The 57,671-nt window shown below is 54.8% G+C and carries 48 protein-coding genes, 1 tRNA gene and 1 pseudogene (1 of these 50 running past the window's edge); 42 read left to right on the top strand and 8 right to left on the bottom strand.

Features of this window, described 5'->3' with window-relative positions; translation table 11 throughout:
* The 9 genes and pseudogenes from E0E20_RS07145 to E0E20_RS14745 form a co-directional block, all read left to right on the top strand.
* Nucleotides 1-1,020 carry the 3' portion of a siphovirus ReqiPepy6 Gp37-like family protein gene (locus E0E20_RS07145; protein ID WP_130837519.1) on the top strand. Its footprint begins 132 nt before the window's first position, so only the last 1,020 of its 1,152 coding nucleotides appear in the window; the start codon falls outside the window, past its left edge; the stop codon is at nucleotides 1,018-1,020.
* Between the two features lie 12 nt (nucleotides 1,021-1,032).
* On the top strand, nucleotides 1,033-2,019 hold the full coding sequence (locus E0E20_RS07140; RefSeq protein WP_130837518.1) for a hypothetical protein: 987 nt from the start codon (nucleotides 1,033-1,035) through the stop codon (nucleotides 2,017-2,019).
* A gap of 1 nt (nucleotide 2,020) precedes the next feature.
* Nucleotides 2,021-2,746, top strand: a complete 726-nt coding sequence (locus tag E0E20_RS07135; RefSeq protein ID WP_130837517.1) for a hypothetical protein — start codon at nucleotides 2,021-2,023, stop codon at nucleotides 2,744-2,746.
* Between the two features lie 72 nt (nucleotides 2,747-2,818).
* Nucleotides 2,819-3,343, top strand: coding sequence for a hypothetical protein (locus E0E20_RS07130; RefSeq protein WP_130837516.1), 525 nt, complete (start codon nucleotides 2,819-2,821; stop codon nucleotides 3,341-3,343).
* Nucleotides 3,344-3,481: 138 nt separating this feature from the next.
* A complete protein-coding gene (locus E0E20_RS07125) occupies nucleotides 3,482-3,754 on the top strand; it encodes a DUF6275 family protein (protein WP_130837515.1) in 273 nt (90 codons plus the stop codon).
* Nucleotides 3,755-3,864: 110 nt separating this feature from the next.
* Complete coding sequence (locus E0E20_RS07120; protein ID WP_130837514.1) at nucleotides 3,865-4,134, top strand: hypothetical protein; 270 nt, start codon at nucleotides 3,865-3,867, stop codon at nucleotides 4,132-4,134.
* Complete coding sequence (locus E0E20_RS07115; RefSeq protein ID WP_130837513.1) at nucleotides 4,131-4,379, top strand: hypothetical protein; 249 nt, start codon at nucleotides 4,131-4,133, stop codon at nucleotides 4,377-4,379. Before E0E20_RS07120 ends, E0E20_RS07115 begins: the two co-directional genes overlap by 4 nt.
* Nucleotides 4,366-5,121, top strand: a complete 756-nt coding sequence (locus tag E0E20_RS07110; protein ID WP_130837512.1) for an SH3 domain-containing protein — start codon at nucleotides 4,366-4,368, stop codon at nucleotides 5,119-5,121. The genes E0E20_RS07115 and E0E20_RS07110 overlap by 14 nt, the downstream gene beginning before the upstream one ends.
* Before the next feature lie 493 nt (nucleotides 5,122-5,614).
* Nucleotides 5,615-5,701: pseudogene (locus E0E20_RS14745) on the top strand (transposase); the annotation flags it as partial.
* A gap of 324 nt (nucleotides 5,702-6,025) precedes the next feature.
* On the opposite strand, the gene E0E20_RS07100 reads toward E0E20_RS14745, so the two are convergent.
* Nucleotides 6,026-6,895 (bottom strand): helix-turn-helix domain-containing protein, encoded by an 870-nt coding sequence (locus E0E20_RS07100; RefSeq protein WP_130837510.1) that lies wholly within the window; start codon nucleotides 6,893-6,895, stop codon nucleotides 6,026-6,028.
* A gap of 323 nt (nucleotides 6,896-7,218) precedes the next feature.
* On the opposite strand from E0E20_RS07100, the gene E0E20_RS07095 reads away from it, so the two are divergent.
* The 4 genes from E0E20_RS07095 (at nucleotide 7,219) to E0E20_RS07080 (ending at nucleotide 12,744) form a co-directional block, all read left to right on the top strand.
* Nucleotides 7,219-8,610 carry an ABC transporter substrate-binding protein gene (locus tag E0E20_RS07095; RefSeq protein WP_130837509.1) on the top strand — a complete coding sequence of 464 codons (1,392 nt, stop codon included), beginning with the start codon at nucleotides 7,219-7,221 and terminating at the stop codon, nucleotides 8,608-8,610.
* 134 nt (nucleotides 8,611-8,744) lie between these two features.
* Nucleotides 8,745-9,620 carry a carbohydrate ABC transporter permease gene (locus E0E20_RS07090; protein WP_130837508.1) on the top strand — a complete coding sequence of 292 codons (876 nt, stop codon included), beginning with the start codon at nucleotides 8,745-8,747 and terminating at the stop codon, nucleotides 9,618-9,620.
* On the top strand, nucleotides 9,617-10,510 hold the full coding sequence (locus E0E20_RS07085) for a carbohydrate ABC transporter permease (RefSeq protein WP_242622702.1): 894 nt from the start codon (nucleotides 9,617-9,619) through the stop codon (nucleotides 10,508-10,510). Before E0E20_RS07090 ends, E0E20_RS07085 begins: the two co-directional genes overlap by 4 nt.
* Nucleotides 10,511-10,617: 107 nt before the next feature.
* Nucleotides 10,618-12,744, top strand: coding sequence for a glycoside hydrolase family 36 protein (locus E0E20_RS07080; RefSeq protein ID WP_130837507.1), 2,127 nt, complete (start codon nucleotides 10,618-10,620; stop codon nucleotides 12,742-12,744).
* A 399-nt stretch (nucleotides 12,745-13,143) separates the two neighbouring features.
* On the opposite strand, the gene E0E20_RS14340 is transcribed toward E0E20_RS07080, so the two are convergent.
* Nucleotides 13,144-14,835: a Cof-type HAD-IIB family hydrolase gene (locus E0E20_RS14340; RefSeq protein WP_165444020.1), complete on the bottom strand. Its 1,692-nt coding sequence runs from the start codon at nucleotides 14,833-14,835 to the stop codon at nucleotides 13,144-13,146.
* 6 nt (nucleotides 14,836-14,841) lie between these two features.
* Entirely contained in the window at nucleotides 14,842-16,488 is a 1,647-nt protein-coding gene (locus E0E20_RS07065; RefSeq protein WP_130837506.1) for an ABC-F family ATP-binding cassette domain-containing protein, read from the bottom strand.
* 272 nt (nucleotides 16,489-16,760) lie between these two features.
* On the opposite strand from E0E20_RS07065, the gene E0E20_RS07060 reads away from it, so the two are divergent.
* The 3 genes from E0E20_RS07060 (at nucleotide 16,761) to ppdK (ending at nucleotide 21,943) form a co-directional block, all read left to right on the top strand.
* On the top strand, nucleotides 16,761-18,191 hold the full coding sequence (locus tag E0E20_RS07060) for a chloride channel protein (RefSeq protein ID WP_130837505.1): 1,431 nt from the start codon (nucleotides 16,761-16,763) through the stop codon (nucleotides 18,189-18,191).
* 187 nt (nucleotides 18,192-18,378) lie between these two features.
* Nucleotides 18,379-19,233: a glycerophosphodiester phosphodiesterase family protein gene (locus tag E0E20_RS07055; protein WP_330508861.1), complete on the top strand. Its 855-nt coding sequence runs from the start codon at nucleotides 18,379-18,381 to the stop codon at nucleotides 19,231-19,233.
* 70 nt (nucleotides 19,234-19,303) lie between these two features.
* Nucleotides 19,304-21,943, top strand: a complete 2,640-nt coding sequence (gene ppdK / locus E0E20_RS07050) for a pyruvate, phosphate dikinase (RefSeq protein WP_130837503.1) — start codon at nucleotides 19,304-19,306, stop codon at nucleotides 21,941-21,943.
* A gap of 123 nt (nucleotides 21,944-22,066) precedes the next feature.
* On the opposite strand, the gene E0E20_RS07045 is transcribed toward ppdK, so the two are convergent.
* The gene (locus tag E0E20_RS07045; protein ID WP_130837502.1) at nucleotides 22,067-22,789 is read right to left on the bottom strand and encodes a helix-turn-helix transcriptional regulator; all 723 of its coding nucleotides are present in this window, start codon (nucleotides 22,787-22,789) and stop codon (nucleotides 22,067-22,069) included.
* Between the two features lie 140 nt (nucleotides 22,790-22,929).
* Here E0E20_RS07045 and E0E20_RS07040 point away from each other — a divergent pair, with 140 nt between their 5' ends.
* The 19 genes from E0E20_RS07040 (at nucleotide 22,930) to E0E20_RS06950 (ending at nucleotide 43,419) form a co-directional block, all read left to right on the top strand.
* A complete protein-coding gene (locus E0E20_RS07040) occupies nucleotides 22,930-23,760 on the top strand; it encodes an HAD family hydrolase (RefSeq protein WP_130837501.1) in 831 nt (276 codons plus the stop codon).
* A 30-nt stretch (nucleotides 23,761-23,790) separates the two neighbouring features.
* On the top strand, nucleotides 23,791-25,497 hold the full coding sequence (locus E0E20_RS07035) for a glycoside hydrolase family 3 protein (RefSeq protein WP_130837500.1): 1,707 nt from the start codon (nucleotides 23,791-23,793) through the stop codon (nucleotides 25,495-25,497).
* A 20-nt stretch (nucleotides 25,498-25,517) separates the two neighbouring features.
* Nucleotides 25,518-26,984, top strand: coding sequence for an MFS transporter (locus E0E20_RS07030; protein WP_130837499.1), 1,467 nt, complete (start codon nucleotides 25,518-25,520; stop codon nucleotides 26,982-26,984).
* The gene (locus E0E20_RS07025) at nucleotides 26,984-27,430 is read left to right on the top strand and encodes a TM2 domain-containing protein (RefSeq protein ID WP_242622721.1); all 447 of its coding nucleotides are present in this window, start codon (nucleotides 26,984-26,986) and stop codon (nucleotides 27,428-27,430) included. The genes E0E20_RS07030 and E0E20_RS07025 overlap by 1 nt, the downstream gene beginning before the upstream one ends.
* Nucleotides 27,427-29,721 (top strand): glycoside hydrolase family 2 protein, encoded by a 2,295-nt coding sequence (locus E0E20_RS07020; protein WP_130837498.1) that lies wholly within the window; start codon nucleotides 27,427-27,429, stop codon nucleotides 29,719-29,721. The genes E0E20_RS07025 and E0E20_RS07020 overlap by 4 nt, the downstream gene beginning before the upstream one ends.
* 388 nt (nucleotides 29,722-30,109) lie before the next feature.
* The gene (gene acpP, locus E0E20_RS07015; RefSeq protein WP_130837497.1) at nucleotides 30,110-30,343 is read left to right on the top strand and encodes an acyl carrier protein; all 234 of its coding nucleotides are present in this window, start codon (nucleotides 30,110-30,112) and stop codon (nucleotides 30,341-30,343) included.
* Entirely contained in the window at nucleotides 30,340-31,182 is an 843-nt protein-coding gene (accD, locus tag E0E20_RS07010; RefSeq protein ID WP_130837496.1) for an acetyl-CoA carboxylase, carboxyltransferase subunit beta, read from the top strand. The genes acpP and accD overlap by 4 nt, the downstream gene beginning before the upstream one ends.
* The gene (locus tag E0E20_RS07005) at nucleotides 31,179-32,123 is read left to right on the top strand and encodes an acetyl-CoA carboxylase carboxyltransferase subunit alpha (protein WP_130837495.1); all 945 of its coding nucleotides are present in this window, start codon (nucleotides 31,179-31,181) and stop codon (nucleotides 32,121-32,123) included. Before accD ends, E0E20_RS07005 begins: the two co-directional genes overlap by 4 nt.
* Nucleotides 32,120-33,205 (top strand): 3-oxoacyl-[acyl-carrier-protein] synthase III C-terminal domain-containing protein, encoded by a 1,086-nt coding sequence (locus E0E20_RS07000; RefSeq protein ID WP_130837494.1) that lies wholly within the window; start codon nucleotides 32,120-32,122, stop codon nucleotides 33,203-33,205. The genes E0E20_RS07005 and E0E20_RS07000 overlap by 4 nt, the downstream gene beginning before the upstream one ends.
* Nucleotides 33,206-33,314: 109 nt before the next feature.
* Nucleotides 33,315-34,268, top strand: coding sequence for a nitronate monooxygenase (locus tag E0E20_RS06995; RefSeq protein WP_207302842.1), 954 nt, complete (start codon nucleotides 33,315-33,317; stop codon nucleotides 34,266-34,268).
* Nucleotides 34,269-34,319: 51 nt separating this feature from the next.
* Nucleotides 34,320-35,303, top strand: a complete 984-nt coding sequence (fabD, locus tag E0E20_RS06990; protein ID WP_130837493.1) for an ACP S-malonyltransferase — start codon at nucleotides 34,320-34,322, stop codon at nucleotides 35,301-35,303.
* Between the two features lie 88 nt (nucleotides 35,304-35,391).
* Complete coding sequence (gene fabG, locus E0E20_RS06985; RefSeq protein ID WP_242622700.1) at nucleotides 35,392-36,141, top strand: 3-oxoacyl-[acyl-carrier-protein] reductase; 750 nt, start codon at nucleotides 35,392-35,394, stop codon at nucleotides 36,139-36,141.
* A 10-nt stretch (nucleotides 36,142-36,151) separates the two neighbouring features.
* Complete coding sequence (fabF, locus tag E0E20_RS06980) at nucleotides 36,152-37,414, top strand: beta-ketoacyl-ACP synthase II (protein ID WP_130837491.1); 1,263 nt, start codon at nucleotides 36,152-36,154, stop codon at nucleotides 37,412-37,414.
* Nucleotides 37,415-37,511: 97 nt separating this feature from the next.
* Nucleotides 37,512-38,042, top strand: coding sequence for a 3-hydroxyacyl-ACP dehydratase FabZ (gene fabZ / locus E0E20_RS06975; protein WP_130837490.1), 531 nt, complete (start codon nucleotides 37,512-37,514; stop codon nucleotides 38,040-38,042).
* Between the two features lie 79 nt (nucleotides 38,043-38,121).
* Nucleotides 38,122-38,649 (top strand): MarR family winged helix-turn-helix transcriptional regulator, encoded by a 528-nt coding sequence (locus E0E20_RS06970; RefSeq protein WP_130837489.1) that lies wholly within the window; start codon nucleotides 38,122-38,124, stop codon nucleotides 38,647-38,649.
* A 234-nt stretch (nucleotides 38,650-38,883) separates the two neighbouring features.
* Nucleotides 38,884-39,906 carry an alpha-hydroxy-acid oxidizing protein gene (locus E0E20_RS06965; protein WP_130837488.1) on the top strand — a complete coding sequence of 341 codons (1,023 nt, stop codon included), beginning with the start codon at nucleotides 38,884-38,886 and terminating at the stop codon, nucleotides 39,904-39,906.
* A gap of 76 nt (nucleotides 39,907-39,982) precedes the next feature.
* Nucleotides 39,983-41,467: a C69 family dipeptidase gene (locus E0E20_RS06960; protein ID WP_130837487.1), complete on the top strand. Its 1,485-nt coding sequence runs from the start codon at nucleotides 39,983-39,985 to the stop codon at nucleotides 41,465-41,467.
* Between the two features lie 31 nt (nucleotides 41,468-41,498).
* Complete coding sequence (locus E0E20_RS06955) at nucleotides 41,499-43,052, top strand: Y-family DNA polymerase (protein ID WP_130837486.1); 1,554 nt, start codon at nucleotides 41,499-41,501, stop codon at nucleotides 43,050-43,052.
* Nucleotides 43,053-43,074: 22 nt separating this feature from the next.
* The gene (locus E0E20_RS06950; protein ID WP_130837485.1) at nucleotides 43,075-43,419 is read left to right on the top strand and encodes a hypothetical protein; all 345 of its coding nucleotides are present in this window, start codon (nucleotides 43,075-43,077) and stop codon (nucleotides 43,417-43,419) included.
* On the opposite strand, the gene E0E20_RS06945 is transcribed toward E0E20_RS06950, so the two are convergent.
* Together E0E20_RS06945 and E0E20_RS06940 are read right to left on the bottom strand one after the other, a co-directional pair.
* Nucleotides 43,376-45,208: an ABC transporter ATP-binding protein gene (locus E0E20_RS06945; RefSeq protein ID WP_130837484.1), complete on the bottom strand. Its 1,833-nt coding sequence runs from the start codon at nucleotides 45,206-45,208 to the stop codon at nucleotides 43,376-43,378. The two genes, E0E20_RS06950 and E0E20_RS06945, sit on opposite strands and share 44 nt — an antisense overlap.
* 8 nt (nucleotides 45,209-45,216) lie before the next feature.
* A complete protein-coding gene (locus E0E20_RS06940; RefSeq protein WP_130837483.1) occupies nucleotides 45,217-47,127 on the bottom strand; it encodes an ABC transporter ATP-binding protein in 1,911 nt (636 codons plus the stop codon).
* Nucleotides 47,128-47,435: 308 nt separating this feature from the next.
* Here E0E20_RS06940 and E0E20_RS06935 point away from each other — a divergent pair, with 308 nt between their 5' ends.
* The 3 genes from E0E20_RS06935 (at nucleotide 47,436) to E0E20_RS06925 (ending at nucleotide 50,910) form a co-directional block, all read left to right on the top strand.
* Nucleotides 47,436-48,623: a tRNA dihydrouridine synthase gene (locus tag E0E20_RS06935; RefSeq protein WP_165444019.1), complete on the top strand. Its 1,188-nt coding sequence runs from the start codon at nucleotides 47,436-47,438 to the stop codon at nucleotides 48,621-48,623.
* A 429-nt stretch (nucleotides 48,624-49,052) separates the two neighbouring features.
* Nucleotides 49,053-50,666, top strand: coding sequence for a DUF5722 domain-containing protein (locus E0E20_RS06930; RefSeq protein ID WP_130837481.1), 1,614 nt, complete (start codon nucleotides 49,053-49,055; stop codon nucleotides 50,664-50,666).
* 61 nt (nucleotides 50,667-50,727) lie between these two features.
* A complete protein-coding gene (locus E0E20_RS06925) occupies nucleotides 50,728-50,910 on the top strand; it encodes a DUF4250 domain-containing protein (RefSeq protein ID WP_130837480.1) in 183 nt (60 codons plus the stop codon).
* On the opposite strand, the gene E0E20_RS06920 is transcribed toward E0E20_RS06925, so the two are convergent.
* Together E0E20_RS06920 and E0E20_RS06915 are read right to left on the bottom strand one after the other, a co-directional pair.
* A complete protein-coding gene (locus E0E20_RS06920; protein WP_165444018.1) occupies nucleotides 50,840-51,676 on the bottom strand; it encodes a response regulator transcription factor in 837 nt (278 codons plus the stop codon). The genes E0E20_RS06925 and E0E20_RS06920 overlap by 71 nt on opposite strands.
* A 213-nt stretch (nucleotides 51,677-51,889) precedes the next feature.
* Nucleotides 51,890-53,614, bottom strand: a complete 1,725-nt coding sequence (locus E0E20_RS06915; RefSeq protein ID WP_165444017.1) for a sensor histidine kinase — start codon at nucleotides 53,612-53,614, stop codon at nucleotides 51,890-51,892.
* Between the two features lie 270 nt (nucleotides 53,615-53,884).
* On the opposite strand from E0E20_RS06915, the gene E0E20_RS06910 reads away from it, so the two are divergent.
* The 4 genes from E0E20_RS06910 (at nucleotide 53,885) to E0E20_RS06895 (ending at nucleotide 57,427) form a co-directional block, all read left to right on the top strand.
* Nucleotides 53,885-54,772, top strand: a complete 888-nt coding sequence (locus tag E0E20_RS06910; protein ID WP_130837477.1) for a carbohydrate ABC transporter permease — start codon at nucleotides 53,885-53,887, stop codon at nucleotides 54,770-54,772.
* Complete coding sequence (locus E0E20_RS06905; RefSeq protein WP_130837676.1) at nucleotides 54,772-55,611, top strand: carbohydrate ABC transporter permease; 840 nt, start codon at nucleotides 54,772-54,774, stop codon at nucleotides 55,609-55,611. The genes E0E20_RS06910 and E0E20_RS06905 overlap by 1 nt, the downstream gene beginning before the upstream one ends.
* A 96-nt stretch (nucleotides 55,612-55,707) precedes the next feature.
* Nucleotides 55,708-57,099, top strand: a complete 1,392-nt coding sequence (locus tag E0E20_RS06900; RefSeq protein ID WP_165444016.1) for an ABC transporter substrate-binding protein — start codon at nucleotides 55,708-55,710, stop codon at nucleotides 57,097-57,099.
* A gap of 254 nt (nucleotides 57,100-57,353) precedes the next feature.
* Nucleotides 57,354-57,427: transfer RNA gene (locus E0E20_RS06895), tRNA-Met, on the top strand.
* The last annotated feature ends 244 nt before the right edge of the window (nucleotides 57,428-57,671 follow it).

Below are 57,671 nucleotides of genomic sequence, written 5' to 3'. Positions count from 1 at the left end.
GAAGAAATCTATCAAATCGGAAATTATATTTATGTAACAGAATCTGACCGAACAATGATAGTCGAAAGTTTGGAGTTAAAAACAAACTATGACGATGGCGACGAATTTATTATTTCAGGGAGATCTCTAGATAGTATCCTTTCAAGAAGAATTGTTTGGGGACAGAAAGATTTGACTGGTAATTTTCAGAATGCTATCCAAACACTTCTTAATGAAAACATAATCAGTCCGTCTGATCCATCTAGAAAAATTCCAAACTTCAAATTTAAAACATCCACCGATTCTACAATTACATCTCTGTCAATAGATACGCAATTTACAGGCGATACCCTTTACAAAGCTATTCAAGGGTTATGTGATCAAAATAACGTTGGATTCAAGGTTACAAGAGAAGGTTCTGACTTTGTATTTAGTCTTTATGTTGGCACAAACAGAACATATGACCAGACGGATAACTTATATGTGGAATTCTCGCCAAAATATGACAACATAACAGAAACAGATTATGTCCAGTCTTCAAAGAATTTGAAGAACGTTACTCTTGTTGGTGGAGAGGGTGAGGGGTCAGAGAGAAAATATTATACGGTTGGGAATACTTCTGTTACTGGTCTTGATAGATATGAGCTTTTTACAGATGCAAGAGGAACCTCTTCTAAAGTAACAGATGATAATGGAGAGTCTCGCGATCTCAGTACCAGTGAATACAACGCATTACTTAAACAAAAAGGTGATGAAAATCTTGCTAAAAAAGAAAACATGGCAACAAAGTCATTCGATGGAAAACTTAATGCTGACCAAATGTTTACTCTGAATAAGGACTTTTATCTTGGGGATGTTGTTCAGGTAGTAAATGAGTATGGCATACAAGGTGTGTCAAGAATTACGGAGATTATATACTCTTGGGATAATAACGGGCTTCGGATTTACCCGTCGTTTGATAGTGCAAAAGTAAACGATATCCAAACGTCTATTCTTAGTTGGGTCGATAAAGATGGATATTGGCATTCTATAGATAAGTAGAGGTGATTGTATATGGCTCTAACATATGGCTTTTTTAATTCACAAAACGGTGACCGGAAATACAACGCCGATCAGATGTCCAGTATCTTTGACGGAATTATCGAGGATGGTGTGTATATGACCATTGCAAACCGGTTTAATGTAGCAGCAGGAGATGGGATGAGCGTCACTGTGGATACTGGTAGGGCTTGGTTTAATCACACTTGGACTGTGAATGATTCAAAGTTGATTCTAGACATCGACAAGCAGATAGCACCACTTCATAGAATTGATTCTATTGTGCTAGAAGTTAATCATGCTCTTGATTATCGGCGTAACGAAATAAAAGTGATTAAAGGAATGGCTGAAAAAGATCCGTTGCCGCCTACATTGGAAGATACTACTGAGGTGTTTTATCACAAGATTGCCGATGTTTATGTTAAAAATACTGATGAAACAACAGCAATTAATGATTCTGATATAACAAACTATGTTGGGACTTCCACGTGTCCTTATGTAACCGCGCCTCTTAAAACCATCAATGCCGACCAGTTGCTTCAGCAATGGAATGCCCAATGGCGAGAAGAATTTAGTAATCAGACCGATGCTTTTAGATCAAAGTACGAAGAGTTAGCGACTTATACTGGCCTTGCACAGGAGCATTGGAGCGCGTGGTTTGCCAATATTAAGCATAATCTTAGTGGTGATGTCGCCGGGAATTTGCAACTTCAGATTGAAAAGCTAGGTAGTGTAACTGAAGTTACTTTATCAAAAGACAACTGGGAAGAGAGCGATGGGCGTTATCACCAGACAGTATCTCTTCCGGGAGCTATGAACGACAGTATTATTGAAATTCATGGAAATGTGAACGCCGCTATGGATACCGACGCACAAAAAGCTTATTTGAGAGCGTATAATGCTGTTGCTTGCGGATATGGGACTGTAACTACCGATTCGGTGACATTTTATACGTATAAAAAGCCAGTAACGACAATCTCTCTGAAAATAAAAGGAGTCTAAAATGGGTGAAGTTTTAATGCAACCGATTGGTGGGAGTGTATCATCGTCGGACGTAACCATTACAAGAGAATTACTATTATCTGGTTACACTGGCCTCACCGCAGATTCAAATGATGAGGTTGTTGACGGGCAGCTACCAGTGCATGAAGCAACAACAAACGCAATCAGTTGGGCTAGATCATCTGAGGGTAAAACCAACATATTAGTACCATCCGGTGGGTATATTAATAAGACTTCAAACGGGTATCCGGAGATTGTAGTAGATAATGAATTATATTCAAAGTCTGAGTACGATGCCCGATGGCAAGATGGCGTGGATCATGCTGATGGAAGAGTAAACACTGAGTCAGAGTCATATAAAGCTGGGTATACGGCAAGATCGCTTCATGTGGTGAAGCTCGGGGAGTGTAGAACAAATCCTCTTCCAAGTGGTCAGGGGACGTGGTCTGGAAATAAAGCATATACCTTTGATATAACCGACTATATCCAGTATGGTATTACAGCAGACAACATTGTTCTTAGAAACGCTGGTCTGTCATGGTATAGTCAGACTAATTTCATAAATTTCAGTGCAGGTGGTGGTAGCGCGGTATCGTCAACATTATCGGGGAGTAATGCTATTGTATATTGCCCTTATGCCGCTAATCGCCAATATTGGAATGGCAGTGGTTGGAGGCAGTGGGAGTGGTACACCTATTGTGACGCATATTTGATCTATTACGCATAACTATACTTGTTATATTTCGCACCAAGAGTCGTCATTAGTTTGGCGGCTCTTTTTATATAGATGAGGGACTAGATGACAGAATGGGATTTTTATCAAAACTTAATTAATTATATAACAGGGCCACAATTCGGCAACCGAGTTTTGCTCTGGTTAATTGTATTTATTATTGTACTTACAATTCTTCAGTATAGTAAATTGCCAGTATACCCGTGGTCGATGATAGGTCGCGCAATTGGTAAATCCTTAAATGCAGATATAATTCAACAACAGGAAAAAATACGCTCAGATGTCGAGAAGTTAAGGATAGAAATGAATAAAACAGATAGTGGCATACGAGCTGAAATAAAACTTATTAACCAAAATCGAGATATTGATAAGGTAGAACTCTGGAGGAGCCAAATTATTCGGTTTGCCGATGAGATACGAGTCGGCTTACGTCATTCTGAAGAGGGTTTTAATGAAGTCTTAGAAGCCATAACAAGATACGAGCAGTTTTGTATCGATCATCCCAAATTTCCTAATTCCAAAGCAACTGCGTCTATTAGGCTGATTAAGAAAACATATGAGCAATGTCTTAAAAATGATGCGTTTATATGAAAGGGCGTATATATGACTGCTGTAGTAATTGTAACTGGTGCACTTGCACTAATAATCATAACTGTGCTGGTGATCGGGACCTGCGTGATCGTCGCAGGCGTCCGGTATATGGATGAGTAAGAAAAGGAGAGAAAAGACATGACGGATAAAAAATTTGTTGAGTTGTGCAAAGGTAAAGTGGCAGAGTACTTCAATAATCGCAAAGATGCGACTGACAAAAACGGAAACATTACGACAGAGGATGTTTTCGTCGTCTGGATGTGTAAGGCGCTGCAGAACTGGAAAGCGCTGCTCAGCACAACTGTTTCGGACGGTATGTACTACGAACTGACTTTTAATGGAGACAAAAGCGAGCTGTATCTTGACGCCTACAAGAAGTGGGAAAACAGGTGCATCAAGGTAGGGATGTAAGTCCGCAGTTGCAATGAAAAATGACAAAACTCTCGGCTAGCGCGCAGGCTGGGGTTTATGGCTCTTCGGGAAATCGGAGGGCCTTTTTATTTTATAAAGGAATTAGAGTCATGAAGCTAAACAAACTGGACTACATATTAATTATCGCTGTTATACATATGGAACTCTGGGGCACAATTTTCTTTGTTGGGTGGTGTTTATTTAATACAGAACCGACAACTTTAGAAAGCGTAATGATTCCAATATCCGCAATAGAGCTATTACTTGCCGCAGTGATCAAAATAAAGAAAAAACCTCAACCAGAGGCAGAACAATCTCAAATAGATGATATTGAAATTATTGATTTAGACGATGTAACAGACGAAGGAGGTCTAGGATGACAAAAGCGGATATGATTCGTAAGTTTACTTCAAGAAAGTTTTGGTTCGCAGTGGTAGCGTTTGTTAGCGCAATCTTGACAGCGTTTAACGTACCAGAAGCATCGGCAGCGCAGGTTACGTCTATTATTATGGCGTTTGGTGCATTGATTGCATACATTTTTGCAGAGGGATGGGCTGATGCATCCAGAGCACTTGGGCAGGGGATGATGGCGTCTACAGAGGAGACTGAGGATGAGCAAGATTGAATCGGCTATATCTTGGATGGAGCGCACCGCTAATGATGACTCTCATGGTTATGACCAAATTCATCGTTGGGGGCCTGACTATGACTGTTCCAGTGCTATAATCACAGCATGGGAGCAGGCTGGAGTTGCGGTTAAATCTAAAGGTGCTACATATACTGGCAATATGTATAGTGTGTTTATGAAATGTGGCTTTGCGGATATTACCAGCTCGATCAATCTGGCTACTGGAAAAGGACTGAGACGGGGAGATGTATTGTTAAATAAGAGACATCATACGGCTATGTTCTGTGGTGGAATGAAAGAAGTAGAAGCATCCATTAATGAAAATGGGAGAGCTATTAACGGGCTTACTGGTGATCAGACCGGAAGAGAGTTCCTCATCAGACGATATAGAAACTACCCGTGGGACTGTGTGCTGAGGTATAAAGAAGAGAGTATTGATAAGACTAATACGGCTCAGGTTGTGACTTCTGGGGCAACCTATTTTAACAGTTCTGCCGCAAAGGGAGTACGATTTGCTGTGGACCCGGCAAAGGTAACATCGTTCCTTAATATGCGTACAGACACCAAGGATAACGCTGGTAATCGCATTGTTGGTACGCTTCGTCCGGGTGAAGTTGTAATTTGGTACGGCTACTATAAGATTGATAAGAATGGGAACGCTTGGCTGTATATCTCTACCAATAGCATTGCCAATGCAAAAACTGGATATTGCGCAGAAGAATATTTAATTAAAAAGTAGTCGCTTTTATTAAAATTGCGTGCTATACTCAAAGCATCTTAGAACTTCCAAAGCCTACAGTGTACGCCATTATCTATTGATGGATTACAATAATGCGAATGGGAAACAACCCGATGGTGGGTATGACCGTGAGCACGGCTGTTTCCGTGCAACAGGCCGCGGAGGCAGGTAAGTTCTGAGAAATGGCGTAAATGCGCGGGTTAGAAGCTATGAGAACGTGTGGAAAACGCCGTGTAGCTAACACGTAGGTGACAAATATAAGCGATAAAACATGGGGATTGCATCTTAGCGGTGCTCCCCTTGTTTTATATCTGAATCTTCTCTATTTCCCTTTTCAGCTCCTCAATACTCCTATTAAACCTGCTCGGTGATGTCCGAAATACTGTGCTCGGCAATCCTTTTTTTTGATATCCGCATCATGAATTACACCTTCAATATGTTGCGATCGTATATTGTGAATTCGCATCCGTGAAATAGGAGCCAGATGCTTTGCATGGATCCTCTCGTCCTTATTGAGATTCCCATCATCCAGTATCTCTACGGTATTCGAAGCATGCGTCAAATAATCAAAGAGATTGAAGTAAGAGTTTTTGAAGAATGCTACAGCCATCATCTCATCGATACAAAAGGCATCTTTATTGATTCCACCCGTGTGAAGGCGTGCGCTAATAATAAAAAGGCCGAGAAGAAGCTTGTCCATCAGGGAGCTCTCTTCTGCGAAAAGCAGCTGGAGATCGAGATCAATGCTGATCGACGACGGCATAGCTCCGCTTTTCCCTTATAAGCGCCCTATGACCAGGGAAATTATTCTGCAACCACCGTTCATTTTGCGCAAACAATCAGAAAGTGGGGCATAGAACCGTCCCCTGTCCCACTTTAAAAGCGACTGTTCTTTTATTATAGCTCAGCCTGTACTGGAATCCTGAGAAGTGATCTGGCCTTGTCCGGGCAGAAGAGCGGTCAGGTTTGACGGGTAAAGGAGTCCACTATGCAGTTTTCGATATGTTGTTGGATTTATACCGGTTACTTTTTTGAAAATGCGATTAAAGGTCTGTTGATTATGATATCCACATTCGTAACAGACCGTTGAAATATCCTTTTCAGTGTTCAGAAGTTGAAATTTAGCATAATTAATTCGCTGAGAATTAATATAACCGGCAAGGTTCGTCCCGAGAATATTTGAAAATATTCTGGACAGGGCGTATCGCCCGATTCCGAATTGTCTGGAAAGTGAATCCAGTGACAGATTTTCCAAAGCGTGATCACCGATATAGGAAATGATGCGAGTGGAAAGTTCTTTATTCACACTCTGATCCACCGGCATGGGTCTAAGATAAGGAAAAGCAAAACAGAATCCGGCAGAGATCAGAGAACCGACCAGTTCGCCAGTCAATAGTGCTCTTGGAATATGATTAAGCCTGTTTTCAATCCAATTGAGATCATCAGGAATATTGTCATTTCTAATAACAGGAATATGAGGATAGTACCCTTCAAGTTTCATTTTATAAAGTGGTAGAAGTTCCAAAGAACAATTAACTATATTAAGACTGGTGTGTGCATCATCGGAAAGAGTATGGTAATCATGTGCAATATTAGGAAAGATAAATGCGATATCTCCCTGATTAAGGATATGCCGTACCGGGCCTATCTGCATATCCAGTTTTCCCTCGATAACGTGAACGATTTCTATATATCTGTGAATATGTAAAGGATATTGCAGAGATGTTTTCTCATTAACAATAAAATAAGAATCGAGTTTGTTTTCATACAGCATCTTACTTACCTTACATATAAATAATTAATGAAATCCAGCGAAATTCAGTCAAAACTCTGAAATTCAGTCCATAGTTATTATATTGGAATAATACACATAAAAGCAAAAAATGTTAATAATTGACCGGATAAATGCGTGGTCATTGCAATAAATGTGTGCATTAACGAAAGAAAAGCGAAAAACGCAACGAGCGTTTGTATATAATTAATAATATCTTTTAGAAATTTCCGCTTTATTGGCTCATAAAGTATAAAAAAAACGAATGAAATTTCAGTATCGTAAAAAAATGCCCAAAACGGCGTAAAGAAAGAGAGGAAAATTATATGAAAAAGAAATTAGCAGTAAAGGCAATCAGCTCCGTGCTGGCAGGGACGATGGTCCTCTCACTTGGAGGGTGCGGAAGCTCCGGATCTTCGAGCACGGCAACAACTCAGTCCGCAGCAGCAGAGACTACTGCAGCAGAAGCTGAGGCAGATGATGCGGCAGCAACCGAAGAGGCAAAGGCTCCGGAAGGAAGCATCGAGCTGGCGTATAACCTTACAACAGATGATTACGCTGTATTCCAGCAGATCATTGCTGATTTCACAGAAGAAACAGACATTCAGGTAACTGTTAATAATCTTGGCAGCGACTACGAATCTGCCATGAAGACAAAGATGGCCTCCAACGATCTTCCGGATATGTGGGTTACTCACGGATGGTCACTTATCCGGTATAGCGAATATATGATGGATATTTCCGATCAGCCTTGGGTAGAGAAGATTGATTCCGGTCTGAAGGACGTTATTACCAATGATGACGGGGAGCTGTTCATCCTGCCTATTACGCAGGCCGTTGCATCCATTATGTATAACAAGGATGTTGTTGACGCAGCAGGCGTTGAAATTGCTGATATCCGTACATGGGATGATTTCAATGATGCATGCCAGAAGATCGCTGATTCCGGCAAGACACCTATCGAAATGGTTCTGACGGATGCTTATGATTCCTATACACTTGAAGGCCTCTGGCCGACTGAGTACACCAATGATGGTGTAGCAGATGCAGAAGCTAACAGAGAATCCCTGAAGGATGGCTCCTGGGATTGGACACAGCATACAGAAGCTTTCGATCTTATTCAGACATGGTATGAGAATGGCTGGATCAATGACGATTATGTATCCGGTAAAAGAGATCAGGTCCTGCAGGCACTCGCTAACGGCGATGGTGCATTTACACTGTTCTCAACAGAGAATATTCCTCAGATCCGTATACTGAATAAAGATGCCAACATTGGTATTCTTCCTTATCCGTCTGTTGCTGAAGATGCTCCTTCTTACTTTGGTACCGGCGAAGGCAACTTTTCCTGCTTCGGCATCTGGAAAGATACAGAGTATGCTGATGAGTGCAAGCAGCTTCTTGCGTACCTCGCTCAGCCTGAAATTGCATCTCAGATTGTTATGATCGATGGTGGTATCCCGGCGCTGACAGATACAGAGGTTGAGAGTGGCACAGATGCAGCTTATACTGCAGATGCATTTAAGGAAGCTCAGACTCAGTTCGATGGCGATCTGTTCTATGACAATTTCTTCGATCGTGAGTATCTTCCTTCCGGTATGTGGTCCGTTATGACCGATTCTGTTGATACTTTCCTTGCAGATGGCGATCCCGCTTCCGCTAAAGAAGAGGCAGTTGGCATTGTGGCAGATAACTACAATGATCTGATGGGCAACTAAGGATTACACAAAATCTTAATAATGGTTTTTAAGTGACATGGCGGGCTCTATTTCGGGAAAAACAGGACAGCTAACCCGGAGCGGGGCCCTTTTATACTTAAGACCTTTCAGTTAACAGAGTAGGAGAAGCATGTATGGATAAAAGATATAAAAAACTGGATGTGTACTACATACCGGCGATTGTTATCATATTGCTGTTTGTAGCATATCCTCTGGCTAACGCTTTTTATCTTTCGTTCTTTAACTGGAATGGGTATTCTCAGACAAAGGAATTTGTGGGGATAACAAACTACATTTCCATGTTCAATGATAAGAACTTCCTGGTTGCAATGAGAAATACGCTGATCTATGGATTCGGCTGTACTGCGCTGCAGCAGGTGATCGGACTTGCGATGGCGCTGTTTCTGAACAGTAAGTTCAAGGGAAGAGGCATTATAAGAACCGTTATTTACATGCCGGCCATGGTATCAGGCTTGATCATGGGCTATATCATGTATTTCTTTTTCCAGAGCAAAGGCGGTGTATTGAACGATATTTTAGCGTTCTTGGGTATGGGCGCCGTGAACTGGCTTGGAAAAGAATGGAATGCTATCGGGGTTATTGTATTTGTTAATACATGGCAGTTCGTTGGTATTTCCATGGTTATCTATCTTGCAGGTATTCAGGGAGTATCCAATTCTTATCTCGAGGCGGCAACGGTTGACGGAGCGAATTCGTGGCAACTATTCCATCATATTATTTTACCAAACCTTATTCCGGCACTTTCTTCTTCCGTTACATACAACCTGATCGGCGGTCTGAAACTCTACGATGTTATCATTGCAATGACAGATGGCGGTCCCGCAAAGAAAACCAACTCATTTGCAACCTACATTGCAAACCGGTATTTCGATTCAGAGCGTGCCGGATATGCTGCTGCGATCGGCGTTTTTTCTTTCGTTATGATCATGATTATCTCAATGACTGTTAACAGCTGCTTCCGCAAACAAGAGAGGAGCCTGGAATCATGATGAAAAATAAAAAGAAGTATACAGATACCGGAGAAGGAGTTATTCATGAGCCGGATGAGGTGGGATCTGTCTCCTTCCGAAAAAAAGACTGGTGGAAATATCTGATCGGGCTTTTCCTTCTGTTTGCTTATCTGTTTCCGTTTTATGTCATCATTAATGTATCATTGAAGGCATTTAACGATACATCTTCGAGAATTCAGCTGGCAAACCCCATATATTGGGATAATTATCAGAAGCTCATTCAAACCGGAGAGATTTTTAACGGTATTAAAAACTCACTGATTATTACAGTTCTGGTCCTTCTTGTTGAGATTATTGTAGGCTGTATGGCTTCCTATGCTTTGGCAAGACATCAGTCTAAATTTAATGAAGTTATCAGAAATCTGATCATGGGCGTCATGATGATTACACCGCTTACTACTTTGGTCGGTGTATATTCCACCATGTCAAAGATCCATGGGACTTCTACATATTGGGGGATCGTACTTATCCTGAGTGCGTTTGGTCTTCCTCTGGTTATTTTCCTGTACACCAATTTCATCGGATCGATTCCAAGAGCATTGGATGAAGCCGCCGCAATTGACGGTGCTAGCAATATGCAGACTTTTTTCCTGGTTATTCTGCCTCAGCTGCGGACGGTTACGATTACTGTTATTATTCTGCAGGGTGTAGGTGTATGGAATGAATATACGTATTCATACTATTTCCTGCAGAAAGCAGAGATGGCAACGATTACTCTGGTTATTAAGACTTTCTTCGGTTCTGTAATGAATGATTATGGTCAGGCGGCTGCAAACGCAGTTGTAGGTATGCTGCCTTTAATCGTCCTGTACCTGTTCCTTCAGAAATACTTTATTAAAGGCCAGGTGGATTCGGCAATTAAGAGCTGAGAGACTTGTATGAGAGTACCTGATTTTGGATATCAGAAAAAATCGGAGTCGGTATACAGAAAAAATTACGCCGTAGTATTAATAATCATATTTAAGGAGCATATATCATGTCACAGAAAATTGAAATGTTGGAAAAAAACCTTTATGTTGCATTCAACATTCGCGATGATGGCGTTGTAGAACTGGAAAAGTTTGTTCCGTCGAGCCTTAGAAATGCTGGAGAAGTCAAGATCGGCAATGGCAGCGGAAGAGAAATGGGACAAGTGATATATCCTATTATCGAGATTAATGTAACAGGAAAATCCACCCGCGGTACGCACGGCTATCGTCATAATTCCGGCAGTGCTTCACTGGATTTTAAGTATGTAAATCATGTAGTGAATGAACATGCTGCAGGAAAGAAACTGGTCATCACCCTCAAAACTGAGAGCGATATCTATGCTTATTATCACATGACTTTCTACGATGATATCCCGGTTGTTCGAGTTTTCACGGAACTGGAGAATAAGGGCACAGAGAGCTGGCCGGTAGAATACATTTCCTCATTCATTTATCAGAATGTCTGCGGAAACGGCAAGCAGCCTTATTTCGACAAAACTGATATTTATATCCCTTATAACAGCTGGGACTGTGAAGCTCATTGGAAAAAAGAGGATCTTACAGACCTTAATCTGTCAGGAATGGTGGTCGACGGATTCAATACACCGGGATTCGGCAACAACCGTTTTGCCTACACAGGCCACAGCTCCTGGTCATCCGTTGAATACCTGCCGATGGGAATCTGCCAGGACAGAGAAATGAAAGAAACCTATATCTTCCAGGTAGAGTCCTCCGGTCAGTGGCATATCGAGTACGATACGGAACTCGGGAAGAGACTGGCGATTGCATTATCCGGACCGACGGAGCAGGAACACGCGTGGTGGCTGAACCTGAAACCGGGAATCAAGTTCACGACGGTACCGGCAGCCTTTGGCGTTGTGGAAGGTGATGTTTCGGATTCTGTAGCGGCGCTGACTCTGTACCGCCGCGCGATGAGACGGCCGAACGACGATGATGAAAAGCTGAATGTTGTTTTCAACGATTATATGAACTGTCTGATGGGCGATCCTACTGATGAAAAAGAACGCGCTATCATGGATAAAGCCGCTGCAATGGGATGCGAGTATTACTGCCTGGACTGCGGCTGGTATGATAAAGGATACTGGTGGGACAGAGTCGGCGAATGGGTCGAATCTCCGGAGCGTTTCCCGAATGGTCTGAAAGCAATCTGCGATTACGCCAACGGCAAGGGCATGAAGATGGGACTATGGCTGGAAATCGAAGTCATGGGGACTGCCAGCGAACTGGCCGCTAAGCTCCCGGATGACTGGTTTGTATGCCGTCATGGGAAACGTCACATCGATAATAAGAGATACCTTCTGGACTTCAGAAATCCGGAAGTCTATCAATACTGCATGGACGTCGTAGACCGCCTGATCAACGATTACGGCGTGGGATACTTTAAGATAGACTACAATGTAACGCAGGGAATCGGCTCCGATCTGAATACCGAAAGCTGTGCCGGTGCGGTGCTTGGTCACTACGAAGCGCTTCACAGATGGTATGAAGAAATCTTCAGAAAGCATCCGGACCTCGTCATCGAGAACTGCGGTTCCGGTGCGCAGAGAATGGATTACGGCATGCTTCGCCTTCTGTCTCTGCAGTCGACCTCTGACCAGACCGATTATATTTACAACTCCTACATCGCGTCCAATGTCGCCTCTGCAGTAACACCGGAGCAGGCAGGAATGTGGGTCTATCCGTACGAGAATGAAGAGGAGCATGTTATCTACAATATGATAAACGGCATCCTGCTCCGCCCGTACATGAGCGGCATGGTGTGGAAATTCGGCGAACACACGATGGACCTTTTGAGGGAAGGTATTTCTGTATACAAGCGGATCCGCGGTGATATCCGTAAGGCTGTCCCGTTCTGGCCGGTGGGATTCAACAATATTCGCGATTCAGTTTTGGTTTATGGTGTCAAGACGGAGGATGTTGCATATCTTTCCGTATTCACGCCGAAGACCGATACCGCAGAAATTCCGCTTCATTTTGACGGGAAAATTATCGATAAGGTGGAGGTTATCTATCCTTCCAGGGTCAACTGTGAGTTTGAACTCAAAGATGGCGTCCTTTCTGTAAAGATGCCGCAGATGACAGCAGCAAGACTTTTCAGAGTTACTTTAAAATAACCGATTAAAAAGAGCGGCCGTAATGCTTCGGGCATTCGGCTGCCTTTTTGTAAAACAAAAACGCCGGCGATCTTCTGATGTGGGACATAGAACCGTAGCCTGTCCTACCATGAAAGGGAAGCGAACGGAATATACTGTAAGGCAGGTCGCCCATCCGGCGTCCTGGGGAGTTGACTTCATCAAAGTGGATGACGTCTGCGTAAAGTATGCTGTCATGAATGATGAATGGATGCTGACCTATGGCGGAGATGAGATCGAAATAATTCGCCGTGCAATTGATCAGTGTGGGAGAGCAATAGTCGTCGTATCAAACAATCTCTTTCTGTCGATCTTCCGCGGGACACAATCCTCTATCGGAAAGCGTACCACAAGCATGTGAGAGGATCATCCGTATGCCGTTTACGCGCCGGCGCGGTCCATCCGGGCCTCAAGAACCGGGACAAGTCCGTCGTGGTCGTTGTCATCGCGGGTGATGATGTCCGCGGCCGCGGCCAGCTCCGGGAGCTCCTTGATCCCGTTGCACATGGCGATGCCGAGTCCTGCCTCGCGGAGCATGCTGATGTCGTTTTCGGAATCGCCGGCGGCAATGCTGCTGCTGACCGGAAGGCCGAGCATGCGGCAGATTCGCTGCACGGCGGCACCTTTCCCGGCATGAACCGATACGATCTCGAGGTACCACTGGTTGGAGTAGAACGCGGAGGCTGTGCCCGCGAGCTCGTCGCTCACGCGCCGGCGGAGACGCTCGAGCTTTTCCGGTGCATTCAGTGCTATGGCAAGGCATTTGCACGGCTCCTGCGACATGCCGGAGCTGAGATCGGGGCCGGTCACACAAAGCGGCATGCGGTGCCAGCGCTGGTAGAATTCCGTCTCTTTTTCCGCGGACCGGGCGACGATGCCCGCCTCGTTGTAGCTTTGGATATAGACGCCGCACTCGTCGGCGAGCTGCACGATTTTCCGGACGGCGTCAAAGGGAAGCCCCTCATGAAAGATCACGGCCTCCGAGCCGCAGTCGTAGAGCTCCGCGCCGTTGCAGGCGCAGAGGTAGAGGCCGGGGAAATCCTGAAGCAGATTGTCCTGCCGGACCATCTGCATATCAAAAAGCGTTCGGCCGGAGCTGAGCACGAGCCGGTTCCCGGCGGCGGCCCAGTGATTCAGCGCGTCCCGCGTTGCGGGAGAGATGTGCTTTTCGCTGTTTAAGAGTGTGCCGTCGAGATCGGCAAAGAAGAGCTTTGTTTCGGGAGAGATGTGAAAAACATGGTGCTTCAGCGCAAGCAGAACCGTCTCCGGGACAAAGAGCTTTCCGCAGTAGCCGGTGCCCATCTCGAGATCCCTTTTGTTTGCGCCGTGAAAATCGGAGCCGCCGGTCACAAGGAGGCCGTGCGCCTCTGCAAGGCGGCGAAGCTCTTCTGTCTCGGCGGGGGAATATTTAGAGTAGATGCACTCGAGGCCGCACATGCCGGCCTCTTTCATTTCCGCGACAAGAGAGGACAGCGCTTCCTTTCCCATCTGATACTGGAGGGGATGTGCGAGGACGGCGGCTCCTCCGAATTCGCGGATGAAGCGGACGGCCATCGCCGGTGAAATCTTGGCGCGGGGGACAAAGTATTTGCAGTGATCGCCGATATAGCGGTCAAAGGCCTCGGCGCGGCTTTTTACGATGCCGTGCGCCTCCATGTAGGCGGCGAAATGCGCACGGGTGATCACCGCACCCGGGTTTTCCGCCGTGAGACCTTCATAGGGAACCGGAAGACCGGCCTCGCACAGGAGGCGGCACATTTTCCGGTTCCGCAGATCGCGCGCGTCGGCAAATTCATGGATGCGCTCCTGAAATCCGGGGCTGTCGCAGCGAAAATAGTAGCCGAGCACATGGATGTCCCGGCCGTGATATTCGGTGGAAAATTCAATGCCGGGGATGACCTCGACGCCCGTGCCGCGTGCGGCGCGCTGCGCTTCCTCGATGCCGTCCGTGGTGTCGTGATCGGTCAGGGCGAACGCGGAGAGGCCGAGATCCCGCGCGTGGGCGACGAGCTCGGCCGGCGTAAGGGTACCGTCGGAGAAGGTGGAATGGACGTGCAGATCAACAGCATGCATGGGCGGTCACTCCTCGAGGACTTCGTCCTCCTCTGCGTCGGAGACATAGACGGTTCTGCGGCGGGCGTCGGCGTCCGCGGCGAGATAGCTGTCATAGTCGGTGACCTTGTCGATATAGCCTCCGCCCGGGAGCAGTTCGATGATGCGGTTCGCCGTGGTCTGCACAACCTGATGGTCGCGGCAGGCGATCAGCTCGACGCCGGGGAAGCGGATCATGCCGTCGTTCAGCGCGGAGATGGACTCCATGTCGAGGTGGTTCGTCGGCTCGTCGAAGATGAGGCAGTTCGCGCCGCTGATCATCATGGACGAGAGCTGACAGCGCACCTTTTCGCCGCCGGAGAGAATACGGACCTTCTTTACGCCGTCCTCGCCGGGGAAGAGCATGCGCCCCAAAAAGCCGCGGACGTAGGTAACGTCCTTATTGGCAGAATATCCCGACAGCCATTCGGTGATATTGAGATCGGAGTCGAAGAGGCTGGTGTTATCTTTTTTGAAATAGGACTGGGAGGTGGTGACGCCCCACTTGAAGCTTCCCTCGTCCGGCTCGAGTCTTCCCATCAGAATTTCAAAGAGTGTGGACTTGGCGAGCTCCTGCCCGCCGACAAAGGCGATCTTGTCATTGCGGCCCATCACAAAGGAGATGTGATCGAGCACTTTCACGCCGTTTATGGTCTTGCTGAGGTTCTCGACCGTGAGCACCTCGTTCCCGATCTCGCGGTCCGGCCGGAAGTCGATGTAAGGGTACTTGCGGGAGGAGGGGCGGATATTCTCGAGCTGAATCTTCTCGAGGGCCTTTTTGCGCGAGGTCGCCTGCTTGGACTTTGAGGCGTTGGCAGCGAAGCGGGAAATGAATTCCTTGAGTTCCTTGATCTTTTCCTCTTTCTTGCGGTTCTCCTCTTTCATCTGGCGGACCATGAGCTGGCTGGACTCGTACCAGAAATCATAGTTGCCTGCGTAGAGCTGAATCTTGCCGTAGTCGATGTCGGCGATGCAGGTGCAGACCTTGTTGAGGAAATACCGATCGTGCGAGACTACGATGACCGTGTTTTCAAAGCCGATCAGGAATTCCTCGAGCCATGCGATCGCGTCCATGTCGAGATGGTTCGTCGGCTCGTCGAGGAGCAGGATATCCGGGTTGCCGAAGAGAGCGCGGGCGAGCAGTACCTTGACCTTCTGCGCGCCGCTAAGCTCGCCCATGGTGAGGTGATGGAGCTCGGGAGCGATCGCGAGACCGGTGAGGAGCGTCTCGGCGTCCGTCTCGGCGTTCCAGCCGTCCATCTCCGCAAACTCAGTCTCCAGCTCCGCAGCGCGTTCGCCGTCGGCATCGCTGAAATCCGTCTTGGCGTAGAGCGCGTCCTTTTCTTTCATGATCTCATACAGGCGTGCGTTGCCCTGCATGACGGTTTCGAGAACCTCCAGATCGTTGTACTTGTTCTGGTCCTGCTCGAGAAAGGACAGGCGCTGCCCGGGCGTGATGGAGATGGTGCCGTTTGTGGTGTCGAGCTGTCCGGAGAGAATCTTCAGAAACGTGGATTTTCCAGCGCCGTTTGCACCGATGATGCCGTAGCACTCGCCCTCGACAAATTTGATGTTGACTTCCTCGAACAGCGCTTTCTTTCCGACGCGGTAGGTAACGTTATTGGCTGCGATCATGGAGCGGAGACCTCTTTCTTTGATGAAAACTTTCTACTATATAAATAATGCTGACTGCAACAACTGTCATTTTACAGGAAAAATAAGTAAATTCAACTGCTATAATTACCAAAATACGGTACAATAGCGGTGCTGTAAATGGCGGGACCCCGAAAAAGGAGATCCCGGACGCGGCCCGGAGGCGGTTCATGCAGGACGCCCGCGGCCAACAAACCGCACGAAGCAGAGTAGCCTGTGCGGCATAAAAAGGAACGACAGTGAGGCGGAGCGATATGGAACAGTGCGGTATGGAGTTGGAAAAGCAGGGAAACGGAGCGGAGACGGGAGAGGAAATCAAAGAGGCCCGGGGAGCGGACGGAGGCGGCAGGCCGGATGATCTGAGTATTTCCTATTACCGGACGCAGCTCGTGAATCTGTGGATCAGCGCAGAGAGCTTTTTCAAATGGACGTTCATCGGCGCGGTGGTCGGAATCATCTGCGGCCTGTTCGGCGCGCTGTTTTATCACGGGCTGGTGTTCTCGGACGCTTTCTTTCAGGTACATCACCGGCTGATCTTCCTGCTCCCGCTGGCGGGTGTTCTCGTCGTAGGGCTCTACCGGATCACCGGCTCTACGGGGCAGAATCTCGACACCATGGTTGAATCGGTGAGTCAGGGAAAGCGTCTTCCGCTGAAGCTTCTGCCTGCCGTCATCGGAGGCACGTGGATCTCGCATTTCTTCGGCGGCTCGGCAGGCAAAGAGGGGGCGGCCTTTCAGATCGGCGACACGCTGGGCAACTTCATCGCGCGCCTCCTCCGCCTTGATGCGAATGACGCGGAGCTGTGCTCCAGGGCAGGGATGGCAGCGCTGTTCGCGGCGATTTTCGGAACGCCGGTCACGGCGACCTTTTTTATCACCATGCTGACTACCTCCGGGAGCTTTTTCTCTATTTCCATGCTGCCCAATCTGATCGCCGCCATTGCCGCGCATCTTGTGGCGTCGCGCCTTGGCGTGCATACGGAGCGGTATGCCGTCGACATTCCGCTGTACGGAACGTCGGTTCTCTGGCGTGTGGCGGTGCTCTCGGCGCTGGGGGCCGTGCTGTCGACCGTGGTCTGCGACGTGCTCCACGCGACCTCGCATTTTATGCAGCGGCTTCTCCCGAACCGCTGGATCCGCGCGCTTGTGGGTGGCGCTCTGGTCGCGGCGGTCATGTTGCTCGACGGAACCTACGGCTACGCGGGGGGAAGCAGCTACATGATGGACGATGCGATTCTTCTCGGGACGGCGAGGCCCCATGATTTTATCCTGAAGCTCATTCTCACGGCGGTCACGCTGGGCGCCGGGCTCGTGGGCGGTGAGGTGATGCCGGTTTTCTTCATCGGTGCAACGTTCGGGGCCTTTGCCGGGCCGCTGCTGGGACTCCCCGGAGGCTTTTCTGCAGCGCTCGGCGTGATCGTGGTATTCGGCGGTGCGACCAACAGCCTCTTTGCACCGTTTGCTCTGGCGGGTGAGCTGTTCGGCGGTCTCGGCTCGGGCGGTATCGTATATTTTGCTTTTGCGAGCATCGTGAGCTACCTGCTCTCTGGCTACGCCAGCCTCTATTACAGCCAGACAATCGTCTTCTCCAAGTCGAGGGCGAGCTATATCGGCGTCCACGCGAACGACGCGCATTCCGACCGCAGCCTCTTTGCATGGAGGGCCCGCAGGAAGCGGCGGCGATGATGCGGGAAACTCCTCCCGGAGGATCCGCGGCAGGCATAGCAAAAAAAGCTTTTTCATGTTACTATAATTACATGAGACGGAGCGCTGTGCTTCGCTCCCTGCGCGGCGTGCGACCGGTACGGAAGCAGGGCGGCGGGCGGCTCCTGAGACTTATGAAAGACGGCTCTCTGTCATTTCACTAACGGATATGATGATTCTTAATTCTTTTCGGCTTCTGTTTACTGTTTTCGGCATATTTGCCGTACTGTACCTGCTGGCGATCATGCCAAGACTCTTGAACCGCCCGGATCGGACGGCTTTTCAGACAAAACTTTTCGCACACCGGGGGCTTCACGACAATCGGACCGGGGCGCCGGAAAATTCAATGCCTGCGTTCCGTAGGGCGGTGCAGGCGGGGTATGGAATCGAGCTCGATGTTCAGACGACGCGGGATCATGTCCCGGTCGTTTTTCATGATTTCACACTGGAGCGGATGTGCGGCGTCCCGGGAAAGGTAAGCGACTATACGTTCGAGGAGCTGCGCCGCTTCACGCTCGGAACAAGCGATGAGCAGATTCCGTCGTTCCGCGAGTTTCTGGATGAAGTGAACGGCGCGGTGCCGCTCATTGTGGAATATAAGGTCGAGGCGCGGGATCTCTCCGTATGCCGGATCTGTGCGCCGATGCTCCGGAATTATCCGGGCGTGTACTGCATCGAATCGTTTAATCCGCTGGTGCTTCTCTGGTACCGCAAGCATGCGCCGGAGGTCATGCGCGGGCAGCTCTCGGACGCCTTTCTCCGCAGCAGAAAATACTGGGGGAGGCATGCGCCGGGGATGTTTCTGCTGCAGATGCTGATGGAAAATTTCCTGACCGGCCCGGACTTCATCGCATACAATCATGAGAATCAGGCGAACCCGTCAAGAAAGCTCTGCCGCGGCCTGTACCGGATCGGTGCGGCCGCATGGACCATCCGGAGCCGGGAGCAGCTCGAGCGGGCGAAGAGACATTTTGACGTGTTTATTTTTGACAGCTTCCTCCCCGAGGAGGCGGACTTACTCTAGCAATCCTTCCCCAAAGGGATTGACTTCATATTATGTCATGTGCCCGGAGCGGCACAGAAAGGGTTAAGGCATGAGCAAAAGGGTATATCTGTTCACAGAGGGAAATGCCGGTATGCGGAACCTCCTGGGCGGTAAAGGCGCAGGCCTCGCGGAGATGACGAAAATCGGTCTTCCGATTCCGAACGGCTTCACCATCTCTACCGAAGCGTGTACGGACTACTATGAAGAGAACAAGACCATCAGCGAGGATACGCAGAGACAGATCTACGAGGCGATGAGCTGGCTTGAAGAGCGTCAGGGGAAAAAGTTCGGCGACACGGAGGACCCGCTTCTGGTTTCTGTCCGCTCCGGCGCCCGCGCATCCATGCCCGGCATGATGGATACCATTCTGAACCTCGGCCTCAACGATGTATCGGTCGAGGGATTTGCGAGAAAGACCGGCAATCCGCGCTTTGCCTACGATTCCTATCGGCGCTTCATCCAGATGTTCTCGGATGTCGTCATGGGGATGAGCAAGACCTTTTTTGACAGCATTCTGGACGGGACCCGCCGGGCGAAAGGCTATGTCTATGATTATGAGCTGACGGCCGAGGATCTGAAGGACATCATTTCCCGCTTCAAGGCGGTTTATGCGGAGAAGATGGGACAGGAATTTCCGCAGGATCCGAGAGAGCAGCTGATGGCGGCGATTCAGGCGGTGTTCCGCTCATGGGACAACCCCCGCGCCAATTCGTACCGCAGAATGTACGATATCCCGTATTCGTGGGGAACCGCGGTCAATGTGCAGGCCATGGTGTTCGGAAACAAGGGCGATACCTCCGGTACGGGCGTGGCGTTCACCCGCAGCCCCTCCACGGGAGCGAAAGGAATTTTCGGCGAGTATCTGATCAATGCGCAGGGCGAGGACGTCGTCGCGGGTATCCGCACGCCGCAGCCGATCACCAAGCTGCAGGAGGATATGCCGGAAGTCTACAAGCAGTTCATTGATTCGGCGAAGATTCTTGAGAATCATTATCGTGACATGCAGGACATGGAGTTCACCATCGAAGAGGGCAAGCTCTATTTCCTGCAGACCCGGAACGGCAAGAGAACCGCGCAGGCAGCTCTGCAGATCGCCTGCGACCTTGTTGATGAAAACATGATCACGCCGGAGGAGGCGGTGCTTCGCATCGAGGCGCAGTCTCTCGATCAGCTTCTCCATCCGAATTTTGACGTGCAGGCGCTGAAGAACGGACGCGTGATCGGACAGGCGCTTCCGGCGTCTCCCGGCGCGGCGGCGGGCCGCGTCTATTTCGATGCGGACGACGCGATTGCGGCGCGCACCGAGGGGCAAAGGGTCATTCTGGTCCGTCAGGAAACCTCTCCGGAGGACATCGAGGGAATGCACGCGGCAGAGGGCGTTCTGACCATGCGCGGCGGCATGACCTCGCATGCGGCGGTCGTGGCCCGCGGCATGGGCACCTGCTGCGTCTCCGGCTGCGGTGACATGACGGTGAATGAGGCGGAAAAATACTTTGAGCTTGGCGGCGTCACAGTCAGAGAGGGAGACTACATCTCTCTCGACGGATCCACCGGCAAGATCTATCTCGGCGATATCCCCACGGTTGAGGCGTCGATCACCGGCAATTTCGAGCGCATCATGAAGTGGGCGGATTCGTTCCGGAGACTCCGGGTCCGCACCAACGCTGATACGCCGGCGGACGCGGAGAATGCGGTGAACCTCGGGGCGGAGGGGATCGGACTGTGCCGCACCGAGCACATGTTCTTTGCGCCGGAGCGTATTCCGAAGATCCGCCGCATGATTCTCTCCGATACGACGGAGGAGAGAGAGGCTGCGCTGAACGAGCTGATCCCTTATCAGAAAGGGGACTTCAAGGGCATCTACAAGGCGATGCAGGGCATGCCGGTCACGATCCGTTTCCTGGATCCCCCGCTGCACGAGTTTGTCCCTACGACCGAGGAGGACATGCGGGAGCTTGCCGACGACATGAACCTCACGCTTGCGGATGTCCGGGCGCGGTGCGACGCGCTGCATGAGTTCAATCCGATGATGGGACACCGCGGCTGCCGTCTGTCCGTCACCTACCCGGAAATTGCCCGGATGCAGACGAGAGCGGTGATCGAGGCGGCGATCGAGGTGAACGCGGAGTGCGGCTATCACATCGAGCCGGAGATCATGGTTCCGCTCGTAGGTGATAAGAAAGAGCTGGATGTCGTCAAGAAAGTGATCGACAGCACCGCAGAGCAGGTTAAGGCGGAAAAGGGCTCCGATCTCGTGTACCATGTCGGCACGATGATCGAAATTCCGAGAGCCGCTCTGATGGCGGATTCCATTGCGGAGTCGGCGGAGTTCTTTTCTTTCGGGACAAACGATCTGACGCAGATGACATTCGGCTTCTCTCGTGACGATGCCGGCAAGTTCCTGCAGGATTATTACAAGAGCAAGATCTACGAGGCGGACCCGTTTGCCCATCTTGACCAGAACGGCGTCGGCCAGTTGATCGAGATGGCCGCGGCGAAAGCGAAAAAGGTGCGTCCGGACATCCATATGGGCATCTGCGGCGAGCACGGCGGCGATCCTGCCTCCATCGAGTTCTGTAACCGTGCGGGCTTAAGCTATGTGAGCTGCTCTCCGTTCCGTGTGCCGATCGCGCGTCTTGCCGCGGCGCAGGCCGAGATCAAACTGAGAAGAGAAGCAAAGGAGTCATGACGCTGACAGACGGATGGCAGGTCTGTCGCTCCGGCGGCGGGCAGCCGCCGGAAAGAGGATAAGTTTACGGAGGGCCGCCGCACGAATGTGCGGCGGCCCTCCTGGTTTTCTTAAAAGAGAAGATCAATGAAGCGTTTTCTTCCCCAGCTTCATGCTGTACTGCTTCGGAGTCTGCTGCCGGAGCCTTTTGAAAATACGGATGAAATAATTGACGTTATGATATCCGCATCGGGCGGCGACGATGTCCATGGGATAATCGGTCGAGTTCAGAAGAAACAAAGCCCTCTTGATGCGGATGTCGTGCAGATAATCGGTCACGCTCAGACCGGTTTCCTTTTTGAAAATCGAAGACAGATATTGCTTGGAAATATTGCACTTGCCGGCAATATGGGCAAGAGAGATATCCTCGGTAAAATGAAAGGTGATGTAGTTTATGGCCTGCATGACGACGGGAGTATAGCCCTTCAGCGTATAGCTTCTTGCGAGAAGACAGTATCTTCTGAGTATGCTTTTCGGGAGCTCCTCCAGTTCCCTCGCGGTTCCCGTTTCATTGATCTGTATGGCGATTCTGGTGGATGCCTGATCCAGATACATCGGATGAATATGGTTTTTGTATTGCAGTATTTTCCGGCACATCGTGCTGAGTACAATCATCAGGTTCTGCTCATTTCGGAATATATCCTTTGTGCGCGGCGCAAACTTATATTCGCGGAAAAGCAGGTAAATCCGCCGGGCCTCCCGGTAATCGCCCCGGGAAACGCTGTCCAGAAGCTGTTCCTCAATCTGATATCTTTCCTCTATGCGGTTCCCGTCCATTTCAAATAAAACGGATTCATCGTTCATCATTCTGCATAATCCTCACTGAATTTCCATATTTTTGCCAATTAACATTAATATCGTACTATTTTTGCCTAATAACATGCAATTTTTTTTCCGCCATTTTATGTAAAGTGTAGAAAACAGCAGCGATCGCGGAGAGGAGCGCTATGACAGACGAAAAAATCCTGATCTGTGTGGACTCGGACGGCTGCGTGATGGATGTCATGGACATTAAGCATATCCGGTGTTTCGGTCCCTGTCTTGTGAAGGTCTACGGGCTTGAAGAATTTGAAGAGGCGGTGCTGCAGAGATGGAATACCATCAATCTGTATTCCGCCGAAAGAGGAATCAATCGCTTTCAGGCGCTCTGCCGGATTCTGACAGAAATCGACAAAAAATATAAAAGGGTGGACGGAGTGGAGACACTCCGGGACTGGACGGAGAATACGGAAGCGCTTTCGGAAGCCGCTCTGGAGGCGGCGATCCGAGAGATGCGCGCGCGGGGGCTTTCCGCGGAGCCGCTGCAGCGCGCCATGGAGTGGTCCGTGCTTGTCAACACGCAGATACGCTGCCTGCCGGAGGGAGAGCTGGCGCCGTATCCCTCGGCGGCGCGGGTTCTGCGGAGGCTTGGCGCACAGTATGACATTGCGGTTGTCTCCAGTGCCAATCCCGCCGCGCTGAAAGCGGAATGGGAGAGGCATAAGCTGGCGGAATGTGTGAGATATTTCATGTCGCAGGACTGCGGGACAAAGGAGGAGTGCATCCGGAGGCTTCTGCGGGAGGGGTACAGAAGGGAGACCGTCCTCATGGTGGGAGATGCCCCGGGAGACCTCAGGGCGGCGGAAGCAAACGGAGTATATTTTTATCCTATCGTTCCGGGGAAGGAGAATGCATCGTGGGACAGGCTGGAGGAGAACATACGGCGGCTTGCTTCCGGCCTGTTCGGGAAAAAGGAGCAGGAAGCGCTTCTGAAGGAATTTACAGAACTGCTGAAATAGCGGAGCGGCCGAAACGGGGAAGGAGAACGGATGCCGGTTGATTTAAGACAAAAGCCCTATGATCTGACGGAGGGGCAGATAGAGCGGATCGAGAGCATGATAGCGGGAATGAGTCTTCGCGAGAAAGTCGGGCAGCTTTTTATCGCGATGGTCGGGAGCCGGGAGGAGCGAGCGCCGGAAAAGCTCAGAGAGCTGATTGACAGATATCATCCGGGCGGCATCCGCTATCAGAACGCAGAGAAGGAAGAAATATATGATATGGCGGACACGCTGCAGCAATGCAGCAGGATTCCGCTTCTGATCGCTGCCAACTGCGAGCAGGGAGGGAGCGGCGGCGTAAAGGGAGGAACGCCCCTTGCCAATGGAGCCGCGCTGGCCGCGATCAACGATGAGGAGGCGGTATATGAGATGGCCCGCGCCGCGGGGGAGGAGGCGAAAGCGGTGGGGTGCAACTGGAATTTTGCGCCGGTTGTGGATCTCACGTTCAACTGGAGGAACACCATTGTACAGAACAGAGCGTTCTGCTCCTCTCCCGATGAGGTGATCCGTTACAGCCGGCAGTTTCTCAGAGCCATGCGGGAACAGAATATTGCAAGCTGTATCAAGCATTTCCCGGGAGACGGAACCGAGGAAAACGATCAGCATCTTATGATGGGCGTGAACAATCTGGAGGTCGGCGCGTGGGAGGAGAGCTTCGGAAAGGTCTATCGTGTGCTGATCGACGACGGTGTTCTGACCATCATGGCCGGACATATCGCCCTGCCGCACTATCAGAGAAAGCTCGTTCCGGGGCTCCGGGACAGAGACATTCGTCCGGCGACGCTGGCTCCTGAGCTGATCGGCGGACTGCTGAAGGGGGTGCTCGGATTCAACGGCATGGTGCTGACAGATGCCTCGCACATGATCGGAATGTTCGGGAGCAGCTTGAGAAGAAGCGAGCAGGTGCCGCGCGCCATTGCCGCCGGCTGTGATATGTTCCTTTTCTTCAATGACGGGGAGGAGGATTTCGGAAATATGCTGCGGGGCGTTGAGACGGGAATCATTACGGAGGAAAGGCTGCATGATGCGCTGAGAAGAATTCTGGGCGTGAAAGCGCATATAGGCCTGCTGGATCCGGGAAGAGAACGGATGCCGGACAGAAAAAATCTGGAGTGTGTGGGCTCGAGGGAGCATCATGCGTTGTCCGCAAGACTTGCCGACCGCTTTGTAACGCTGGTAAAGGATACCCGGGGATATCTGCCGATGACGGTGAAAAAATACAGGAGACTGAAGCTCTTTTACGTCGGCTCCGAGGATATGGTCATCGCAGGAAGAAAAATCCCCTCTGACGACAGGGAGGTGATGCAGAATCTTATTTCGGAGCTTGAGGGCAGGGGTTATGAGGTTGACGCTTCTGTTCCGCTCTCCAAGGGCAGCACGGAGGAGTTCAGAAGCCGGTACGATGCCGTGCTTCTGGTGCTCAATATACAGGGCTTTGCCCAGTACAACACCATGAGGGTGAAATGGGACGAGCCGGTGAAGCAGCCGTGGTATATGTCGGAGCTGCCGACCTTCACACTGTCGCTGGGCTTCACGAATCTGCTGATCGACGTGCCCATGGCAAGATGCTACATCAACGCCTACATGCCGCACAGAGAAGCGATTGCCGCAGCCATAGACAAAATGGAGGGAAAGACCGATTTTAAGGGACGATATAACGAGAATGTGTTTTGCGGAAGATGGGATACTGCATTGTGACACAGCAGAGGAGGCAGATTATGAATAATCAGACAAACGGAATGCACCGCGCCAGACTGTGGCAGATCGGAGGCTTTGCCTTAAACAATACCGCCACGAATTTATATTTGTTTTTTATGAATTTCATCGTCTACTATCTTGTGGGCTTTGTCGGCGTTGCGGTGGTTCTGGGTTCTACGGTTCTGATGGGCATGCGCATGTGGGACGGCGTCACGGATCCGTTTATCGGATATATCGTAGATAAAACCAATACCCGATTCGGCAAGAACCGGCCGTTCATGATTATCGGGAATGTGATACTGGCGTTATTTTCCTTTCTGATGATTACGGTATCGCACCGGGCGCCCGAGGGGGCAAGGTTCTTCCTGTTCATCGGACTCTATATGGTGTATATCGTGGGATATACGTTCCAGTGCGTGGTAACCAAGTCGGCGCAGACCTGCCTCACCAACGACCCGAAACAGAGACCGATCTTTACCATATTTGACGGCATTTATAATACCGTTCTCTTTGCGTTCATGCCATGGCTGGTCGCAAAATATCTGCAGCCGAAGTACGGCGGATTCGAGCTTGGCTTCTTTCGGGAGTTCTGGATGATTACCGCGGGAGTGTCCGCGATCTTTACGATCATCGCCGTGATTTCCATTTCGTCAAAGGACAGGACAGAGTATTTCGGCCTCGGCATACCGCAGAAAATAAGCGTAAAGGATTATTGGGAGGTGCTCTCCAGAAACAGAGCCATACAGATGCTCGTGGTATCCGCGTCAACGGATAAGCTGGCGCTGACTACGCAGAGCAATTCCACGGTCGGCGTCATGCTCTATGCCATCGTCTGCGGCAACTACGGGCTGAGCGGGAGCGTGGCGGCCTACACGGCCATACCGACCTTTCTCATCCTGATGTTCGGCGTGGGCTACATTGCAAGATATCTCGGGCAGAGAAAAGCGATGCTTTTCGGTACGTACGGCGCTCTCATAACCTGCATTTTATCCATCCTCAGCTTTTATATATTCGATCCGACGACACTGAGTCTCCCCGGCGAGGGCTTCACGGGATGGAACGCGTTTACCGTCATCTTCCTGACGCTGTATCTGCTGATGAAGGGCTTTACCGGAGTGTCCGGAAACATCGTGATTCCGATGACGGCGGACTGTGCGGATTATGAGGTGTACCGCTCCGGAAAATATGTCCCGGGACTTATGGGAACACTGTTCTCCTGCGTGGATAAGCTGATTTCGTCTGTCAGCGTGACCATCATCGGACTCCTGTGCGCGGCGATCGGCTTCAAAACGGCGCTTCCCGATGTGGATACACCGTATTCCGGCGGCATCAAGCTGGTGGCGATGATCTGCATGTACGGTCTTCTGATTTTCGGCCTGATCTGCAATATTATCGCCATGAGGTTCTATCCGCTTACCAAAGAGAAAATGGAGTCCATACAGGGAGAGATTGCGAGAATCAAGGCGGAGCAGGCCGCCGGGGCGTGATGCGGAAGAATGTGAATCGGAAGGGCGTGATGCAGGAGGCGGTGTCTATGGGGCATGGAGCGGACAGAGCGGGCGCGCGGCGTCCGGCAGGCGGCGCCGGCGGGGAGGCGCCGGTGAGCGCCGCGGAATTTATCCGTCTTGAGGAGGAGCTGCTGCGGCTGAGAGAAAGCACGGGGAAGCGTCAGCCGGAGAGCCGCTTTGTCCGATGGGTTGACGGGCTCGTGCAGCGGAGAAAATATGTGAGCGTCAATCGGAAAAAATATATCTGTCTTGCGCTGTCTGCCGGATGGCTCTGCGGAGCGCACCGGTTTTACGCGGGAAGAAAGCTGCTCGGATTTCTGTATCTGCTCTTTTGCTGGACGGGAATACCGCTCGCCATGACGCTGATCGATCTGATGATTGTACTGCCGATGAAAGAGGACGAGAAAGGAGAGGTAGTGCTATGAGATTAGAATACACGCTGAATGAAGAATGGTATTTTCGATATGGCGGCTACGAAGACGGCGTCCATACGGGCGCGGAGGGATCCGAGGATTTGCAGCGCGTCGATCTGCCGCATACGTTCAACGCCTTTGACGGGCAGGACGGCGGCGCGGATTATTACCGCGGAAAAGCATTGTATATAAAGAAAATCCGTAAGCCGGATATTCCGGATGACTACGAGATATATCTGAAGCTCGGCGCGGTAAATTCCGTGGCGCATGTCTATGCGGACGGGAGTCTCATCGCGGAGCACAGGGGAGGATACGCGGCCTTTTTTGTGAATCTGACGGAGAGCTTTCAGGGAAAGCGTGAGATCCGCCTTGCGGTAGAGGCCGACAATAAAAATTATTCGGATGTATATCCGCAGATGGCGGACTTCACATTCTACGGCGGAATTTACCGTGAGGTGAAGCTGATCGCCGTGCCCGCCGCGCACTTTGCGATGGATTCCTGCGGCTCGGACGGGATCCGGCTCTCATCCGAAATCGACGGGGATCGGGTGCTCATCCGCTGCGATGCTCATATAGAGAAGCCGCAAAAGGGAGATATGCTCGAGCTCTGCCTCATGGGAGAGGAGGACGGGAGAGCTGCCGAGCGGCATTTCTATACGCCGGCATCGCCGCACACGACGCTGGCCGGCATGCTCGAAAAGCCGCATCTTTGGCAGGGCGTCGAGGACCCGTATCTGTATGACGCGGAGGTCCGGCTCGTAAGGCACAATGAGATCATGGACAGCATATCGCTGTCATACGGCATCCGGGAATTTACGGTGGACCCGGAGCAGGGATTCTTCCTGAACGGCAAAAAAATGCCGCTTCGGGGCGTCGCAATGCATCAGGACGAGCTGCTGCTCGGCAATGCGCGGAGCCGGCATCATCAGGATATGGAGCTGATCCGGGAGCTCGGCGCAAATACGATCCGTCTTGCGCATTATCAGCACAGCCAGGAGACCTACTCGCTGTGCGATGAATATGGCTTTATTGTCTGGGCGGAAATCCCGTTTATTTCCGTGATGAACCCGGATCCGGCCTCGCACTGCAACGCGATGCAGCAGATGCGGGAGCTGATAGGTCAGAATTACAATCATCCCAGCATCATATGCTGGGGAATTTCCAATGAGATCACCATCGGAGGAGACAGGGAGGGGCTTCAGGAGAGACTTAAGGAACTGAACGCTCTCGTTAAGGAGCTGGATCCCTCCAGACTGTCGACGATGGCGCAGGTGTCCATGCTGCCCATCGCCTCAAAGCAGAACCGGATCACCGATCTCGTCAGCTACAATATCTACTATGGCTGGTACGGGGGCGAGCTTGCGCAGAATGAGGAATTTGTCGACCGCTTCCATGAAAAATATCCGGACAGGCCGCTCGGGCTTGCGGAATACGGCTGCGAGGGGATCATAAGCTGGCACAGCGACGAACCGAGATGCAAGGATTATACGGAGGAATATCAAGCGCTGTACCATGAGCATATGGCGGAGGTCATTTCCCGGAGAGATTATCTGTGGGCCACCCATATCTGGAACATGTTCGATTTTGGCTGCGACGGAAGAGACGAGGGCGGCGTAAGAGGAAGAAACAATAAGGGCCTGGTTACGTTTGACCGGGAAATCAAAAAGGATTCGTTCTACCTGTATAAGGCATGGTGGTCGGACGAGAGCTTTGTGCATATCTGCGGAAAGCGCTTCAGCAGGAGGGAAAAGCCCGCCATTGATATCAAGGTATACAGCAATCAGAAGGAGGTGACCCTGTCGGTAAACGGAAAGGAATTTGCCGTTCTGAAAGGCGAACGGGTATTTATTTTCCAGAATGTGCCTCTGACAGAAAAATATAATTTCATCCGGGCGGCGGCCGGAGAATACAGCGATGCGGCGGTCTTTGAAAAGACTGCGGCGGCGGAGACGGCCTATATCGCACCGGAGGAAGAGGACAGCGACGGCGGGAGCGGAGCGGCCAACTGGTTTAACGTCATTGACGATACCTCCGAAGCGCCGCCGTTGACCTTTCATGACGGATATTTCAGCATCCGTGACACCATCGCCGATATTCTTGCAGACGATGCGGCGGCGGATACGCTGGTCGCGGCCCTGAACCGCTTCGGCGCGATGAAAGCCCGGAAGTCGATGCTGGGGATTATGAGCGGACTGACGGTGAGCGAGATGGGCGGAATGTTTTCGCAGGATGAGGAGGCGGTCAGCCGCCTGCTCGCATTTACAAACGTAAAGCTCCAGGAGCTTCGGAAAAAAGACCGGTGAGCTTTTACGGCAGGGAAGCATATGAACAGAAAAAGTCTCTTCAAAAACGGGATATCGGCATTTTCAGCAAATGTCAGATGGGTACGATTTCTCTGCCCGATATCCCGGCGATGAAAGCCATGATGATCCGGAGCCCTCTGAGCTGCTGTTTAGCTCAGAGGGCTTTTTCCTGCCTATTGCACTCTGCACTTATATTGCACTCGTTATCTTTTGGAATGGAATCATTTTTTATGCCACAGATTGCCCGATCTGTTCCATTGACATTTCATAGTCTGTCGTAAATAATTCAAAAAGATTTAGATAATAATATTTTATCTAAATTTGATTGATTCAAATATCCCGCCGCAGACGGCGGACATCATCAGGGAAAAGACGAGGAGAGAACGACATGGATTTTGAAAAGCTGAAGGCGCTTGTGGTCGACACGCTGGGCTGTGATGAGGACAAGGTCACGCCCGAGGCAAGTCTTACGGACGATCTGGAGGCGGATTCACTGGATCTGGTGGAGCTGCACATGGCCCTCGAGGAGGCCGCCGGCATCAAGATTCCGGATGAAAAGCTGGCGGAGCTCCACACGGTCAGCGAGGTTCTGTCTTATCTGGAGAGTGCCGGAGCGGCATGAAGAACGTGCAGAAATTTGTGGAAAAGATGAGACGGGCCGCCTCTTCCGGCTATGTGAGCTGCAAGAGCTGCGGGCGGCGCGCGTCCCCGGAGAAGTGGAGGGAGAACCGGAACGTGTGTCCCTACTGCGGCAGGTACCGGCCGCTCACCGGGCAGGCCCGCTTCGCCATGGTCTTCGATCAGGGAAGCATGCAGGAGTTCGGACAGGAGATTCTGCCCTCGGACCCGATTCTTTTTCCCGATTATTCCGACAGGCTGAACGAGGCGCAGAAAAAAACGGGACTCACGGAGTCGGCGATCACCGCGGTCGGAACCATCGGAGGGATCCGCGCGGTGGCCGCCGTACTCGACAGCCGCTTTCTCATGGGCAGCATGAGCAGCGCGGTGGGAGAGCGAATCACGCAGGCAGTCGAACGGGCCGGCCGGGAGAGGCTGCCGCTCATCATCTTTTCGGCGAGCGGAGGAGCCAGAATGCAGGAGGGGATTTTCAGCCTCATGCAGATGGCCAAGACCAGCGCGGCGATCGAGGAATTTTCAGAGCGGGGCGGTTTTTATATCAGCTTTCTGACGCATCCCACGACGGGCGGCGTGACGGCGAGCTTCGCGAGCCTCGGCGATATCACGCTGGCGGAGCCGGGGGCGCTCATCGGCTTTGCGGGGCCCCGCGTCATCGAACAGACGATAGGACAGAGGCTCCCGAAAGATTTTCAGCGGGCGGAGTATCTTGAGAAGCACGGCTTTGTGGACCGCATCGTCGAGCGGCGGGAGATGAAGCAGGTGCTGTATCAGCTGCTGCGGCTCCACGCCGGAGCGGCTGGAAAGGGGAGGACAGACGCATGATCCGGGAGGCGCTGACGAAAGCCGGGGCCATCGAGGCGAGGCTCCGGGAACGGCGGGATGCCGGTGCGGCGGAGGAGGAGCTGGAGCTTCTTCGCATCGAAAAAGCGCGGGCCCTGCGCCCCTGCGCGCGGCCGACGCCGGAGGAGCGGGTGTTTCTTGCCCGCCGGATCGACCGGCCGCATATGGAGGACATTCTCGCCGCACTGTTTCGTAATTTCTTTGAGCAAAAGGGGGATCACCTGTACGGCGACGATCCGGGCATCCTCGGCGGCATCGCGCGCTTTCGCGGGCTTCCGGTGACGGTGGTCGGACACCGCAAGGGGCACACGGCGGAGGAAAACTTAAGGTGTAATTTCGGCATGCCGAAGCCGGAGGGCTATCGGAAAGCGCTGCGCCTCATGGAGCAGGCGGAGAAATTTTCCCGCCCGATCATCACCTTTGTGGATACGCCGGGCGCCTATCCCGGCATCGACGCGGAGGAGCACGGGCAGGGAGAGGCGATTGCGAGGAATCTCGCCGCCATGTCCCGCTTTCATGTTCCGGTGATCTGTGTGGTGACCGGGGAGGGAAATTCGGGCGGAGCGCTCGCGATCGGCGTGGCCAACCGGATTCTGATGCTGGAATATGCAGTGTATTCGGTACTGAGCCCCGAGGGCTTTGCCAGTATTCTCTGGAAAGAGCCGGCGCGCAGCAAGGAGGCGTCCGCCCTGATGAAGCTCACGGCGCAGGACCTGCAGGCGGCCGGCATTGCGGACGAGATCGTGCCCGAACCGCTGGGCGGTGCGCAGACGGATCCGGGCAGGCTTTACGCGAGTCTTGACATGGCGCTGGAAAAGCATCTGACCGAGCTTTGCGGCATGACACCGGAGGAGCTGCGGGCGGATCGGAAAGAAAAGTTCCGCCGGATCGGCACGGCGGGGAGAACAGGAACGGATATATGAGAGGCTGGAAGCTTCTGGCGGTCGGGAGCGGGCTCCCGGAACGGGCCATCACAAATGACGAGCTGGCAGCGGGGGCACTGGGCTGTCCGGTGGACACCACGGATGCGTGGATCACGGAGAGAACAGGCATCCGCAGCAGGAGAATCTGCGGCGACGGAGAATCCACGCTGACGATGGCGCTCGCGGCCGCCCGGCAGGCGCTCGGGCGGGCTTCGGCCGTGCCCGGCTTTGATCAGTCACGGATCGGCTGCGTGGTCTGCGCGACCATCACCGGAGATTATGCGACGCCGGGGATCTCCTGCCTCATTCAGAAAGAGCTGGGGCTGCCGGAGGATATCCCGGTGTTTGATATCAATGCGGCCTGCTCCGGCTTTCTCTACGCGCTGGAGGCGGCGCGGGGGCTGATACAGAATGGCTGCGGCTTTGATGCGGCGGCAGGAACCGGGACTGACGGCGACAGGACTGCAGGAGATTGGGCCGCCGGAAATGAGGCCGCCGCAGCCGGGGACGCCGGAGTCCCGGAGAAATGCTTTGCGCTGGTGATCGGGGCGGAGCAGCTCTCCAAGCTCCTCGACGTATCGGACCGCTCAACCTGCGTGCTGTTCGGGGACGGCGCGGGAGCGGCAGTGGTCGGCCTTACGGAGGAGCCCTACGGCGCAGTGCTGGGAGCGAGAGGTGATCTGTCGATCCACTGCGTGGACCGCAGCGGCTTTATCAGAATGGACGGGAGGACGGTATTCCGCTTTGCGGTTTCCGCACTTCCGAAAGCGCTTGACGGCGCGCTGAAACGCGCCGGCCTTACACTCGATGCGGTCGACTGGGTCGTCTGCCATCAGGCCAACGAGAGGATCATCGATCACTGTGTGAAAAAGCTGGGAGCCGATCCGCGGCGTTTCTACAAAAATATGGATCATCTCGGCAACACCAGTGCGGCGTCGATCCCGATCGCGTTGAGCGAGATGGCGGGGAAAGGACTGCTGCGAAACGGGCAGCGGATTCTCCTCGTGGGCTTCGGCGGCGGTCTGACATGGGGCGGCGCCGTGATGAGCTGGGGCGGCGCGGAGCCCGGCGCCGGCGTGTAAAACACTCCGAAAAACAGGGCCGGGCGGGGAATAATCCGTGCAGTGGAACGAAGCCGGAAAATCCGGAGCATGCCGTCTCTGATGTTGTTTTTGAAATGGAAAGGAAATTATGCAAAACCGTACGCTGCGTCTGAATGAAATTCTGCATATCCGCTATCCCGTGATTCAGGGAGGAATGGCCAATATCGCGACGGGGAGCTTCGCGGCGGCCTGTTCGAATGCGGGCGCGCTGGGGCTGATCGGAACCGGGGGAATGGATGAGGCGATGCTGCGGCGCGAGATCGCGCGCTGCCGGGAGATCACGGACCGTCCGTTCGGCGTGAACATCATGCTGATGCACCCGGAGGCGGCAGCGTTTGTCCGCATTGTCTGCGAGGAGCGCGTGCCCGTGGTGACGACGGGAGCGGGGAATCCGGGACAGTATATGGAAGCGTTCAAGCGGGCCGGAATTTTTGTCATGCCGGTGGTGGCGGCGCCGATTCTCGCAAAGCATCTTGAGGAGCTGGGAGCGGACGCCATCATCGCCGAGGGCTGCGAGAGCGGGGGACATGTCGGCGAAATGACGACGATGACCCTCGTGCCGCAGGTCTGCGATGCGGTGACGCTGCCGGTCGTTGCGGCGGGCGGCATCGCGGATGAGAGACAACTTCGGGCAGCATTTGCGCTGGGAGCCTGCGGGGTTCAGATAGGAACCTGTCTGCTCGCGAGCACAGAGTGTCCGATTCATGAGAACTACAAGGCGGCGATCCTCGCGGCAAAGGGTTCGGATACCGTGGTGACCGGCCGCATCGGCGGGACGCCGGTCCGCGTCCTGAAAAACCGAATGAGCCGCGCTTATGTAAAGGCGGAAAAAGAGGGCGCAGACCGGGAGGAGCTCGAACGCTTCACGCTCGGGGCGCTTCGCCGCGCGGTGTTTGACGGCGATGTCAGAGAGGGGAGCCTTATGGCGGGGCAGGTATGCGGTCAGGTGACGCGCATCCGTCCCGTCGCCGAGATTCTGCGGGAGCTGTGCGGAGACGGCATCGAGACAGACAGAGAGCGGGCCGGGGGAAAGCAGAGCTGACAGGCGTCAGCGAGGAGAACAGCAGAGAGTACGGCAGGGAGGAATGAGGCGATGGTCACAGCCTATTTATACGCGGGACAGGGGACGCAGCACCGGGGCATGGGAAAGGATCTGTATGAGCGCTTTGCCTGCTTCGGGGAGATTTTCGATGAGGTCTGCGGTGACGAGCAGAGGCCCGGCGCGCTGGACTTTGATTTGCAGAGGATGTGCTTTGAGGACCCGGACGGGGAGCTCTCGCAGACGCAGTATACACAGCCCTGCATGACCGCGGTCAATGTCGGCATTACGCATATTCTGCGGGAGCGCGGACTCCGCCCCGACTACGTCTGCGGCCTCTCTCTCGGCGAGTATGCCGCGCTCGAGGCGGCGGGAGTGTTCACGGCGCGGGAGGCGGTTGAGGTGACGGCGTTCCGGGGCTGGGCCATGGCGCAGGCCGCGGAGGGCATACCCGGTGCGATGATCGCCGTGCTGGGACTCGAGGAGGGAATCCTCGGGAAATGCTGCGAGGAGGCCTCCTCTCTGGGAATCGTATCCATTGCCAATCACAACTGTCCCGGACAGCTTGTGATCGGCGGGGAAAAGGCAGCGGTTGAAAAGGCGGCGCTCTATGCGCGCGAGGCAGGCGCGGCACGCTGCATCCCGCTTGCGGTGAGCGGCCCGTTTCACACAAGCCTCATGGCGCCCGCGGGAGAAAAGCTGGATGAATATCTCGGGAATATGGAACTGGGTTCCATGCAGATCCCGGTGCTTTTCAACTGTCTTGGGGACGAGAACCGGGAGGGGCGGAGCATCCGGGAGCTTCTTGTGCGTCAGCTTCAGTCGGTGGTCCGGATGGAGGCGATTCTGCGCAGGCTCTTTGCGCTCGGCGTCACGGAATTTGTTGAGATCGGACCGGGAAAGGCGCTGACCGGATTTGTCCGGAAGACGGCGAAGGAGCTCGGGGTCAGGGATTACACGACGTGGAGCATTGAGACGGCGGAGGATGTGGAACGTTATCCGGGAAGCCTCAAAGAGGCACTCGGGAATCGGGTTTGATCGCAGAGAGGAGAGCTCGCCTGCGCGAAATTCTCCTCGAGAAGCTGCCAAAAGAAGCTGCCCAAAAATGCGACAGGGGAGGAAAGATATGAGAGCAGCGGTGGTGACCGGCGGAAGCCGGGGAATCGGGCGGGCGGTCTGCGCCGCATTTGCGGGGCAGGGCGTGCATGTCGTCTTCGGCTATGCCGGAAATGAGGCTGCCGCGCAGGAGACGGCGGCGCTGTGCGAGAGGGCGGCGCGGGAGAGCGGCACGGACAGTCAGGTCCTTGCAATCCGCGCGGATGTCTCGGAGGATGCGGGAGCGAGGACGCTCATCGACGCGGCTCTCACGGTGTTCGGCAGAGTGGATATACTCGTGAATAATGCCGGAATCACGCGGGACGGGCTCCTGTTTTCCGCAAAGGAAAAGGATTTTGACGATGTCCTCGCAACAAATCTCAAGGGGGCTTTTCTCTGCTGCCGGGCGGCCGTCCGGCCGATGATGAAGCAGCGCTTCGGGCGCATCGTGAATATTTCGAGCGTGGTGGGCGTGCACGGCAATGCGGGGCAGAGCGTATACGCGGCCAGCAAGGCGGGCCTCATCGGAATGACAAAGAGCATAGCGAGGGAGCTTACGGGCCGGGGGATCACGGCCAACTGCGTCGCGCCGGGCTTTATCGAGACGGACATGACGGGCGCGCTGACGGAGGCCGTGCGGGAGAGGATACTGCAGGGGATTCCGCAGAACCGGATCGGCAGCCCGGAGGATGTGGCCGGAGCGGTTCTCTTTCTTGCCTCGGATGCGGCGGGCTACATTACGGGACAGGTGCTCGGCGTGGATGGCGGACAGGGAATGTAAAGGAGGCGAGATGCAGAGACGGGAGGTTGTCGTCACAGGGATCGGCACAGTGAATCCGACGGGCAATTCCGTGGCGGAGAGCTGGAAAAACATCCGGGAGGGCCGGCACGGGATCGGCCAGGTCACTCGCTTTGACGTGTCGGAGCTTGAGGTGAAGCTCGCGGCGGAGGTGAAAAACTTTGACCCGGGGCAGTGGATTTCAAAGCGCGAGGCAAAGCACATGGCGCGCTTCGTGCAGCTTGCTGTCTGCGCGGCGGGAGAGGCGATGGCGATGAGCGGCCTTGCGGAGAGCGTCTCGCCGGAGCAGGCGGACGTTCGCGCCGGCGTCATCATTTCGAGCGGTATCGGCGGGCTCTCCGTCATCGAGGAGGAGCATGACCGCCTGCGGGGAAAGGGAATCGGCAGAGTCAGCCCCCACTTTATCCCGATGGCGATCTCCAACATGGCGGCGGCCTGCGTAGCGATCCGGTACGGGCTGAAAGGCATATGCAGCTGCCCGGTGACGGCCTGCGCGGGCGGAAGCAATGCCATCGGCGACGCGTATATGCGGATCCGCGACGGATACGAGGACATCGTTGTGGCGGGCGGTACGGAGGCGGCGGTCACGCCCCTCGGGCTCGGCGGCTTTGCCGCCATGAAAGCGCTCAGCCGTTCGGCGGACCCGGACCGGGCCTCGATCCCCTTTGATCTGGAAAGGGACGGCTTTGTCATGGGCGAGGGCGCGGGAATTCTTGTTCTGGAGGAAAAGGAGCATGCGCTCCGCCGGGGCGCTGTGATTCTGGCAGAGCTTGCGGGGTATGGCGCAAACGGCGACGCCTATCACATCACTGCGCCGGCGCCGGAGGGCGAGGGCGGTGTGCGCTGCATGGCGCTTGCTTTGGAGGATGCGGCGGCACTCGGCGTCACGATGGAGGATATCAGCTATATCAACGCGCACGGAACCTCGACGAGGCTGAACGATGCGGGCGAAACCGCGGCAATCCGTGCAGTGTTCGGAGAGCGGGCGGAGCGCATCGCGGTCTCCTCGACCAAATCCATGACAGGGCATCTGCTCGGTGCGGCCGGCGGCGTGGAGGCGGTATTCTGTGTGAAAGCGCTGGAGGAGCAGTTTATTCCGCCGACGGCGGGCTGGGAAAAAAGGGATCCTGCCTGCGATCTTGACTATGTGCCGGTCACAGGGCGGTCGGCGGAGCTGCGCGGCGCGTTGTCGAACAGTCTGGGCTTCGGCGGACACAATGCCTGTCTGATTTTCCGGAGGGCCGGGCTGGCATAATCGCGGCAGCCGGGAAGAATGGTATCTGGAAAAAGAAAAAATAGAAGCCGGGTAGAATGGCGGCCGGAAAGAACGGTGGCTGAGGAGGAGAATGGAAATGGAAGAAGCGACAAGGCCGGCGCAGGAGACCGGACAGACGGCCGGGGAGGAGGCCCGCCGCAGACCCCGCCCGCTCACGGCAGCGCAGCTTGCAGGGATTCTGCCGCACCGCTACCCGTTCGTGCTGGTGGACCGGATTACGGATCACGAGCCGGGGCAGTGGGCCGAGGGGATCAAGTGCGTCTCTGTGAATGAGCCGTGGTGTCAGGGACATTTTCCGGGGCAGCCGATCATGCCGGGAGTTCTGCTCATCGAGGCGCTGGCGCAAATCGGCGCGGCGGCTCTCCTCTCGATGCCGGAGAACCGCGGAAAAATCGCCCTGTTCGGAGGAATCCGCAGCGCCCGCTTCCGGGCGCAGGTCACGCCGGGGGATGTGGTGGCGCTTCGCTGCGAGCTGACGGAGCTGCGGGGACGTGTCGGCCGCGGGCAGGCAGAGGCCCGTGTAAACGGAAAAACGGCGGTCCGGGCCGAGCTCCTCTTTGCCATCGCGGAAGAAAGTGCGGAGGAAAGCGCGGAAAACAATGCGTGACGTCCCCGGGACCCCGTCTTCATGGTATAATACAAATTCAGAGCCGCCGCGAAGACGGCCGGACCGGAGGAGAATATACATGCTGGCGGAAACGCTGAACGAGCTGTACAGCAGTCTCAGAATCTATTTTTATCGCTCTGTTTTTGCGCGCTTTGAGACGCGGGAGGCGACCCTTACGACGGTGGAGGCATACAGCATCGAGTGCATCCATGCGCTGGGGAGCCCTACGGTATCAGAGTTTGCGGCCATGATGGGAATTTCCGGGCCGAACGCGGCCGCCCGCGTCAATTCGCTTCTCCGCAAAGGATATCTGGAGAGAGTGCAGTCGGACGTGGACAAGCGGGAATTTCATCTGCTTCCCACGGAGAAATATTTCCGCTTTGCAAGAATCAACGCGGAGTACATGTCGACGCTGGCGGAGCGCTGCAGGAAGCGCTTTACGCCTGCGGAGATCGAGAATCTCGACGCGATGCTGAAGATCATCCACGACGAGCTGATGCCGGAGATCGACCTTTCGGCGTTTCTTAAAATATCCGGGAACGCGGCGGAGAGGGGGCCGGTTCCGGCGGCGTCCGCCGCGGGAGCGCAGGCGGGAGAGGGCCGATGACGAGAGGGAGCGCTGCTTTATAGCAGCGGAGCAACAGTATGATTTGCATAGGTGTTCCATCGCACATGATGGTATTTTGCCGTTGATAACCGCTTGTTTCAACCGGGGATGCAGATGTCGCAGGACTGATACGTTCGGGATATGTTAAAATAATGCCGTGGTGTTCTAAAAGGAACGCCGCGGCATTTATTACACAGGAGCGTCTGCGCAGAGCTGCAGGCGGGAGGGCGATTCATGAACTACAACGAGATGCTTGAAAATGCGCGGACCCGGAGCGGTCCCTACTGCAAGGCCTGCCTGGTGTGCAACGGGCGCGCCTGCGGCAGTCAGATGCCGGGGCCGGGAGCCAAGGGCTGCGGCGACACGGCGATACGAAATTTTGAGGCGTGGAAAAAGCTCCGCATCAACATGGACACGCTGAACGTGAACGCGGCGCCGGACACCTCGTTCCGCTTTTTCGGTCATGCGATGAAATATCCGATCTTTGCGGGGCCGGTCGGCGCGGTGAATCTCCATTACGGGGATATGCTGGACGATATGCGCTACAATGAAATTCTGGTTTCGGCCTGTGCGGATGCCGGTATCGCGGCGTTCACGGGGGACGGAACCAATCCGGAGGTCATGCGGGCGGCCTGCCGCGCGATCGCTTACTGCGGAGGAAACGGGATTCCCACCGTGAAGCCATGGGATGAGGAGACGCTCCGGGAAAAGTTCGCTCTCGTCAGAGATTCGTCCTCCTTTGCGGTCGCGATGGATATCGACGCCGCGGGACTGCCGTTTCTTGCGGACCGGAATCCGCCGGCGGGCAGCAAGACGGTCGGGGAGATGGCTGAGATTATCCGCGAAGCCGGAAAGCCGTTCATCATCAAGGGCATCATGACGGTGCGCGGCGCGCACAAGGCGAAAGAAGCGGGCGCTTCGGTGATTGTCGTCTCGAACCACGGCGGGAGAGTTCTGGATCAGTGCCCCGCGACGGCGGAGGTTCTGCCGGCCATTGCGGACGCGGTCGGAAAGGATATGATGATCCTTGTCGACGGCGGGATCCGGGACGGCGTGGATGTGTTCAAGGCGCTGGCCCTCGGAGCGGATGCCGTCATCGTGGCCCGGCCCTATGTCACGGCGGTTTACGGCGGCGCGGCGGAGGGCGTGCAGCTCCTTACGGAGAAGCTCGGCGGCGAGCTGCGGGATACCATGAAGATGTGCGGCGTGTCCCGCATTGAGGAAATCTCGAGAGAGCAGCTTTTCGAGCTCCGTTAACAACATCCGACCGGCCCCCGCACAGGGCCGGGATCTGTCTCGTATGACAGTTTGTGCTTCGGTATGGAGGGTTACGATGTCCTGTACTACGATTCTTGTCGGAAAAAATGCATCCTTTGACGGCTCCACGATGATTGCCCGGAATGATGATTCCGGCGCGGGTCATTTCACCGCGAAGAAGTATGTGATCGTGCATCCGGAGGAACAGCCCCGGCACTACCGCTCCGTGCTCTCCCACGTGGAGATCGATCTGCCGGATCATCCTCTTCGTTATTCGGCGATGCCGAACGCCCTGCCCGGCGAGGGGACATGGGCGGCCTGCGGCGTGAACGAGGTGAATGTGGCTATGACGGCGACGGAGACCATCGCCTGCAATGAGAGAGTTCTGGGCGCGGATCCTCTGGCGGATCTTCAGCCCGCGGCGGACGGAAAGCCGGAAAAGGCCGGCGGCATCGGCGAGGAGGATCTGGTGGTGCTGGTTCTGCCCTATATCCGCAGCGCCCGCGGCGGCGTCCGCCGGCTGGGGAGCCTGCTGGAAAAGTACGGCAGCTATGAGATGAACGGAATCGCCTTTCAGGACGTGAATGAGATCTGGTGGTTCGAGAGCATCGGCGGACATCACTGGATCGCGCGGCGTGTGCCGGACGATCGCTATGTGATCATGCCGAACCAGCTCGGCATCGATATTTTCGATCTGGAGGACGCGTTCGGAGCGCAGAGAGAATATATGTGCTCACCGGACCTGCGGGAATTTATTCAGGAGAATCATCTGGACCTGTCCTTTGACGGGAGGCTGAATCCCCGGGATGCGTTCGGCACCCGCGACGACGCGGATCATGTGTACAACACGCCCCGGGCGTGGTTCATGGGACGGTATTTTAATCCGAAGACCTTTTGCTGGGACGGGGAGAATGCGGATTACACGCCGGAATCGGACGATATTCCGTGGTCGATGGTTCCTGAGAAAAAGATCACGGTGGAGGATGTGAAGTACGTGCTCTCAAGCCACTATCAGGGGACGCCCTACGATCCTTATCTGAGCTACGGCGATCGTTCGAGGGCGGGCTGCTACCGCTCCATCGGCATCAACCGCAATGATTTTCTTTCTCTGATCCAGCTTCGTCCGGAGGCGGCGGAGGATTTCCGCGCGGTGCAATGGATCTGCTATGCCTCCAATGCGTTTAATGCGATGGCGCCGTTCTATGCCAATGTCGGGAGGACGCCGGAGTATCTGAGCAATACCGGGGGGCGGGTCTCCACAGACAACTTCTACTGGACGAGCCGCCTGATCGCGGCGCTGACGGACGCCTCGTACAGCAGGAGCCTGAACCACATCGAGCATTATCAGCAGTCCGTGGCGGCAAAGGGACATGTGCTGCTTCGCCGCTATGACAGGGAAATCGATGCGGCAGAGGACAGTGCGGCGCGCGCGGCGCTCCGCGAGCAGGCCAACGGGGAGATGGCGGAGGAGCTGAAAAAGCTAGCGGACAAGGCGCTGCATGAGACGCTTTTTGAGACGAGCAACCTTATGCGGAATCAGTATTCACGGTCGGATCACTGAGCCTTTCTTTCGGGAAGCGGCCGGAACAGATATGGAAATACAGGAAGAAAAAGAGTATATAGCGATCGATCTGAAATCCTTTTATGCCTCAGTGGAGTGCCGGGAACGCGGGCTGGATCCGCTGACGACGAACCTTGTCGTGGCGGATCCGGAACGCACGGCAAAGACGATCTGTCTCGCGGTTTCGCCATCCCTCAAGGCCTACGGTATTCCGGGAAGAGCGAGACTTTTTGAAGTGGTTCAGAGGGTGAGGGAGGTAAACGCGGGACGGCGCGCGGCGGGTCGGAGGGGCCGCGGCGGAGAGCCGGAGAAAAGCTCGTGGAATGACACAGAGCTCCGGGCGGACCCGGAGCTGATGCTGGACTACCTGACGGCCGTTCCGCGGATGTCTCTTTATATCGAGTACAGCACGCGGATCTACCGGATCTATCTTCACTTCATCGCCCCGGAGGACATTCATGTCTATTCCATCGACGAGATTCTGATCGATGCGACCTCGTACCGGAAGCTGTACCATGTCACGGCACGGGAACTGGCCCGCCGCCTGATCCGCGCGGTGCAGCAGGAGACCGGGATCCCCGCGACGGCGGGGGTCGCGCCGAATCTGTTTCTCTGCAAGGCGGCGATGGACATTGTGGCAAAGCATATCCCTGCCGATGAGGACGGCGTCCGCATTGCGGAGCTGGATGAAAAAAGCTACCGCAGACAGCTTTGGACGCATATGCCGATCACGGATTTCTGGCGTGTGGGGCGGGGGTATGCCCGCAGGCTCCGTCAGCACGGCATGCTGACGATGGGGGATGTGGCGCGCTGTTCGCTGCAGGACGAGGAGCTCCTCTACCGTCTGTTCGGCATCAATGCCGAGCTTCTCATCGACCATGCGTGGGGACGGGAAAGCTGTGGGATGAAAGAAATCAAGGCGTTCCGTCCCTCCTCGAACAGCCTCGGCTCGGGGCAAGTGCTGCAGGGCCCCTGCGATCACCGGGTGGGGGCCATTGTGCTTCGGGAAATGGCGGAGGCTCTGGTGCTGGGACTCGTGGATCGGAGGCTGGTCACGAATCAGATCATGCTCTATGTGGGCTACGATGTCGAAAACCTGAAAGATCCGTCCATTGCCCGCCTCTATCATGGGGAGATCAAAACCGATCACTACGGTAGGCGGGTGCCGAAATCGGCAAACGCTTCATTAAAGCTGGAGGGCTTTACTTCATCCTCCCGGCGCATCGTCGGGGCGTTTATGAAGCTGTTTGAGGAGATCACGGAGCCGTATCTGCTCATCCGGCGCTTCAGCATCGCGGTGGGAAACGTCGCGGAGGAGGGGAGCCGGGCGGCCGGCGGAGGCTTTGCGCAGATGGATCTCTTTTCGGATTTCGGACTTGCGGCGGAGCCTGCCGCGGGGGCGGACGTAAGCAGCGGCGGGCGCGGAAAAGAGACAGAAGAGGAGCTGCGGGAAAAGCGGGTGCAGCAGGCCATGCTGGATATCCGGAAAAAGTATGGAAAAAACGCCATCGTCAAAGGAACGGATTTACAGGAGGGCGCGACCGGGATGGACAGAAACCGGCAGATCGGCGGCCACCGTGCATGACAGGAGAGAGGAGGCATTCGGGATGACGGAGCAGAAGAACAGTGAAAGAGGCGGCGCGGGAGCACTGCGGGAAGCGGAGCTTTCCTGCCTGAGTCGCTACGGCGATATTCTTCCGCTTGATCCCCCCGAGCCGTTCCGTCCCCGGATGCCGAAGCAGGAGAGGGCGGCGCAGTTCATGCCCTTTGCCGCGCTGAACGGCTATGAAGAGTTGATCCGGGAGGCGGCCCGTGAGGCGATGGAAGATACCGGGCAGGAAAAGGAGCCGGAAGCTGAAGCGGCAAGCGGAACCCTGCCGTCTGCCGGCAGGGGCTCCCGGAATCGGCTCACCAGACCTTTTGCGTCTCGGCGTCCTCATACTGCTTTGTGAACAGGCGGAAATAGTAGCCTTTTTTCGCCATGAGCTCGCTGTGTGTGCCCGATTCCACGATTTTTCCATCCACGACGGCCAGAATGATATCGGCGTTGATGATGGTGGACAGGCGGTGCGCGATCATAAAGGAGGTTCGTCCTTTGATGATGCGTTCGATGGAGTGCTGGATTTTCTGCTCCGTGACAGTGTCGATGGAAGAGGTCGCCTCGTCCAGAATGAGGATGGCCGGGTCGGCAAGAACGGCGCGGGCGTAGCTGAGGAGCTGCTTCTCGCCGGTGGACAGGAGTTCGCCTCCCTCGCCGACCTCGGAATCGAGGCCGTGCCCCATTCTCGTTATGACGTCCTCGGCGTCCACGATGCGGATCGCCTCCCAGATTTCCTCGTCCGTGGCGTCCGGCCGGCCGTAGAGGAGATTGCTCCGCACGGTTCCGGAAAACAGGTGAGGCGTCTGCAGAACATAGCCGATGTGGCTGTGGAGCCAGAGCTGGGAGCGCTCCCTCGCATCGCGGCCGTCGATGAGAATCTGCCCCTTTGTCGGTTCAAAGAAGCGGCAGACCAGATTCACGAGTGTGGACTTGCCTGCGCCGGTCTCGCCGACGATGGCGACGCTGGTGCCCTGCGGGACATGAAGATAAAAGTGCTCGAGCACCATTTCCTCACCGTCCGGATAGCGAAAGGATACGTCGCGGAATTCGATATCGCCGGAAAGCTCCTCCCAGTTTTCCCGCCGGGGGCTGAAGTTGTCGCCGTATTTTTCGATGACCTCCGGGGTGTCGTTCACGTCAGAGCGGGTGTCCATCAGACCGGCGAAGCGCTCGATGTTCACCTGCACGTCGATCATGGACGAGAGCGCCTGTACGATGTACTGAATGGGTTCGATCATATTCAGCGCGTAGGTCATGAAGATGGAGAGCGTTCCGATCTGCATGAGTCCCTGCTTTGTCAGAGAACCGCCCTGCCACAGCACCAGCGCCAGCGCGAGCGAGGACATGAGCGTGATGGCGGAGGTGAAGAGGGCGGACCAGTGCGTTGTGAGGACGGAGCTTTGGCGCATGTCTCTTGTGTCCCTTTTAAAATCCCGGAGAATCGTGTTTTCGACGACCAGCGTGCGGATGGAGCGCGCGCCGGTAATGCCCTCGTTGAAGTTCGCGGAAATCTTTGCATTGATCTCACGGACGCGGCGGTGGAGAAGCACGAGCTTTTTCTGAAACAGAGCCACGAGGAGGACGGCCGCCGGAATCAGCAGGAGCAGACGGAGCGCCAGACGGAAGTCGATGAGCGCCATGACCCCGAACATGAAGCCGATGTAGGAAACGTTCCAGACAATGTCCATGATGCGCCAGCTCACCGTCGTCGCGATGCGGTCCGTGTCGCTCATGATGCGCGCGTGAATATAGCCGACATTGTGCGTGTTGAAATAGGAAAATGAGAGCGTCTGCAGGTGGCCGAAGCTCGCGTTTTTGAGATCTCTGCCGATGTAGAGCTCCGTGAGGCAGATGAGATAGCTGCTGATGAAATTGAGCGCAAGCTGGACGAGGAGAATCACCACGTACAGCAGAATAAACAAATGCAGCGTATCCAGCGTTTTTTCCGCGATAAAATGGTTCAGCGCATAGCGGTTGAACAGCGGGTAGAGGGAGTCGCACATGCTGGCGATCATCCCGAGCACAATCATAACGGCCGCCTGCACGCGGTAGGGCGCGAGGTAGGGCAGGATTCTGCCGAGGCCGAAGAAGTGAAGGCGGTGCGGCGCGTTATTTTTTTCTCTTTTCGTGACAGAGGACATATCGTTCCTTATCTTTCCTGAGCCTGCAGGAGCTCCTGCTGGGGGGCGTTTTCTGCGCCCTGTGCCTGAATTTTCGCGATCCGGCGGTAAGTTCCGTTTCCGGCCATCAGCTCTTCATGTGTCCCGATGGCTTCGACGCGGCCGTGGCTTAGCACGCAGATCTGATCGGCGTGCATCAGCGTGGTGATGCGGTGTGAAATGAGGATCACCGTTGTGTCGGACGCGGCTTCGCGGAGCGCCCGGCGGATGCGGACGTCCGTCTCGGTATCGACGGCAGACAGGGAATCGTCAAAAATCATGACCGGCGTCCTGCGGAGTATCGTCTGTGCGATGGCGGTGCGCTGCTTCTGTCCGCCGGAGAGCGTCACGCCGCGCTCGCCGACAAGCGTCTGATAGCCGTTTGCAAAGTGCCTGACGGCGTCCTCAAGACTTGCGATGCGGGCGGCGCGGTGAATTTCCTCCGGAGGGACGTCTGTCCCGGTGATGCCGATGTTTTCCCCCAGCGTCCGGGAGAACAGATACGGCTCCTGCAGGACGAGGCCGATGTGCCCGCGCAGCCATTCGGCGCGGATATCCCGGATGTCAACGCCGCCGATACGGATGCTTCCCGCCGTGGGCTCATACATCCGGTCGAGCAGACAGGTGATCGTGGACTTGCCGGAGCCGGTTCCGCCCAGAATCCCGAATGTGGTTCCCTGCGGAATAGTAAAGCTCACGTCCGTCAGAACCTCCGGCGCATCGGGCGTATAGCGGAACGACACGTGATCAAAGGCAATATCCCGGTCCATCGGCGGTTCGCCCGCGCCCTCGCGGTCCGTCTCGCGCTCGGAATTCATGATGTAGCGGATGCGGTCGACGGATACGCCGGCCTTGGACATGTCGGAAATCACGCGTCCGAGCTGCCGGACGGGCCAGACCAGCATGGCATTGTAGGAAACGAAAGCGATGTAGTCGCCGGGAGTCAGCTCGCCCCGAACCGCCAGAACCGCGCCGAGGACGACGACGGTCATGACCTGCAGACCCGAGATCACGTCGCCGACCGTCCAGAAAATGGAAATCAGCACGGAAAAATGCATATAGGCGTCGGTGTATGCGGTGCTTTGCCGCTCGAAGCGTTCCTTTTCATAGCGCTCTCGCCCGAATGCGCGGACCACGCGGACACCAGTCAGGTTTTCCTGCGCGATCGCGGAGAGCTTTCCCTCCTCCTCGTCGGCGCGGAGGAAGCTGCGGCCGATGCGGCGGTGGAAAAACAGCGAATAGAGGATAATCACCGGAATAAAGAGCAACGCGCACAGCGTCAGTCCGAGGTGAATGCCGGACATGGACAGCTCGGCAAGAACGATCATGAGCACGATGCGGAACGTGCTGGTGAGCTGCTCCGCAAGGAAGTTCTTGATGGTTTCCACATCGGAGGTGCAGCGCTGAATGATATCGCCCGTGGAATTTTCGGAATACCATGAATAACGCAGATGCTCGATGTGCTCAAAGAGCCGGTTCCGCATGGTTTCCACAAGCTTTTCCGCACCGACGGAGTTGAGGAGATTCCCGAGATAGCGGAAGAGGGCGCCGCATGCCGCCACAAGCAGTACCAGCGCCGCGATGAGCCAGAGCTGCGGGCGAAGACGCTGCGCCGTGCCTCCGGCCGCGAGGAGGAGCGTTCTGACGGCGCGCCCGGCCATGCCCTGTACAGCCCCTGCCGCTGCCGCGCTGCTTCCGGCCGCTGTGCCGGTCAGCAGATTGTCCACTGTGTAGCCGACGATGCGCGGGCCGAGCAGGTCAAAGGCAGTGGCGAGCGCATGGAACAGCACGCTGAGGGCGATCCAGCGCTTTGCACCCTGCAGGAACCAAAGCAGGAGAGAGCTCCTTGTGGGGAAGCTCCGGTTTCCGGTATTCTGTTTCAGGGTGTTCTGTTTTTTCATAAATTATGGTATTCAGGACTTTTCTGAAAAGTGTTTCTGAGGGATTTTTGTGCAGAGGAAGCTGCGCAGCGGGTTCGTGCCGGCAGTTCCGCACCGGTGAATATGCGTCATTTTTCCCGGCAGCACGGCGGCTGTCAGGTAACTATGTTATTGTAGCAGACGGGAGAAAGTGCGACAATCAGTAAGCGGCGGAACCGGAGGCGCGCGGGCAGGAACCGGGGTATGTCCGGGCAGGAGCCGGGCCGCGTCAGTTCCGGAAAAACAAGCCCGGAGCGGAATCATATATGACAGAGGAAAGGCCGGTTTTCATGACCACAGAACAGACAGACCCCAGAGCAGACAGAGCGGCGGGGGCGGCAGGAGAACCCCCTCTTTTTTTCGCGCCGATGGAGGGGCTTACCGGCTACACCTTCCGCCGTCTCCATCACCGCATGTTTCCGGGTGCGGACCGGTATTATGCGCCTTTTGTCAGCGTGGGTGCGGAGCAGATTCTGCAAAACCGGGAAAAGGCGGACATCGATCCGGTAAACAATGAGGGAATACCGCTAGTCCCGCAGGTTCTGACGAACCATGCGGAAGCCTTTGTCTGGGCCTGCGGACAGATGGCGCGGCGGAGCTACCGCGAGGTGAATCTGAATCTCGGCTGTCCGTCTGGAACGGTGACGGCCAGACGAAAGGGCGCCGGCTTTCTTGCGGATCTCGACGCGCTGGACCGCTTTTTTGAGAACGTGTTTGACGGACTTGAGAACGCGCGTTCCTTTGCCTTTGCGGAGAACAGACGGACCGGGAGGCTGCGGGCCGCCAGAGCGGGGGAGCGTCCCTGTGAGGAATCCGGAGAACCCGGTGCTCTCTGTACGCCGCCTGTCGTTTCGGTAAAGACCCGCGTGGGCGTGCGGGACGTCTCCGAGGCCGAGGCGATCTGCGCTCTCTATAACCGGTACCCGATCGGCGAGGTCATTGTGCATCCCCGGGTGCAGAAGCAGATGTACACGGGAACGGCGGATGTCGAGTGCTTTGCCGCGTTTCTTGAAAACAGCGTGCATCCAGTCGTGTACAACGGCGATATCCGGACCGCGGAGGACGGCAGACGGATTATGCGGCGCTTCGGAGCGTGCGGCGAGGGAATTGTCGGAGTAGGAGCTTCCGGTTCTCTGCTGCCGGGCGCCGCCGGGACAGCCGCGCCCGGACGGCGGATCAGCGGCATCATGATCGGCAGGGGACTGCTTGCGAATCCGGCGCTCATCCGTGAGCTCCGCGGGGGCGCGAAGCTGTCAAAGGAAGAGCTGGAGGCATATCATGAGGCGCTGTATCAGGATTATTCGGAGCGCATGACCAGCGAGCTTCATGTTCTTCACAAAATGAAAGAGATGTGGAGCTATCTCGGCGAGCGCTTTGAGGGCGGGCAGCCTTATGTGCATAAAATACTGATGGCGAAGCGGGGCGATGAGTACCGCAATGCGGTGCGGCGGATCTTTGCGGAGTGCGGGGTGCAATGAAACCTGCGCGGCTCGCAAACGCTGGCGCGTTTTCTCGCACCGGGGCTGCGCCCCATGTTTTTTGTCCCGCATAAAGCCTCCTGCATGCAGGCATGCTGTCGGCTTTTCGCGGAACAAAAAATGCAGGGCTTTGCTGTTCGTGTTATAATGCCCTTGGTTCTGTGTATGGAAGCCATTTTTATGGAGGAATAGTGTGAAAAATCACGCTGATGCGCTGATTTTTACACACGGCTATTTGTGCCGAAGCCCAAATAGCCCTGATCGCAGCCCCAAAACCGCCTGTGAGGACCTTTCAGCAAACGAAAAATGCTGTCAGGTAAAGGGACGGCACGAGCCGCAAAGCGGCTCGGAGCCCTGCGCGCTGGCGCTGGGCGATTGGGAGCGCGTGCCTCGCACTAAAGTGCTTCGGCATGAGGGATTGTTATGCGTATGAGAAAACTGTTGACGGGAATGCTGTTTGGGGCGGTGCTGTGCCTCGCGGCGGCGTTCGTGCAGCCCGGAGCCGCTCTTCCCGTGTCGGCGGCGGAACGGACTGTCGCCATTGATTCCTGTCTGGTGTCGGGAGCCAATGTGGAGGTCAGCGTATCCGGCGCTGTCCCGGCAAGCGACGACGGCAGGTATTATCTGTTTTCAGATGAGGTCTATGAGGACGGCGCGCAGGGCGTCGTGATTGCCACAGCCCGGGCCGCATCCCGCACCGGCTTCGCTTTCCCCCTGAATCTGAACAGCGCGGGAAATCAGATTTCGCGCAAGTTTATGGTTATGGTGAAGCAGGGCGGCCGCTATGTGCAGGTGAGCAACGAGCACTACATCACCAATCCGGAGGCAGCCGCGACCGCGGCGGCGCTCCGCATGGATCACGGCATCAAAGGGATTCTTCCGACAAATATCGACGGAACACTGGCGGATCTGGGGATCGACCAGATCGCCTACAACATCTATCTGGGCGATATTGTCGGAGAGAGCGACAATCCCGGCTGGGGCACCATTCATTATGGCTATGACGGACAGGTCTGGGACTTCAACGGCGCGGCGGTCGCGCGGCTCGACGAGCTGGTAAAGCTGATCACCGCACAGGGCATTCAGATGAATGTGACGATTTTGAATACGCCCGGCGCGTCCGGAGCGGACCTGATTCACCCGCTTTCCCGTGATAAATCGAGCATCGACTGCCCGTGCTTTGCGTTCAACACCGCCGAGGCGGGGGGAGCGAAGCACCTCAAGGCGATTGCGGCTTTCCTCGGACAGCGCTATAACGGAGCGTCCGGCAACGGTCAGATTGACAACTGGCTGATCGGCAACGAGGTCAATGCCCGCTCCGAGTGCTTCTATATGAGCAATACGGATCTGGATTTCAACGCCAGCGCCTACCACAAGGCGTTCCGGATATTCTACAACGGAATCCGGAGCATGAACGCCAGCGCGCACGTCTATATTCCGCTCGATCAGGAGTGGGGACGCAAGTCGAATCCGGGCTGCTTCCTCTCAAAGGAATATCTCGACGTGTTCAACAGCTATATGCTGCGCGAGGGAAATGTGGACTGGGGACTGGCCTTTCATCCGTACAACGCGCCGCTGAATGACCCCTATGCGTGGAAAGGGCAGGCGATCTATGTGCAGAAATCCGTCGCCACACCCTATATTACCATGCAGAACATCAGCGTGCTGACGGATTATATGCAGCAGCCCTCCATGCTCGCGCCGAACGGACAGGTGCGCAGCATTTCCATCTCCGAGATCGGCTATACCTCCGCGTTCGGCGAGGAGCTGCAGGCGGCGTCCATCGTCTATGCCTACATGATGGCTGCGAACAATCCGCATATCGACGGATTCCTTCTGTATCGGGAGACGGATAATTCCAAGGAGATGCTGACCAACATCATACAGGGCCTCTGCCGGCCGGACGGAAGTCACAAAATGGCCTATGACTATTACAAATACATCGACACCGAACAGGCGGCCGTGTACCGGGATAAGGCAAGCCGCATCATCGGAACGGATGTGGGCGCGCTCGTGAGCGGTCAGGTTCTTCTGACAAGATGAGAGCGTCCGGCCGAGGGGGGACGGGCCGCCCGGGCGTTCCGGAGGTGAGGAGGAGAGGCGTATGCTGCCGGCGAATCCCGATATTCTTTACAGCGTGATCAATACAAAGCTCCGCGACCGCTATCCGTCGCTGGAGGCGCTCTGCGACGATCTGGACGAGGATATGGCGGAGCTCACGGAGAAGCTTGCGGCCGCGGGCTATGACTACAGCCCGGAGCGGAACCGCTTTCAGAGCCGTCCGTGATGGCTCCGCTCTGCGCGGAGGCCGGAACAGAGCCATTTTCGCGGCGGAACTCGCTGGGCGTTCTCCCGCAGAAATTTCGGAAAGCCTTTGAAAAATAATTGGTGTCCGAATATCCGATGCTCCGCGCGATGTCGAGAATGCGGCGCTCGGGATCAAGAAGCAGGGTCTGCGCATGCTCCATGCGGACGCGGATCAGATATTCATAGATGGTGCAGCCGAATTTTGCCTTAAAGAGGCGGGAGAGATACTCCTTGGAGAAGAAATACCGACCGGCAAAATCCGAGAGCTGGATATTCTCATGGTAGTCCTGCTCGATTTTTCTTCGGATGATGGAGAGTACCTCCTCCGCGGTGATGCTGTCATCTCCGCCTGCGGCGGAGAAGTCCGCGTCAGGATAGTTTTTGCGGATGGCCTTTTCGATGGCGGCATCCAGTTCTTCCTTGACGATCGGTTTGAGCAGATAATCCACCGCGCCGCAGCGCAGCGCGTTTTGGACATAGGAAAAATCATCGTAGCCGCTGATGACAATAAAAGCGGTATCCGGACTGCGCGAGGAGGCCTGCCGCAGGAAGGCCGCACCGTCCATGACCGGCATCTGCATGTCGACAAAGCAGATGTCAAAAACGTGGCGCTGCATAAGCGCGAGTGCGTCGCGTCCGTTTTCCGCCTCCATCGGGGCCTCGATGCGGAAGCGGGCAAAATTGCCCAGCTTTGCAATGGCGACCCGTACCGGGCGTTCATCATCCAAAATCAGAGCCTTATACATAGTAATCTCCATGCCGAAGCGCTTTATGCGAGTCCCGCGCCGTAAAGAGCCCTGCGCCGGCGCTGTATGAAAAATCATTGCATCAGTGTAAGTTTTCATACCGTTCTTCATAATGACGGTCCTGCCGCGTTCCTCTGGGAAATCCCGGAACGGAGCCTGCGGGGGGCCGCCGTTTTTTCGCTGCGGCAGCGTGCCATACGGCGGGACACGGTATTATTTCAGCTTTGGCTCGGCCACGGCGGAGAGGATCAGTGTGACCGTGGTGAACGAGTTTTCACCGCATTCTGTCCGGATCAGGATGTCCGCGTCATTCTCATACATCAGACGTATGCGGTGATAGAGATTTGCGAGGCCGATACCGGCGCCGGGGCGAAGCAGGGTCTGATCGGCAAAGCTTTCGCGGAGCCGGGTCAGCGCAGTTTCCTCGATTCCGATCCCGTCATCGGTGACCTGCACGACGAGATAATCTCCCCGGCGGAACGCCTCGATCTGAATGGAGATGGAGCTTTTTTCCGTTCCGAGGCCGTGGAGAATCGAATTTTCCACAAGCGGCTGGATGCTGATTTTTGGCACGCGGGCCGTTGTGACGGCGGGATCGACGCGCTTGATTACGGTCAGGCGATCTCCCATGCGGGCTTTTTGCAACATGACATAGTTGTCGACATATCGTATCTCTTCTCCCAAAGTCACAATATTGTCCGCTTTAATGGAGTGGCGGAGATTTGAGGCGAGAGACGTGAGCATTCGATACAGTCCGATTTCATCATGCAGGAGCGCCTCGGAGCCGATCGCCTGCAGAGTGTTATACAGGAAATGCGGATTCACCTGCGCTTCCAGAGCGGCGAGCTGTGCCGTCTTTTCATTCAGCTCGGCGGCATAATTCCGGCGGATCAGTGTGTCGATCCGATGGGTCATCTCGTTGAAGCTGGTTCTGAGCTCCCGGATCTCCCGGGAGCGTCCGATGTCGATCGCGGAAAAATCGCCGTCTCCGGCCTGCTTCTGCTTTGCGGCAAGAATGGAGAGCGGCGCGGTGAGCCAGCGGACAAAGACGCAGATGGCGAGAATGGAGAGGAGAATCCAGAACAACTGCTGCGTCAGAGCGCGGATGCTGGCATGACGTATTTCCTCTGTCACAGAGGAAACCGGGACCAGTGAGACGATGCGCAGGCCGTAGCGTTCTCCTGTCCGGACGGCCGTCAGATAGCGAACGCCGCCGATCGTGGCATAGGGGGTGGGGATATTTTCTCCAGGCGGCGCTTCGAGATCACAGAACAGAAGCTCTCCCTGCGGGCTGTACAGCGCAATGTGCTCCTGGCGCGAGAGGGGATAGTCCGTGAGCGCCTCGATAGACTGCATACCCACGTCAAAGCTCACAATAGCGCTTGTCCGGGCGTCGGACACGCGGACGATGCCGTGGATAAAGCAGAAGAGCGAGCCGTCGTCGGAGGAGGGCAGAACCGCACAGCGCAGAGGGCTTGCCGTACACAGACGGAGCATGTCAAAGATCTGCGCACAGGAGAAGCCGGAGATGCGGACCCGCTCGGAGCCTGTCCGCGAGCCGGGCATATAGCCCACGGCGAGTTCCTGATTGAGGAGATAGAGCATATAGGAATTCAGGTCGCTCCGCGTGTGGTAGGCGGTGCGTACAGCGGCGCTGATGTCCGCGCGGTCGGTATCGGTGAACGCCTCGCCGGACTGGATCGACGCGTAAAGCGAATTGTCATAGACCGCCTGTATGCTGAAGGCGGCCAGCTCGTCGAGATACTGCTCCAGATTCTTCATCTTGAGAGACAGAAGCCGGTCGGCGGTGATCTGTTCATGACGGATCTGGTCCGCCCGGTTCTGTCGGTAGGTCGAAAACGCCAGCGCGATCATGAGAAGAATGAGGATCGCGGAGAGAGCGGACGCGAGCTCGATCCAGAGCGGCATTCTGTCCATATGGGCGCGCAGTGCCGCGCGGTGACGGCGCACGCTGCTGTCCGCTCTCGAGAGGAAGGCCGCGGCGGCCGTTTTATGTCTGTTTTTTTCGCGTCTTTTTTGCATATCTTTATTTTAATACGGCGGGGATGCGCGCAGGAGTTCATTTTTTTACAGAAATTCGTTCGCTTTTATCCATTTATCCGTCGAATTGTGCATATTATAATAAGATTCACATGGAAAAACCGTCAGGATAACCATGAAAACCGGCAGATCGGAGAAAGAGGCTGTATGACAATGACACGAAGAAAACGAAAGGAGTATCTGGAAAACGTCCTGTACACATTGCCGGCGGTCGTTCTGGTCGTCATGATGATGTACGTCCCGTTTATCATGAGCGGATACTACTCTCTCACGGAGTGGAATGGCATTTCAAAGGAGCCGCGCTTTCTCGGGTTCGCCAATTTTATCAGCCTGTTCAGCGGCGATCGGGCATACATGGGAGCGGTGACGTTCACTCTGAAGTACACGCTTTTCTTCGTTCTGCTCTCGAATGTGCTGGCGCTGGCGCTGGCGGTCATGCTGACGAAAAAATTCCGCTTTGTCAATGTGTTTCGCGGGCTGTTCTTCATTCCCTACATTATGAGCATGACCATCGTCGGTTTTATCTGGAAGTTTATCTTCACACAGGGCTTCGCAAAGCTGACGGAGCTGACGGGCTGGGGATTTCTTGACTGGTCGTGGCTGGGCGAGCCGCGTCTGGCGTTTTGGGCGGTCGCGTTTGTGGGCGTGTGGCAGTCCCTCGGCTTCTACATCGTCTTATATATTGCGGGCCTGCAAGCGGTGCCGGAGGATGTACTGGAGGCCGCAGTTGTGGACGGCTGTAGCGGCAGACAGAAATTTTTCCGCGTGACGCTCCCTCTCCTCGGCCCCTCGTTTACGACCTGCATTTTTATGTCCCTGACGAACGGACTCAAGGTTTTTGATATTATACTCGCGCTCACCAAGGGCGGTCCGGGCGGATCGACATACAGTGCTACGCTCCAGATATACAAGGTCGCGTTTACGGACAATCACTATGGACTGGGGTCGGCGGAGGCGATCGTGTACTTCCTCGTCGTTCTCGTGATCACACAGCTTGTGCTCAGGCTGATGAACCGCAAGGAGGTGGCGCTGTGATGGGGATGCACGCCAGAAGAAGAACTTTTCGGGTTCTGATGCTCGCCGCGCTCACCGCGATCGCGCTGGTATATATTTACCCGGTGTTCCTGATGTTTATGAACAGTTTCAAGCCTTTTGGCGAGATCGTATCGGATCCGATCGCACTGCCAAGGCTCCCTACATGGGAAAACTACCGCTATGTCATAAAGAAGATTCGATACGGGAGCCTTTTTTTAAACAATCTGATGATCACCGCGGTCGGACTTGCGGGAATCGTGGTGTTTTCGTCGCTTGCGGCCTACATTCTGGACAGGAGGCAAAACCGTTACACCGGCCTGATATACACGCTCATTATCACGCCGATGCTGATTCCGTTTCAGACGATCATGATTACGCTCCTCAAGGCGATGTCCGTGATTCGCCTGTCCGGCAGCCGGATCGGTCTCGGGATACAGTACTGGGGCTTCGGCATCCCGATGGCGACATTTATTTTTTACAATTTCATGAAGACGATCCCGAAGGAGCTGGATGAGAGCGCCCACATCGACGGTGCGTCCACGATCCGGACCTATATCTCGGTAATCTTTCCGCTTCTGAAATCCGTGTCAGTCACGGTGATCGTCCTTGACACGATGTGGATATGGAACGATTTCCTTTTGCCGCTTCTGATGGTCAACAGCAGCAATCAGACGAGAACGCTGGTTCTGGCGGCCTATACCTTTGTCGGACAGATGAATACAAAGTGGCAGTATGCCATGACGGCCATGGTGCTGACCGTGCTGCCGGCCATCATCGTATTCGTGTTTCTGCAAAAGTATATTGTCGAAGGGGTCGTGGCGGGCGCCGTGAAAGGGTAAGCATAGCTGTCCCCACACAGGGGACGGAACCGGAGAAGCTGCCGATGCGGCTTTTCCTTGCATGGCCTGCGGCGGAGCAGGCAGAAAGGGAGTGAAATGAAAAAGAAACTGGTATCTGTAATATTGTGCGCGGCAATGACGGGCGCTTTGCTTGCGGGCTGTGGAAGCGGAACGGCCGGCACGGAACCCGCAGGAACGGAAACGGCAGAAGGCGGCGCGTCGGCAGAGGAGACGCCGGCGGAGGAGGAGACAGTGGCAGCGGAGAGCGCCGATGCCGGGACGGAGGAGCCGTCGCTGGATTCCGGAGAGATATATATGTTCATCTCCTCGCCGGAGTATGCGGATGCTATCAACACGCTGATTGAGGAGTACGCCGAGGTGGCGCCGGGCGTCACGATCAATTATGAGACGACGCAGAACGATTACCCTACGCTTCTCAAGGCAAAGATCAATTCCGGAGAGATCCCGGATATTTTCTCCTCCACCTCCGGCAAGGAGATCGATACCTATAAAGAGTATTCCTTTGACCTGACGGGACAGCCGCTGATGGAAACCATCGCGCCCTCCGTTGCGGACGCCATGAAGTCGCCCTCTGAGGGGACAGGCTGCTACGGCATCGCCATCAAGGGAAATTATTTCGGCATTGTGTACAACAAAGAGATTTTTGAGGAGGTCGGCATCGCGGCGTTCCCTCAGACCACAGGGGAGATGGAGGCGGCCTGCGAAAAGCTCTCCGCGGCGGGTTATACCCCATTCACGACCGGCTTTGCGGAATGGTGGGTGTTCAAGCACTGCGCGCAGTCGTTCTTTGACGCGGCGGCGGAGAACGCGGGGATTTCTGCGGCGGAGCTGGTCGCCAGGTTTGAGCGCGGCGAGGCGAAGATGGCGGATTATCCCGAGCTCTATGAAAACTGGTTCGATTTCATCGATCTTGCGGTCAAGTACGGCGACGCGAAGCCGCTGGAGACGGATCTTGCCGGTGAGGAATCCGCGTTCGGTTCCGGCAAGGCTGCCATGGTGCTTGGACAGGGCGCCTGGATCGAGAGCGACGTTCTGGCGATCGATTCCGGACTGCAGATCGGCTTTGACGGCTATCCGGTCACCGATCAGGCGGAGCAGTGCAAGGTGATCTCCGGTTCCGATCAGGCGCTTCATGTCAATAAGGATTCCGCGAATCTGCAGGCTGTGCTGAATTTTATCAACTGGTGGTACACCTCTGACGAGGGCAAGGCGTGGTTTACGGATGTGGCGGGAGTTGTTTCCCCGATCAAGAGCGATGCGGAGGCGACGTTTGCGATCATTCAGCAGGGCGACGCGCTCTCCGCGGAGGAGGGGACGAACACCCTTGAGATCTGCCTCTCCACGGACAGCTGGCATCAGACCTTTGGCGAGATTATGCAGGCCTATATCGCAGGAACGGCGGATAAGGACGCTACCTGCGCCGCCATTGAGAAGAAGTGGCAGGAGATCGACGGAGCGGCACAGTAAGTGGCATCGGCGTCTCCCGGCGGTTTTCCGCCGGGAGACGCTGATACCGATTCAATGCAACATCCCCTGAAAACTCGAAAAGCAACAGCTTCTGTTGCTGAAACTCCCTCGAATCACGGCTTCGCATTTGGAGGTGTTGCCGCAACTCTGACAAGGTCAGCAGTTCCGCCATTTCGCGAAAAATCTGTTGACAGAGCCGGTATCTCCTGCTATCATAAGCAAGCGGCTGTGAGAATAGCCGGTAAAATGAATATGGCGAGATAGCTCAGCTGGCTAGAGCACGCGGTTCATACCCGCGGTGTCGAGGGTTCAAGTCCCCCTCTCGCTACTGCCAAAACGGAATCCATAACGGGTTCCGTTTTTTGATTTTGTCTGTATTTGTCTATTCTTTTATTTCTGGACATTATTCTTATTTTTCTGCCGGTGAGAAGCCCATATAATGAAACCTGTCTTTCGGACTTGAGAAAAAAAGTAGTGCTAAACCACGGTTTAGAACCTGTGGTTTAGCATTTTATTTATGGCCTCATTTCCGAGAAAATATGATGTCAGAGGAAGACCGGTTTCAGAAGCTA

Source organism: Lachnoclostridium sp. Marseille-P6806 (genome assembly GCF_900625025.1).
Taxonomy (GTDB): Bacteria; Bacillota; Clostridia; order Lachnospirales; family Lachnospiraceae; genus CAG-791.
The sequence above is the reverse complement of the archived record's forward strand: the minus strand, read 5'-3'. Positions and strand labels throughout refer to the sequence as shown.

Excerpts from the sequence above, each read along its gene's own strand:
- E0E20_RS06925 (WP_130837480.1), top strand. The coding sequence starts at position 50,728 with ATGCTGCCGGCGAATCCCGATATTCTTTACAGCGTGATCAATACAAAG.
- E0E20_RS06920 (WP_165444018.1), bottom strand. The coding sequence starts at position 51,676 with ATGTATAAGGCTCTGATTTTGGATGATGAACGCCCGGTACGGGTCGCC.
- E0E20_RS07110 (WP_130837512.1), top strand. The coding sequence starts at position 4,366 with ATGAGCAAGATTGAATCGGCTATATCTTGGATGGAGCGCACCGCTAAT.
- E0E20_RS07120 (WP_130837514.1), top strand. The coding sequence starts at position 3,865 with ATGAAGCTAAACAAACTGGACTACATATTAATTATCGCTGTTATACAT.
- fabD (WP_130837493.1), top strand. The coding sequence starts at position 34,320 with ATGGTCACAGCCTATTTATACGCGGGACAGGGGACGCAGCACCGGGGC.
- E0E20_RS07020 (WP_130837498.1), top strand. The coding sequence starts at position 27,427 with ATGAGATTAGAATACACGCTGAATGAAGAATGGTATTTTCGATATGGC.
- E0E20_RS06970 (WP_130837489.1), top strand. The coding sequence starts at position 38,122 with ATGCTGGCGGAAACGCTGAACGAGCTGTACAGCAGTCTCAGAATCTAT.
- ppdK (WP_130837503.1), top strand. The coding sequence starts at position 19,304 with ATGAGCAAAAGGGTATATCTGTTCACAGAGGGAAATGCCGGTATGCGG.
- E0E20_RS07040 (WP_130837501.1), top strand. The coding sequence starts at position 22,930 with ATGACAGACGAAAAAATCCTGATCTGTGTGGACTCGGACGGCTGCGTG.
- E0E20_RS07035 (WP_130837500.1), top strand. The coding sequence starts at position 23,791 with ATGCCGGTTGATTTAAGACAAAAGCCCTATGATCTGACGGAGGGGCAG.
- E0E20_RS06930 (WP_130837481.1), top strand. The coding sequence starts at position 49,053 with ATGAGAAAACTGTTGACGGGAATGCTGTTTGGGGCGGTGCTGTGCCTC.
- E0E20_RS07065 (WP_130837506.1), bottom strand. The coding sequence starts at position 16,488 with ATGATCGCAGCCAATAACGTTACCTACCGCGTCGGAAAGAAAGCGCTG.
- E0E20_RS06960 (WP_130837487.1), top strand. The coding sequence starts at position 39,983 with ATGTCCTGTACTACGATTCTTGTCGGAAAAAATGCATCCTTTGACGGC.
- E0E20_RS07030 (WP_130837499.1), top strand. The coding sequence starts at position 25,518 with ATGAATAATCAGACAAACGGAATGCACCGCGCCAGACTGTGGCAGATC.
- E0E20_RS07005 (WP_130837495.1), top strand. The coding sequence starts at position 31,179 with ATGATCCGGGAGGCGCTGACGAAAGCCGGGGCCATCGAGGCGAGGCTC.
- E0E20_RS06965 (WP_130837488.1), top strand. The coding sequence starts at position 38,884 with ATGAACTACAACGAGATGCTTGAAAATGCGCGGACCCGGAGCGGTCCC.
- E0E20_RS07125 (WP_130837515.1), top strand. The coding sequence starts at position 3,482 with ATGACGGATAAAAAATTTGTTGAGTTGTGCAAAGGTAAAGTGGCAGAG.
- E0E20_RS07055 (WP_330508861.1), top strand. The coding sequence starts at position 18,379 with ATGATGATTCTTAATTCTTTTCGGCTTCTGTTTACTGTTTTCGGCATA.
- E0E20_RS07100 (WP_130837510.1), bottom strand. The coding sequence starts at position 6,895 with ATGCTGTATGAAAACAAACTCGATTCTTATTTTATTGTTAATGAGAAA.
- E0E20_RS06900 (WP_165444016.1), top strand. The coding sequence starts at position 55,708 with ATGAAAAAGAAACTGGTATCTGTAATATTGTGCGCGGCAATGACGGGC.
- fabZ (WP_130837490.1), top strand. The coding sequence starts at position 37,512 with ATGGAAGAAGCGACAAGGCCGGCGCAGGAGACCGGACAGACGGCCGGG.
- acpP (WP_130837497.1), top strand. The coding sequence starts at position 30,110 with ATGGATTTTGAAAAGCTGAAGGCGCTTGTGGTCGACACGCTGGGCTGT.
- E0E20_RS14340 (WP_165444020.1), bottom strand. The coding sequence starts at position 14,835 with ATGCATGCTGTTGATCTGCACGTCCATTCCACCTTCTCCGACGGTACC.
- E0E20_RS07135 (WP_130837517.1), top strand. The coding sequence starts at position 2,021 with ATGGGTGAAGTTTTAATGCAACCGATTGGTGGGAGTGTATCATCGTCG.
- E0E20_RS07060 (WP_130837505.1), top strand. The coding sequence starts at position 16,761 with ATGGAACAGTGCGGTATGGAGTTGGAAAAGCAGGGAAACGGAGCGGAG.
- E0E20_RS07085 (WP_242622702.1), top strand. The coding sequence starts at position 9,617 with ATGATGAAAAATAAAAAGAAGTATACAGATACCGGAGAAGGAGTTATT.
- E0E20_RS06950 (WP_130837485.1), top strand. The coding sequence starts at position 43,075 with ATGACGGAGCAGAAGAACAGTGAAAGAGGCGGCGCGGGAGCACTGCGG.
- E0E20_RS07140 (WP_130837518.1), top strand. The coding sequence starts at position 1,033 with ATGGCTCTAACATATGGCTTTTTTAATTCACAAAACGGTGACCGGAAA.
- E0E20_RS07045 (WP_130837502.1), bottom strand. The coding sequence starts at position 22,789 with ATGATGAACGATGAATCCGTTTTATTTGAAATGGACGGGAACCGCATA.
- E0E20_RS07115 (WP_130837513.1), top strand. The coding sequence starts at position 4,131 with ATGACAAAAGCGGATATGATTCGTAAGTTTACTTCAAGAAAGTTTTGG.
- E0E20_RS06935 (WP_165444019.1), top strand. The coding sequence starts at position 47,436 with ATGACCACAGAACAGACAGACCCCAGAGCAGACAGAGCGGCGGGGGCG.
- E0E20_RS06955 (WP_130837486.1), top strand. The coding sequence starts at position 41,499 with ATGGAAATACAGGAAGAAAAAGAGTATATAGCGATCGATCTGAAATCC.
- E0E20_RS07080 (WP_130837507.1), top strand. The coding sequence starts at position 10,618 with ATGTCACAGAAAATTGAAATGTTGGAAAAAAACCTTTATGTTGCATTC.
- E0E20_RS06905 (WP_130837676.1), top strand. The coding sequence starts at position 54,772 with ATGGGGATGCACGCCAGAAGAAGAACTTTTCGGGTTCTGATGCTCGCC.
- fabF (WP_130837491.1), top strand. The coding sequence starts at position 36,152 with ATGCAGAGACGGGAGGTTGTCGTCACAGGGATCGGCACAGTGAATCCG.
- E0E20_RS06915 (WP_165444017.1), bottom strand. The coding sequence starts at position 53,614 with ATGGACAGAATGCCGCTCTGGATCGAGCTCGCGTCCGCTCTCTCCGCG.
- E0E20_RS06945 (WP_130837484.1), bottom strand. The coding sequence starts at position 45,208 with ATGTCCTCTGTCACGAAAAGAGAAAAAAATAACGCGCCGCACCGCCTT.
- accD (WP_130837496.1), top strand. The coding sequence starts at position 30,340 with ATGAAGAACGTGCAGAAATTTGTGGAAAAGATGAGACGGGCCGCCTCT.
- E0E20_RS06910 (WP_130837477.1), top strand. The coding sequence starts at position 53,885 with ATGACAATGACACGAAGAAAACGAAAGGAGTATCTGGAAAACGTCCTG.
- E0E20_RS06940 (WP_130837483.1), bottom strand. The coding sequence starts at position 47,127 with ATGAAAAAACAGAACACCCTGAAACAGAATACCGGAAACCGGAGCTTC.
- fabG (WP_242622700.1), top strand. The coding sequence starts at position 35,392 with ATGAGAGCAGCGGTGGTGACCGGCGGAAGCCGGGGAATCGGGCGGGCG.
- E0E20_RS07095 (WP_130837509.1), top strand. The coding sequence starts at position 7,219 with ATGAAAAAGAAATTAGCAGTAAAGGCAATCAGCTCCGTGCTGGCAGGG.
- E0E20_RS07090 (WP_130837508.1), top strand. The coding sequence starts at position 8,745 with ATGGATAAAAGATATAAAAAACTGGATGTGTACTACATACCGGCGATT.
- E0E20_RS07000 (WP_130837494.1), top strand. The coding sequence starts at position 32,120 with ATGAGAGGCTGGAAGCTTCTGGCGGTCGGGAGCGGGCTCCCGGAACGG.
- E0E20_RS07025 (WP_242622721.1), top strand. The coding sequence starts at position 26,984 with ATGCGGAAGAATGTGAATCGGAAGGGCGTGATGCAGGAGGCGGTGTCT.
- E0E20_RS07130 (WP_130837516.1), top strand. The coding sequence starts at position 2,819 with ATGACAGAATGGGATTTTTATCAAAACTTAATTAATTATATAACAGGG.
- E0E20_RS06995 (WP_207302842.1), top strand. The coding sequence starts at position 33,315 with ATGCAAAACCGTACGCTGCGTCTGAATGAAATTCTGCATATCCGCTAT.